The 56,930-nt window shown below is 63.9% G+C and carries 53 protein-coding genes (2 of these 53 running past the window's edge); 31 read left to right on the top strand and 22 right to left on the bottom strand.

Going from position 1 to position 56,930, the window contains the following annotated elements:
- Positions 1-621: the 3' portion of an MFS transporter gene (locus tag AC1RR3_RS06560; RefSeq protein ID WP_492820568.1), read on the top strand. Its footprint begins 699 nt before the window's first position; only the last 621 of its 1,320 coding nucleotides appear in the window; its start codon lies off the left edge, out of view; its stop codon occupies positions 619-621.
- 40 nt (positions 622-661) lie between these two features.
- Here AC1RR3_RS06560 and AC1RR3_RS06555 read toward each other — a convergent pair whose 3' ends face one another.
- The 4 genes from AC1RR3_RS06555 to fixL all read right to left on the bottom strand — a co-directional run bounded on the left by AC1RR3_RS06555 (position 662) and on the right by fixL (position 4,068).
- Positions 662-1,360, bottom strand: a complete 699-nt coding sequence (locus AC1RR3_RS06555) for a helix-turn-helix domain-containing protein (RefSeq protein WP_492820566.1) — start codon at positions 1,358-1,360, stop codon at positions 662-664.
- A 103-nt stretch (positions 1,361-1,463) separates the two neighbouring features.
- Positions 1,464-1,886, bottom strand: a complete 423-nt coding sequence (locus tag AC1RR3_RS06550) for a response regulator (protein WP_492820564.1) — start codon at positions 1,884-1,886, stop codon at positions 1,464-1,466.
- A 43-nt stretch (positions 1,887-1,929) separates the two neighbouring features.
- A complete protein-coding gene (fixJ, locus tag AC1RR3_RS06545; protein ID WP_492820562.1) occupies positions 1,930-2,547 on the bottom strand; it encodes a response regulator FixJ in 618 nt (205 codons plus the stop codon).
- Positions 2,548-2,550: 3 nt separating this feature from the next.
- On the bottom strand, positions 2,551-4,068 hold the full coding sequence (gene fixL, locus AC1RR3_RS06540) for a sensor protein FixL (RefSeq protein WP_492820560.1): 1,518 nt from the start codon (positions 4,066-4,068) through the stop codon (positions 2,551-2,553).
- Positions 4,069-4,272: 204 nt separating this feature from the next.
- Here fixL and AC1RR3_RS06535 point away from each other — a divergent pair, with 204 nt between their 5' ends.
- The 10 genes from AC1RR3_RS06535 (at position 4,273) to ccoS (ending at position 13,651) form a co-directional block, all read left to right on the top strand.
- Positions 4,273-5,106 carry a universal stress protein gene (locus tag AC1RR3_RS06535; protein ID WP_492820558.1) on the top strand — a complete coding sequence of 278 codons (834 nt, stop codon included), beginning with the start codon at positions 4,273-4,275 and terminating at the stop codon, positions 5,104-5,106.
- A gap of 33 nt (positions 5,107-5,139) precedes the next feature.
- On the top strand, positions 5,140-5,565 hold the full coding sequence (locus tag AC1RR3_RS06530) for a CBS domain-containing protein (protein WP_492820556.1): 426 nt from the start codon (positions 5,140-5,142) through the stop codon (positions 5,563-5,565).
- Between the two features lie 210 nt (positions 5,566-5,775).
- Positions 5,776-7,425: a cytochrome-c oxidase, cbb3-type subunit I gene (gene ccoN, locus AC1RR3_RS06525; protein ID WP_492820554.1), complete on the top strand. Its 1,650-nt coding sequence runs from the start codon at positions 5,776-5,778 to the stop codon at positions 7,423-7,425.
- Positions 7,426-7,435: 10 nt separating this feature from the next.
- Positions 7,436-8,170: a cytochrome-c oxidase, cbb3-type subunit II gene (ccoO, locus tag AC1RR3_RS06520; protein WP_492820552.1), complete on the top strand. Its 735-nt coding sequence runs from the start codon at positions 7,436-7,438 to the stop codon at positions 8,168-8,170.
- A 13-nt stretch (positions 8,171-8,183) separates the two neighbouring features.
- Entirely contained in the window at positions 8,184-8,348 is a 165-nt protein-coding gene (locus AC1RR3_RS06515; RefSeq protein WP_492820550.1) for a cbb3-type cytochrome oxidase subunit 3, read from the top strand.
- A gap of 6 nt (positions 8,349-8,354) precedes the next feature.
- A complete protein-coding gene (gene ccoP, locus AC1RR3_RS06510) occupies positions 8,355-9,230 on the top strand; it encodes a cytochrome-c oxidase, cbb3-type subunit III (protein ID WP_492820548.1) in 876 nt (291 codons plus the stop codon).
- Between the two features lie 109 nt (positions 9,231-9,339).
- Complete coding sequence (gene ccoG, locus AC1RR3_RS06505; protein WP_492820546.1) at positions 9,340-10,803, top strand: cytochrome c oxidase accessory protein CcoG; 1,464 nt, start codon at positions 9,340-9,342, stop codon at positions 10,801-10,803.
- Positions 10,804-10,818: 15 nt separating this feature from the next.
- Positions 10,819-11,304, top strand: a complete 486-nt coding sequence (locus AC1RR3_RS06500; RefSeq protein ID WP_492820544.1) for a FixH family protein — start codon at positions 10,819-10,821, stop codon at positions 11,302-11,304.
- Between the two features lie 11 nt (positions 11,305-11,315).
- Positions 11,316-13,508 (top strand): cation-translocating P-type ATPase, encoded by a 2,193-nt coding sequence (locus tag AC1RR3_RS06495; protein WP_492820542.1) that lies wholly within the window; start codon positions 11,316-11,318, stop codon positions 13,506-13,508.
- On the top strand, positions 13,508-13,651 hold the full coding sequence (ccoS, locus tag AC1RR3_RS06490; RefSeq protein ID WP_492820540.1) for a cbb3-type cytochrome oxidase assembly protein CcoS: 144 nt from the start codon (positions 13,508-13,510) through the stop codon (positions 13,649-13,651). The genes AC1RR3_RS06495 and ccoS overlap by 1 nt, the downstream gene beginning before the upstream one ends.
- A gap of 31 nt (positions 13,652-13,682) precedes the next feature.
- Here the strand turns inward: ccoS and AC1RR3_RS06485 are convergent, their stop codons facing one another.
- The 3 genes from AC1RR3_RS06485 to AC1RR3_RS06475 form a co-directional block, all read right to left on the bottom strand.
- The gene (locus tag AC1RR3_RS06485) at positions 13,683-16,580 is read right to left on the bottom strand and encodes an NACHT domain-containing protein (protein WP_492820538.1); all 2,898 of its coding nucleotides are present in this window, start codon (positions 16,578-16,580) and stop codon (positions 13,683-13,685) included.
- Between the two features lie 283 nt (positions 16,581-16,863).
- Positions 16,864-18,069, bottom strand: a complete 1,206-nt coding sequence (locus tag AC1RR3_RS06480; RefSeq protein ID WP_492820536.1) for an MFS transporter — start codon at positions 18,067-18,069, stop codon at positions 16,864-16,866.
- A 247-nt stretch (positions 18,070-18,316) separates the two neighbouring features.
- A complete protein-coding gene (locus tag AC1RR3_RS06475) occupies positions 18,317-18,796 on the bottom strand; it encodes a cupin domain-containing protein (protein ID WP_492820534.1) in 480 nt (159 codons plus the stop codon).
- Between the two features lie 238 nt (positions 18,797-19,034).
- On the opposite strand from AC1RR3_RS06475, the gene AC1RR3_RS06470 reads away from it, so the two are divergent.
- Entirely contained in the window at positions 19,035-19,319 is a 285-nt protein-coding gene (locus tag AC1RR3_RS06470) for a hypothetical protein (RefSeq protein WP_492820532.1), read from the top strand.
- A gap of 80 nt (positions 19,320-19,399) precedes the next feature.
- Positions 19,400-20,116, top strand: coding sequence for a peroxiredoxin-like family protein (locus AC1RR3_RS06465; RefSeq protein WP_492820530.1), 717 nt, complete (start codon positions 19,400-19,402; stop codon positions 20,114-20,116).
- 18 nt (positions 20,117-20,134) lie between these two features.
- Here AC1RR3_RS06465 and AC1RR3_RS06460 read toward each other — a convergent pair whose 3' ends face one another.
- On the bottom strand, positions 20,135-21,022 hold the full coding sequence (locus tag AC1RR3_RS06460; protein WP_492820528.1) for a LysR family transcriptional regulator: 888 nt from the start codon (positions 21,020-21,022) through the stop codon (positions 20,135-20,137).
- A gap of 198 nt (positions 21,023-21,220) precedes the next feature.
- Between AC1RR3_RS06460 and AC1RR3_RS06455 the strand changes: the two genes are divergently transcribed.
- Together AC1RR3_RS06455 and AC1RR3_RS06450 are read left to right on the top strand one after the other, a co-directional pair.
- Entirely contained in the window at positions 21,221-22,369 is a 1,149-nt protein-coding gene (locus AC1RR3_RS06455; protein ID WP_492820526.1) for a patatin-like phospholipase family protein, read from the top strand.
- 77 nt (positions 22,370-22,446) lie between these two features.
- Complete coding sequence (locus tag AC1RR3_RS06450) at positions 22,447-23,397, top strand: oxygenase MpaB family protein (protein WP_492821417.1); 951 nt, start codon at positions 22,447-22,449, stop codon at positions 23,395-23,397.
- An 84-nt stretch (positions 23,398-23,481) separates the two neighbouring features.
- On the opposite strand, the gene glgA is transcribed toward AC1RR3_RS06450, so the two are convergent.
- Positions 23,482-24,897: a glycogen synthase GlgA gene (glgA, locus tag AC1RR3_RS06445; protein ID WP_492820524.1), complete on the bottom strand. Its 1,416-nt coding sequence runs from the start codon at positions 24,895-24,897 to the stop codon at positions 23,482-23,484.
- A gap of 205 nt (positions 24,898-25,102) precedes the next feature.
- On the opposite strand from glgA, the gene AC1RR3_RS06440 reads away from it, so the two are divergent.
- The 3 genes from AC1RR3_RS06440 (at position 25,103) to AC1RR3_RS06430 (ending at position 28,715) form a co-directional block, all read left to right on the top strand.
- A complete protein-coding gene (locus AC1RR3_RS06440; protein ID WP_492820522.1) occupies positions 25,103-26,299 on the top strand; it encodes a CaiB/BaiF CoA transferase family protein in 1,197 nt (398 codons plus the stop codon).
- 133 nt (positions 26,300-26,432) lie between these two features.
- Positions 26,433-27,500 (top strand): alcohol dehydrogenase, encoded by a 1,068-nt coding sequence (locus tag AC1RR3_RS06435; RefSeq protein ID WP_492820520.1) that lies wholly within the window; start codon positions 26,433-26,435, stop codon positions 27,498-27,500.
- A 135-nt stretch (positions 27,501-27,635) separates the two neighbouring features.
- The gene (locus AC1RR3_RS06430; RefSeq protein ID WP_492820518.1) at positions 27,636-28,715 is read left to right on the top strand and encodes an isocitrate/isopropylmalate dehydrogenase family protein; all 1,080 of its coding nucleotides are present in this window, start codon (positions 27,636-27,638) and stop codon (positions 28,713-28,715) included.
- 122 nt (positions 28,716-28,837) lie between these two features.
- On the opposite strand, the gene AC1RR3_RS06425 is transcribed toward AC1RR3_RS06430, so the two are convergent.
- The 4 genes from AC1RR3_RS06425 to AC1RR3_RS06410 all read right to left on the bottom strand — a co-directional run bounded on the left by AC1RR3_RS06425 (position 28,838) and on the right by AC1RR3_RS06410 (position 32,978).
- Complete coding sequence (locus AC1RR3_RS06425) at positions 28,838-29,659, bottom strand: enoyl-CoA hydratase (RefSeq protein WP_492820516.1); 822 nt, start codon at positions 29,657-29,659, stop codon at positions 28,838-28,840.
- A 127-nt stretch (positions 29,660-29,786) separates the two neighbouring features.
- Positions 29,787-31,133: a L,D-transpeptidase family protein gene (locus AC1RR3_RS06420; protein WP_492820514.1), complete on the bottom strand. Its 1,347-nt coding sequence runs from the start codon at positions 31,131-31,133 to the stop codon at positions 29,787-29,789.
- Positions 31,134-31,530: 397 nt separating this feature from the next.
- Complete coding sequence (locus tag AC1RR3_RS06415; protein WP_014497036.1) at positions 31,531-31,902, bottom strand: helix-turn-helix domain-containing protein; 372 nt, start codon at positions 31,900-31,902, stop codon at positions 31,531-31,533.
- Positions 31,903-31,931: 29 nt separating this feature from the next.
- Positions 31,932-32,978, bottom strand: a complete 1,047-nt coding sequence (locus tag AC1RR3_RS06410) for a LysR family transcriptional regulator (RefSeq protein ID WP_492820509.1) — start codon at positions 32,976-32,978, stop codon at positions 31,932-31,934.
- A gap of 178 nt (positions 32,979-33,156) precedes the next feature.
- Between AC1RR3_RS06410 and AC1RR3_RS06405 the strand changes: the two genes are divergently transcribed.
- From AC1RR3_RS06405 to AC1RR3_RS06395, 3 genes are all read left to right on the top strand, one after another.
- Positions 33,157-33,456: a hypothetical protein gene (locus AC1RR3_RS06405; RefSeq protein ID WP_492820507.1), complete on the top strand. Its 300-nt coding sequence runs from the start codon at positions 33,157-33,159 to the stop codon at positions 33,454-33,456.
- 14 nt (positions 33,457-33,470) lie between these two features.
- The gene (locus tag AC1RR3_RS06400; protein WP_492820505.1) at positions 33,471-33,737 is read left to right on the top strand and encodes a hypothetical protein; all 267 of its coding nucleotides are present in this window, start codon (positions 33,471-33,473) and stop codon (positions 33,735-33,737) included.
- 203 nt (positions 33,738-33,940) lie between these two features.
- The gene (locus AC1RR3_RS06395) at positions 33,941-34,672 is read left to right on the top strand and encodes a cytochrome c biogenesis CcdA family protein (protein WP_492820503.1); all 732 of its coding nucleotides are present in this window, start codon (positions 33,941-33,943) and stop codon (positions 34,670-34,672) included.
- Positions 34,673-34,760: 88 nt separating this feature from the next.
- Here AC1RR3_RS06395 and AC1RR3_RS06390 read toward each other — a convergent pair whose 3' ends face one another.
- The 6 genes from AC1RR3_RS06390 to AC1RR3_RS06365 all read right to left on the bottom strand — a co-directional run bounded on the left by AC1RR3_RS06390 (position 34,761) and on the right by AC1RR3_RS06365 (position 41,606).
- Complete coding sequence (locus AC1RR3_RS06390; protein ID WP_492820501.1) at positions 34,761-35,678, bottom strand: MBL fold metallo-hydrolase; 918 nt, start codon at positions 35,676-35,678, stop codon at positions 34,761-34,763.
- A gap of 104 nt (positions 35,679-35,782) precedes the next feature.
- Complete coding sequence (locus AC1RR3_RS06385; RefSeq protein WP_492820499.1) at positions 35,783-36,988, bottom strand: NAD(P)/FAD-dependent oxidoreductase; 1,206 nt, start codon at positions 36,986-36,988, stop codon at positions 35,783-35,785.
- 120 nt (positions 36,989-37,108) lie between these two features.
- Positions 37,109-37,399: a hypothetical protein gene (locus AC1RR3_RS06380; protein WP_492820497.1), complete on the bottom strand. Its 291-nt coding sequence runs from the start codon at positions 37,397-37,399 to the stop codon at positions 37,109-37,111.
- 97 nt (positions 37,400-37,496) lie between these two features.
- Positions 37,497-38,456: a helix-turn-helix domain-containing protein gene (locus AC1RR3_RS06375; protein ID WP_492820495.1), complete on the bottom strand. Its 960-nt coding sequence runs from the start codon at positions 38,454-38,456 to the stop codon at positions 37,497-37,499.
- Positions 38,457-38,685: 229 nt separating this feature from the next.
- Entirely contained in the window at positions 38,686-40,194 is a 1,509-nt protein-coding gene (locus tag AC1RR3_RS06370; protein ID WP_492820493.1) for a sensor histidine kinase, read from the bottom strand.
- A gap of 137 nt (positions 40,195-40,331) precedes the next feature.
- Positions 40,332-41,606 carry a serine hydrolase domain-containing protein gene (locus AC1RR3_RS06365; protein ID WP_492820491.1) on the bottom strand — a complete coding sequence of 425 codons (1,275 nt, stop codon included), beginning with the start codon at positions 41,604-41,606 and terminating at the stop codon, positions 40,332-40,334.
- A gap of 163 nt (positions 41,607-41,769) precedes the next feature.
- Between AC1RR3_RS06365 and AC1RR3_RS06360 the strand changes: the two genes are divergently transcribed.
- Together AC1RR3_RS06360 and AC1RR3_RS06355 are read left to right on the top strand one after the other, a co-directional pair.
- A complete protein-coding gene (locus AC1RR3_RS06360) occupies positions 41,770-42,687 on the top strand; it encodes an intradiol ring-cleavage dioxygenase (protein ID WP_492820489.1) in 918 nt (305 codons plus the stop codon).
- A gap of 11 nt (positions 42,688-42,698) precedes the next feature.
- The gene (locus AC1RR3_RS06355) at positions 42,699-43,214 is read left to right on the top strand and encodes a GNAT family N-acetyltransferase (protein WP_492820487.1); all 516 of its coding nucleotides are present in this window, start codon (positions 42,699-42,701) and stop codon (positions 43,212-43,214) included.
- 76 nt (positions 43,215-43,290) lie between these two features.
- On the opposite strand, the gene AC1RR3_RS06350 is transcribed toward AC1RR3_RS06355, so the two are convergent.
- Positions 43,291-45,027 carry a bifunctional protein-serine/threonine kinase/phosphatase gene (locus AC1RR3_RS06350; RefSeq protein ID WP_492821415.1) on the bottom strand — a complete coding sequence of 579 codons (1,737 nt, stop codon included), beginning with the start codon at positions 45,025-45,027 and terminating at the stop codon, positions 43,291-43,293.
- A gap of 55 nt (positions 45,028-45,082) precedes the next feature.
- A complete protein-coding gene (locus AC1RR3_RS06345) occupies positions 45,083-45,922 on the bottom strand; it encodes a formate/nitrite transporter family protein (RefSeq protein WP_492820485.1) in 840 nt (279 codons plus the stop codon).
- Between the two features lie 690 nt (positions 45,923-46,612).
- Between AC1RR3_RS06345 and AC1RR3_RS06340 the strand changes: the two genes are divergently transcribed.
- The 3 genes from AC1RR3_RS06340 (at position 46,613) to AC1RR3_RS06330 (ending at position 49,700) form a co-directional block, all read left to right on the top strand.
- Complete coding sequence (locus AC1RR3_RS06340; RefSeq protein ID WP_492820483.1) at positions 46,613-47,932, top strand: CmpA/NrtA family ABC transporter substrate-binding protein; 1,320 nt, start codon at positions 46,613-46,615, stop codon at positions 47,930-47,932.
- Positions 47,933-47,994: 62 nt separating this feature from the next.
- Positions 47,995-48,891, top strand: coding sequence for a nitrate ABC transporter permease (gene ntrB / locus AC1RR3_RS06335; protein ID WP_492820481.1), 897 nt, complete (start codon positions 47,995-47,997; stop codon positions 48,889-48,891).
- A gap of 14 nt (positions 48,892-48,905) precedes the next feature.
- Positions 48,906-49,700 carry an ABC transporter ATP-binding protein gene (locus tag AC1RR3_RS06330; protein WP_492820479.1) on the top strand — a complete coding sequence of 265 codons (795 nt, stop codon included), beginning with the start codon at positions 48,906-48,908 and terminating at the stop codon, positions 49,698-49,700.
- Positions 49,701-49,736: 36 nt separating this feature from the next.
- Here the strand turns inward: AC1RR3_RS06330 and AC1RR3_RS06325 are convergent, their stop codons facing one another.
- Positions 49,737-49,943: a hypothetical protein gene (locus AC1RR3_RS06325; RefSeq protein WP_492820477.1), complete on the bottom strand. Its 207-nt coding sequence runs from the start codon at positions 49,941-49,943 to the stop codon at positions 49,737-49,739.
- A gap of 96 nt (positions 49,944-50,039) precedes the next feature.
- Here AC1RR3_RS06325 and AC1RR3_RS06320 point away from each other — a divergent pair, with 96 nt between their 5' ends.
- The 5 genes from AC1RR3_RS06320 to AC1RR3_RS06300 all read left to right on the top strand — a co-directional run.
- Complete coding sequence (locus tag AC1RR3_RS06320) at positions 50,040-51,431, top strand: MFS transporter (RefSeq protein WP_492820475.1); 1,392 nt, start codon at positions 50,040-50,042, stop codon at positions 51,429-51,431.
- 122 nt (positions 51,432-51,553) lie between these two features.
- Positions 51,554-51,982 (top strand): globin family protein, encoded by a 429-nt coding sequence (locus AC1RR3_RS06315; RefSeq protein ID WP_492820473.1) that lies wholly within the window; start codon positions 51,554-51,556, stop codon positions 51,980-51,982.
- A gap of 10 nt (positions 51,983-51,992) precedes the next feature.
- Positions 51,993-53,210, top strand: a complete 1,218-nt coding sequence (locus AC1RR3_RS06310; protein ID WP_492820471.1) for an NAD(P)/FAD-dependent oxidoreductase — start codon at positions 51,993-51,995, stop codon at positions 53,208-53,210.
- A 1-nt stretch (position 53,211) separates the two neighbouring features.
- A complete protein-coding gene (locus tag AC1RR3_RS06305; protein ID WP_492820469.1) occupies positions 53,212-55,911 on the top strand; it encodes a nitrate reductase in 2,700 nt (899 codons plus the stop codon).
- Between the two features lie 234 nt (positions 55,912-56,145).
- A protein-coding gene (locus tag AC1RR3_RS06300; RefSeq protein WP_492821413.1) for an SMP-30/gluconolactonase/LRE family protein crosses the window boundary here: on the top strand, positions 56,146-56,930 show its 5' portion. It continues 112 nt past the right edge of the window; only the first 785 of its 897 coding nucleotides appear in the window; its start codon is at positions 56,146-56,148; its stop codon lies beyond the right edge, outside the window.

Below are 56,930 nucleotides of genomic sequence, written 5' to 3'. Positions count from 1 at the left end.
GGCGACACCAATATCTGGCACCTGATCCGGCAGAAGCCGCTCATCGTCTTCGCGCTCAGTGTGCTGCTGCTACAACTCGCGAACGCCGCGATGATGCCGCTGATGGCGAGCGCGGTGACAGCGCGGTCCAGCCAGTGGGCGACGGTGCTCGTCGCCTTTTGCATCGTCGTGCCGCAGGCGATCGTGGCACTGTTGTCGCCGACGGTCGGGCGCAAGGCGCAGCTCTGGGGCCGGCGCCCGCTGCTGTTGATCGGATTCGGTGCGCTGACGATCCGCGGCCTGCTGTTCGCGACCGTGCGTGATCCCTATCTGCTGGTGCTGGTGCAGGTGTTCGACGGCTTCACTGCCGCCGTTTTCGCGGTGATGATCCCGCTGATCGTGGCCGACGTTGCCTTCGGCAGCGGTCACTTCAATCTAGCGCAGGGGATCGTCGGGACCGCGACCGGAATCGGTGCGTCGCTGAGCACGGCGCTCGGCGGTTTCGTCGCCGACAAGTTTGGTAACGCCACCGCGTTCCTCGGGCTGTCGGGTGTGGCCGCAACCGGGCTGCTGCTGATTTTGCTGGTGATGCCGGAGACCCGGCGCACGGGCATGATCGCGACAAAAGAAATGGCCGGCTGAACGCATTCAGCCGGCCAAAGTGATGGGGACGAAGAAAAGATCAGGCGTCGAGATTGTGCAGGCGCGCCCGGTTGCGCAGCACGATCTGGCGGGCGCCGGAGAAGCCCAAGATCCCCTGGGCGTGAAGCTGGGACAACGCGCGCGACACGGTCTCGAGCGTGAGGCCGAGATAGTCGCCGATGTCGCGGCGGCACATCGGCAGCGCCATCATGCCGGCGACGGCGAGGCGGCGGTCCATTTCGAGCAGGAAGGTCGCAACGCGCTCCATCGCGGTCTTGCGGCCCAGCAGCAGCATGTGGTCTTCGGCGTGGCGAAGCTCGCCGGCGGTCATCGCCCAGAGCTTGCGGGCGACCTGCACGTCGGTGCCGGAGGCCTTTTCGAGGCTGGCGCGCTTTACGAGGCGCACATTGGTGTCGATGATGGCCTCAGCGGCAAGGCGGTGGGTGGAGCCGGATTCGAGGCCGAACACGTCGCCGGGAAGATGGAAGGAGCCGATCTGGCGGCGGCCGTCGGAGAGAAGCTTGTAGCTGCGCACCGCGCCGGTGACGACCTGGTAGACGTATTCGGCCGGCTCGTCCTCGCCATAGATCTCCTCGTCCTTGCGGTAGGAGAACTCGGTGGCGACGAGGCCAGCATGGCCCGTGATCGCGCCGAACTGGTCGGTGACGGGATGGGCAGGGGCAATCTTGCCACCGATTTGGGTGTTGATCGCCTGGGTGTTGAGCGTCTGGGTCAGCATCTGCGCCATCTCCGTTGTGATGACGCCTTGGTACGCGGTATCGGGTGCTTCGAAAATTTCGCGAGATATCTTAAGGGGGGGCCCTTACGTAGAATCCCGTAGGTCAGTTTCCGCGCCGGTCCTGGATGGCGTGGCGGATAAGCTTGACCAGGTTTTCGTCGAGAAGCGGCTTCAAGATCACGTCTTTCACGCCTGCAGCCGCTGCCCGGGCCGAAATGTTGCCGTCCGGATAGCCGGTGATCAGGATCACGGGGGTTTCGCCGTCGGACTGGCGCAGCCGATCGGCGAGCTCGATCCCGTTGATGTCGGGCATCTTGTAGTCGATCACGTAGCAGTCGGGGCCGGACGGGCTCGTCGCGTTGAGCAGCGCCGTGGCGTTCCGGAAGGTCCGCACGGCAAAACCATCGGTCTCCAGCAGGAACCGCAGGGATCCCAGCACGGCTGCATCGTCATCGACCACGTAAACCGTGGGCCTTGCCGATGGCGCCGTCGGGAGCCGCTGAGGGTGAGAGCCGATCTCGATCATGCTGATTGGCTAGCACAGGCAGGCGCAACGGCCTTGACCTGTCTCAATCCTTCAGCATTCCGGCGCGCATGGCGAGGCGAACCAGCTCCGACAGGCTGTTGGCCTGCATCTTGGTCATGACGTTGGCCCGGTACACCTCGATGGTGCGCGGGCTGATGTCGTATTCGCGGGCGATCAGCTTGTTGGAAAGGCCCGCGACGAGCCCTTCCATGACCTGACGCTCCCTGGGGCTCAGGGAGGCGACGCGGGCGGCGATGTCCTGCGCAATGGCATCGCTCCTGGTTGCCGGCTCGGCCTCGCGAATCGCCGTCTCGATCATGGTGGTGAGGCGGTCGTCCTCGAACGGCTTCTCGAGGAAGTCGACGGCCCCGAGCTTCATCGCCTCGACCGCGAGCGGCACGTCACCGTGGCCGGTCATGATCAGGATCGGAAACGAATGGGGCTGCGCCTTCATCCGCTTCAACAGCTCGATGCCGTCGAGGCCCGGCATGCGCACATCGGAGACGACACAGCCGAAGGCGAGACCGGGCAGGGCATCGAGGAAGGCTTGCGCATCGTCAAACAGGGTGACGCCGAAGCCGGAGGAATCCAGCAGGAAGTTCAGCGAGTCCCGCATCGCCGCGTCGTCATCGATGACGTAGACATGTCCCTTGGTCGTCATGGATCAATTCTCATCGGCTGCCGGGAGAGTGAAGTGGAATGTCGCGCCGCCTGATGCGTTGCTCTCGGCCCACATGCGTCCGCCGTGAGCCTCGATGATCGAACGGCTGATGGACAGCCCCACACCCATGCCGGTTTCCTTGGTGGTGAAGAAGGTCTGGAACAGGTTTGGAATGACGTCGCCCTGGAAGCCGGAGCCGGTGTCGCAGACCTCGACCTCGATCATGTCGTCGGCGACGCGGGTATTGGCGACCACGAGCTCGCGGTGCGGCGATTGCGCCATCGCCTCCAGTGCGTTGCGGAACAGATTGACCAGCACCTGCTGGACCTGCACGCGGTCTGCGAGCACAAGATCGGCCTCCGGATCGAGGCTGAAGCGAAGCTGCACGTTCTGCTCGCGCACGCCGGCAAGCCCGAGTGCGCCGGCCTCCTCGATCAGCTTGGAGAGGCTCTCGACCCGCTTCTCCGATTCGCCGCGGGAGACGAAGTCGCGCAAGCGCCGGATGATCTGGCCGGCGCGCAAGGCCTGCTCGGCCGCGCGGTCCAGCGCGCTTTCGATCTTCGGCGTGTTCGGGTCGGCGCTGCCGGCCAGCAGCCGACGCGATCCCTTCATGTAATTGCTGATCGCCGCCAGCGGCTGGTTGAGCTCGTGGGCGAGCGCTGAGGCCATTTCGCCCATCGCAGTGAGCCGGGAGACGTGCACGAGCTCGGATTGCAATTCCTGGAGCCGCGCCTGGGTCTGCTGGTGTTCGGTGAGGTCGCGAACGAAGCCGGTGAAATAGGGCTCGCCGGCGGACTGCATCTCGCCGATCGACAAGTGCATCGGAAAGGTCGTGCCGTCGCGGCGCTTGCCGGTCACGATACGGCCGATGCCGATGATGTGGGGGTCGCTGGTGTTGCGGTAGCGGGCGATGTAGCTGTCATGGCGGGAGCGGTCGGGCTCCGGCATCAGGATGCTGACGTTCTTGCCGATGGCTTCGTGCTCGGACCAGCCGAACAGGCGCTCCGCGGCCGTGCTGAACAGCTGCATGATGCCGCGGCCGTCGATGACGATCATGGCATCGGGAATTGTGTGGAGGATCGAGCGGAGGTGGGTCTCGCGCGTGCGCAGCGCCTCCTCGACCTGCTTCTCCTCGTCGATATCGAGAAAGATGCCGGACAGATGACGGGCGACGCCCGCGTCGTCGCGAATGACCCCCGCCCGGGCGCGGATCCACTGTCCGCTGCCGGAAGCGTTCGAGACTCGAAAGGATACGTCAAAGCCGCCGCCGCGTTCCGAGACGCGCTTGATTGCGCTCTCCACGCGGTCGCGATCCCCGGGCTCGAGACGAGACAGGAAGAGCTCGTAGCTCGCCAGCTGGTTCGGCTCCAGACCAAGCAGGCTCCTGGCCGTCTCCGACCAGTCCAATTCGCGCGTCGTAAGGTCGAGATCCCAGGTGCCGACGCCAAACCCTTCGATCCGGACGCGGAAATGCTCACCCCGACCGTCATCTTGCGGATGCGTTACACGGGTCGGCGACAAGCAATGACTCCCCATTTTCGCGCGGCAGGCCCGGCCCCCGCGAACATGGCGGCAATTTCGCCCATGGCCGGGCCGGAGGCAAGTTCGGATGTCTGATTCTATTGGCGGATTTCCCGCGTCGCCCTTCGATTTGATCTATCTCATCCCGCCTTGCGTCGGCAGGGCTAGGATTCTGCGTGGTTCATTGCCTTCCGGAGACTCCCGATGACATACGCGACCGTGATGGTCAGCCTGGCGCTCGATCAGCCCAACGAGGCGCGTCTCCAGGTCGCGGCCGAACTTGCCGAGCGATTCGAGGCGGCCATTGTCGGAGTTGCCGCGGCGCAGTTCGCGCCGCCGCTCTATTTCACTGACGGCGCCGAGGCCCAGGGGCTGATCGACGAGGGTGAAGCCTCCGTCAAGCGGCGGCTGGCCGGTCTGGAGGCGCAATTCCGCACTGCGACGAAGAATCGCGGCGGCCATGCGGAGTGGCGCAGCGCCATGGATTTTCCAGCGCGATTCGTTCTGGCACAGGCGCGCTGCGCCGACATCGTCGTCAGCGGCGGGCAGAGCCCGGCCTTCTCCGACGCTTTCGCGCTCGCAAGTCCCAAGGATCTGGTGATGCAGGCCGGCCGCCCGCTTCTGGTCGTGCCCGACCGGGCCGAATGGCTCGATCTGCGCAGCGTGCTGGTGGCGTGGAAGGATACGCCGGAGGCGCGGCGGGCGGTGGCCGACGCACTGCCATTGTTGCGCAAGGCGAAGGACGTCACCATCGCGGCAGTTCCGGAGCACGACGACGACCGCGCGGTCGTGATGGCCGGCGTCACCGACGTTGCCGCCTGGCTCGCCCGTCATGGGGTCACCGCGGTCGCGCGGGTCTCGGAAAGCGCGCGCGGCGAAACCGCTGCGGGGCAATTGGAGAAAGTCGCCGGCGACGTCGGCGCCGGCCTGATCGTGGCGGGCGCCTACGGTCATTCGAGGTTTCGTGAGCTGATCCTCGGCGGCGTCACCCAGTATCTGGTCACGCAATCCAGCCGCTGCGTGCTGCTGTCGCACTGACAGCCGGCCAAAGCTACGTGAGGAGGACGCGCCGTGTACAGATTTCTTGAGCAGACCGTCGACGGCTACATGACGCGCAACGTCAGGTCGGTGCAGCGCGACCAGGACCTGCTCGCGCTCAGCGAGATGTTCGAGCGCGACGATTTCAACTCCTATCCGGTCGAGGACGACGGACAGGTGGTCGGCATCGTCACCAAGTTCGACATCCTGAAGTGCTTCGCTTTCACGCCGAGCCAGATGCTGCCGCGCTATCATGAGCTGATGAGCCGCAAGATCGGCGACGTCATGACGCCGGAGTTCATCTATGTCGGCCCCGACACGCGGCTGACGCGCGTGCTCCAGATCATGGTCGAGCATCGCATCAGGAGCATCATCGTGCTCGACGGTGCGCAGAAGCTGGTCGGAATCATTGCCCGCGAGGACGTCATCAAGGCGCTGAAGGCAACAGCGCGCGACTGACGGATTGCCTTGAATCCTGCGATTGCGGGCTCCGTGATTTCACGGAGGCGAGCAGTCGCCGTGCGCGCGACGCCGGGAACAAGCGACTGATATCGCTCTTTGATCCGCAGCGGTCTCACATTAACAGAAATCCATCTCCCTTGATTTCAATCAATTCCCCGCGAGGGTGAATGTGGTTTCTGGCGCTGTGTTCTTTCAGAGAGAATCCGCATGAGCCAGCCCTCCATCTCCAAATCCATGACCATCGGTGAAAGCGGCCTGGCTGTCGTATTCGCAGTCACCGCCTTCCTCTGCGTGATCGCCTCGGCCAAGGCGCTCGATGCGCCCTTCGCCTTCCATGCCGCGCTTTTCGCGGCGGCGAGCGTCATTGCGGTGTTCTGCATCGTCAACCGCTACTTCGATCGCCCTGCGGCGCTGCCGCCGGCGGAGATCAACGGCCGCCCCAACTACAACATGGGCCCGATCAAGTTCTCCTCCGTCATGGCGATGTTCTGGGGCATTGCCGGCTTCCTCGTCGGCCTCATCATCGCCTCGCAGCTGGCCTGGCCCGCGCTGAACTTCGATCTGCCCTGGACCAGCTTCGGCCGCCTGCGTCCGCTGCACACCTCCGCGGTGATCTTCGCCTTCGGCGGCAACGTGCTGATCGCGACATCCTTCTACGTGGTGCAGAAGTCCTGCCGGGTTCGCCTTGCCGGCGATCTCGCGCCCTGGTTCGTCGTGGTCGGCTACAACTTCTTCATCCTGATCGCGGGCACCGGCTATTTGCTCGGCGTCACCCAGTCGAAGGAATATGCCGAGCCGGAATGGTATGCGGACCTCTGGCTGACCATCGTCTGGGTGGTCTATCTGCTCGTCTTCCTCGCCACAATCATCAAGCGCAAGGAACCGCACATCTTCGTTGCGAACTGGTTCTATCTGGCCTTCATCGTGACGATCGCGGTGCTGCATCTCGGCAACAATCCTGCGCTTCCCGTCTCGGTGTTCGGCTCGAAATCCTACGTCGCCTGGGGCGGCATCCAGGATGCGATGTTCCAGTGGTGGTACGGCCACAACGCGGTCGGCTTCTTCCTGACCGCCGGCTTCCTCGCCATCATGTACTACTTCATCCCCAAGCGTGCCGAGCGGCCGATCTATTCCTATCGGCTCTCGATCATCCACTTCTGGGCGCTGATCTTCCTCTACATCTGGGCCGGTCCGCATCACCTGCACTACACCGCGCTGCCGGACTGGACCCAGACGCTCGGCATGACCTTCTCGATCATGCTGTGGATGCCCTCCTGGGGCGGCATGATCAACGGCCTGATGACGCTGTCGGGCGCCTGGGACAAGCTGCGCACCGATCCGGTGCTGCGCATGCTCGTCGTCTCCGTCGCCTTCTACGGCATGTCGACCTTCGAAGGCCCGATGATGTCGATCAAGGTGGTCAACTCGCTCAGCCACTACACCGACTGGACCATCGGCCACGTGCATTCCGGTGCGCTCGGCTGGGTCGGCTTCGTCTCCTTCGGTGCGCTCTACTGCCTGGTGCCGTGGATCTGGAATCGCAAGGAGCTCTACAGCCTCAAGCTCGTCAACTGGCACTTCTGGATCGCCACTCTCGGCATCGTCCTCTACATCTCGGCGATGTGGGTGTCCGGCATCCTGCAGGGCCTGATGTGGCGCGCCTACACCTCGCTCGGCTTCCTCGAATATTCCTTCATCGAGACCGTCGAGGCGATGCATCCCTTCTACATCATCCGCGCCGCCGGCGGCGGGCTGTTCCTGATCGGCGCGCTGATCATGGCCTACAATCTCTGGATGACCGTTCGCGTCGGCGAAGCGGAAGTCCAGATGCCCGTCGCGCTTCAGCCGGCGGAATGAGGAGTCTTCCATGTCGTTCTGGACACGCCACCAAGTCTTCGAAAAGAACTCGATCATCCTGATTGTCGGCATCCTGCTGGTGATCGCGATCGGCGGTCTCGTCGAGATCACCCCGCTGTTCTACCTCAAGAGCACGATCGAGGCGGTCGACGGCATCAGGCCGTACACGCCGCTGGAGCTCGCAGGCCGCAACGTCTACGTCCGCGAGGGCTGCTATCTCTGCCATTCGCAGATGATCCGGCCGCTGCGCGACGAGGTCGAGCGCTACGGCCACTTCTCGCTCGCGGCCGAGAGCATGTTCGACCACCCGTTCCAGTGGGGCTCCAAGCGCACCGGTCCCGACCTTGCCCGCGTCGGCGCCAAGTATTCCGACGACTGGCACGTCACCCATCTGACCAATCCGCGTGCGATCGTGCCGCAATCGGTGATGCCGGGCTATCCGTTCCTCCGTGAGAGCGAGGTCGATCCTGATACGATCGCCGACCACATGCGCACGCTCCGGACCGTCGGCGTGCCCTACACCGACGACCAGATCGCCAACGCGGGCGCCGATATGAAGGCCCAGGCCGATCCGGACAACGCCGGCAGCGACGCCTTCACGAAGCGCTACGCCAAGGCCGTCGTGCGCAATTTCGACGGCAAGACCGGCACGCCGACAGAGATGGATGCGCTGATCGCCTACTTGCAGATGCTCGGCACGCTGGTCGACTTCAAGATCTACAACGAGAAAGCCAATCTTCGCTGAGAAGGCATCACCGATGAAAGCCATCCTGACACTCGACAATCTCGCGTCCGGTCTCGTGACCACGATCTGGACGCCGATCTTCGTCGCGATCTTTCTCGCGATCATCGCCTACGCATTCTGGCCCCGCAACAAGGCTGCGTTCGACGAAGCGGCGCAGCTGCCGCTGCGGGAGGAGTAAGACATCATGACCGATCATCACGGCGAATTCGATTCCGTTTCCGGCAGGTCCACGACAGGGCATGAGTGGGACGGCATCAAGGAGCTCAACACGCCGCTGCCGCGCTGGTGGGTGATTACGTTCTACCTCACTATCGTCTGGGCGATCGGCTACTGGCTGGTGTATCCGGCCTGGCCGCTGATCTCGAGCAATACCACCGGATTGTTCGGCTATTCCTCGCGCGCCGACGTCGCGGTCGAGCTCGCCAATCTCGAGAAGATCCGGGGCGACAAGATGGTCGCGCTGGGTGCGGCCTCGCTCGCCGACATCGAGAAGGATCCCGCACTGCTGGCGCTCGCGCGTGCCAAGGGCAAGACCGTGTTCGGCGACAATTGCGCGCCGTGCCACGGCTCCGGCGGCGCCGGCGCCAAGGGCTACCCGAACCTGAACGACGACGACTGGCTGTGGGGCGGCACGCTCGACCAGATCATGCAGACCATCCAGTTCGGCGCGCGCTCCGGCCATGCCAAGACGCATGAGGGCCAGATGCTCGCCTTCGGCAAGGACGGCGTGCTGAAGAGCGACGAGATTGTCACGGTCGCCAATCATGTCCGCGCGCTGTCGGGGCTGTCGACCCGCAAGGGCTATGACGCGGCCAAGGGCGAGAAGATCTTTGCGGAGAATTGCGTCGCCTGCCATGGCGACGGCGGCAAGGGCAACCCGGAGATGGGCGCCCCGAACCTGACCGACAAGATCTGGCTCTACGGCTCGGACGAGGCGACCCTGATCGAGACCATCAGCCAGGGCCGTGCCGGCGTCATGCCGGCCTGGGAAGGCCGGCTTGATCCCGCCACCATCAAGGCGATGGCGGTCTATGTCCACTCACTGGGCGGCGGAAAATAGTCTGATGACGACAGGCGGGGGCAAACAAAAATGCCCCCGTTTGCGCTGGATCAACTGATGCGGCGGCGTCGGGTCTAGGTTGAATCGCACCTTCGAGAAGTCCCAGGCGATGAACAAGACCGTGAACCCGAACGAGCTCACATCGGACGACGACAACGGGCCGCTCTACGTAGCCCAAAAGAAGGTGTATCCGCAGAGCATCTCCGGCACCTTCCGCCGGATCAAATGGGGCCTGATGGCGTTCTGCCTCGGCGTCTACTACTTCCTGCCCTTCGTGCGCTGGAACCGCGGCCTCGGCGCCCCCGATCAGGCCGTGCTGATCGATCTGCCCAACAGCCGCTTCTACTTCTTCTTCATCGAGCTGTGGCCGCAGGAGGTCTACTATTTCACCGGCCTGCTCATTGTGGCGGCGATCGCGCTGTTCCTGATGAACTCCGTCGGCGGCCGCATCTGGTGCGGCTATCTCTGCCCGCAGACGGTGTGGACCGATCTGTTCTACGCCGTCGAGCGTTTCGTCGAGGGCGACCGCCGCGAGCGGATGAAGAAGGACAAGGCGTCCAGCGTGACGCTGCGGCGCGTCAGCGAGATCGCACTCAAGCATACGATCTGGCTCATGATCGCCTGGTGGACCGGGGGCGCCTGGGTGCTCTATTTCAATGATGCGCCGACGTTGGTGAAGGAGCTGTTGACGTTCCAGGCGCCTGTCATCGCCTATATCTGGATCGGCATCCTGACGGCGACGACCTATGTGCTCGCCGGCTTCATGCGCGAGCAGGTCTGCACCTATATGTGTCCCTGGCCGCGGATCCAGGCCGCGCTCACCGACGAATGGGCGCTCAACGTCACCTATCGCTATGATCGCGGCGAGAAGCGTACCTCGGTCAAGAAGGCTGCCGAGTTGCGCGCGCTCGGCGAGCAGGTCGGCGACTGCGTCGATTGCTATCAATGCGTCGCGGTCTGCCCGACCGGCATCGACATCCGCAACGGGCCGCAGCTCGAATGCATCCAGTGCGGGCTCTGCATCGACGCCTGCGACAGCGTGATGACGAAGATCGGCCGGCCGAAGCGGCTGATCGGCTACGACAACGACATCAACATCCAGCGCCGCCAGGAGGGCAAGGCGCCGATCTATCGCATCGTCCGCCCGCGCACGATCGTCTACAGCGCGATCATCGCGGCCGTCGGCGGCATCATGCTCTACGTGCTGGCCACCCGCAGCCTGCTCGACGTCAACGTGCTGCACGACCGTAATCCGGTCGCTGTCAGGCTCAGCGACGGCTCGATCCGCAACGCCTATACGGTACGGCTGCTGAACAAGAGCGGTTACGACCGCGTCATCGCCATCGATGCGAACGGTCCGGTCAATGCGACGATTCACGTCATCGGCATCGATTCCGTGACGCCCGATCGGCCGATGATCGTGATCCCCCGCGACTCCACCAGCGAGCTGCGGCTGCTCGTCACAGCGCCGGCGGAGAGCAATCCGGAGAAGTCGATCCCCGTGCGCTTTCACGTCACCGATATCGGCCTCGGCGAGGTCGCCAGCGCCACCGACAATTTCGTCGCGCCGTAAGTTCAGGAGACTGCCATGGCCGCCAAGCCACTGACCGGAACAAAGGTGTTCCTGATGCTGGTCGCCTTCTTTGGCGTCGTGATCGGCGTCAACGTGACCATGATGAAGCTCGCGATCGCGACGCTGCCCGGCACCGACGTCGACAGCCCCTATGCCGCAGGCCTGACCTATGATCGCGAGATCTCCGCGGCGCAGGACCAAGCCGCGCGCAAATGGAAGGTCGACGCCCATATCGAGCGCAGCTCCGATGGCGGCGCCGTGCTTCGGGTCGAGGCACGCGATGCCAGCGGCCAGCCGGTATCCGGATTGAAGTTCGGCGGACGCCTGGAGAGGCCGACCGACAAGCGCGCCGACCTCCAGGTCGAACTCTCGGAAGCCGGCATCGGCATTTATCGCGGCAATGCGGCTTCCGTCGCGCCCGGCCAGTGGGACCTCGTGATCGAGGGCGAAGCGCGGGGCGCGCGCGTGTTCATGTCGCGCAACCGCGTGATCCTGAACTGAAGGATTTTGTCATGCAGGTCACGCGGGATTTCTCTCACTATGTCCGCGCCGCGGGCGAGGGCCTCAAGCATATCGATCTCGCGGTCGAGGGCGTTCACTGCGCCGGCTGCATGGCCAAGATCGAGCGCGGATTATCCGCCATCCCTGATGTCACGCTGGCGCGGGTGAACCTCACCGATCGCCGCGTCGCGCTGGAATGGAAGGCGGGCACGCTCGACCCTACCAGCTTCATCGATCGCCTTGAGGAACTCGGCTACAAGGCCTATCCTTACGAGACCGAGAGCGCGGAAGTGGCGGAGGTCGCCGAATCCCGCTTCCTGCTGCGCTGTCTCGGCGTCGCCGCCTTCGCCACCATGAACGTGATGATGCTGTCGATCCCGGTGTGGTCGGGCAATGTCTCGGACATGCTCCCGGAGCAGCGCGACTTCTTCCATTGGCTGTCGGCGCTGATCGCGCTGCCGGCGGCGGCCTATGCCGGCCAGCCGTTCTTCCGCTCGGCCTGGCGCGCGCTGTCGAACAAGACCACCAACATGGACGTGCCGATCTCGATCGGCGTGTGTCTTGCGCTTGGCATGTCCGTGGTCGAAACCATCCACCATGCCGAGCACGCCTATTTCGACGCGGCAATCATGCTGCTGACGTTCCTGCTGGTCGGCCGCTTCCTCGACCAGAACATGCGGCGGCGGACCCGCGCAGTCGCCGGCAATCTCGCCGCACTGAAGGCGGAGACCGCGGCCAAGTTCGTCGGCCCTGATGAAATCTCGCAGGTGCCTGTCGCCGCGATCCATCCCGGCGACATCGTGCTCTTGCGGCCCGGCGAGCGCTGCGCGGTCGACGGCACCGTGATCGAGGGACGTTCCGAGATCGACCAGAGCCTGATCACCGGCGAGACGCTCTATGTCACGGCCGAGCAGGGCACGCCGGTCTATGCGGGATCGATGAACATCTCAGGCACGCTGCGGGTGCGGGTCTCGGCAGCGTCGGAGGCGACGCTGCTCGCCGAGATCACACGGCTGCTCGACAACGCGCTGCAGGCACGCTCGCGCTATATGCGGCTCGCCGACCGCGCCTCGCGGCTCTACGCCCCGGTGGTGCATGCGACGGCGCTGGTCACCATTCTCGGCTGGGTCATTGCCGGCGCAAGCTGGCATGATGCGATCGTCATCGGCGTTGCCGTCCTGATCATCACATGTCCCTGTGCGCTCGGGCTTGCCATTCCCACGGTGCAGACGGTGGCATCGGGCGCGATGTTCAAAGCCGGCGTGCTGCTCAATTCCGGCGATGCGATCGAGCGCCTCGCCGAAGCCGACCACGTCATCTTCGACAAGACCGGCACGCTGACGCTGCCCGATCTCGAAGTGATGAATGCGGCCGATATTCCCGCCGATATCTTCGAGCTCGCCGGCCGGCTCGCCCTGTCGAGCCATCATCCCGTCGCCGCCGCGGTGGCGCAGGCCGCTGGCGCAAGGTCGCCGATCGTCAGTGCGGTCGAGGAGGCCGGGCAGGGCGTGCGCGCAACCGTTGACGGCGTCGAGCTGCGCCTTGGCCGTCCATCCTTCTGCGGCGCCGAGGGCCTCGTCGGATTGACCTGCGATCTCGACCCCGAAGCCTCCATCGTGGCATTCAGCAACGGGACCGCAAAGTTCATCCTCTCGGTGCGCCAGGGTCTGCGACCGGATGCGCAGGCCGTGATCGCGGCGCTGAAGGCGCGCAACATCGGCATCGAGATCCTTTCCGGCGACCGCGAGGCGGCGGTGAAGGCGGCGGCGCATGCGCTGGCCGTTCCCGAATGGCGCGCCGGCGTCACGCCGGCGGACAAGATCGCGCGCATCGAGGAATTGAAGCGGCGCGGCGCAAAAGTGCTGATGGTTGGCGACGGCATGAACGACGCGCCATCGCTGGCGGCCGCCCATATCTCGATGTCGCCGATCTCGGCCGCACATCTGAGCCAGGCCACCGCCGATCTCGTCTTCCTCGGCCGGCCGCTGGCGCCTGTCGTTGCCGCGATCGATTCCGCGCGCAAGGCGCTGCACCTGATGCGGCAGAACCTGTGGCTTGCGATCGGCTATAATGTCCTCGCCGTGCCGGTCGCGATCAGTGGTGTCGTCACGCCCCTGATTGCAGCTGCCGCCATGAGCGGATCGTCGATCCTGGTCATGCTGAATTCGCTGCGCGCCCGTAGCCGCGCGCGGGAGAGTGTGTGATGGAAATCCTGGTCATCCTGGTCCCGCTGGCGCTCATGCTTGGCGGTGCCGGCCTCGTCGCCTTCCTCTGGTCGCTGCGCAGCGGCCAATATGACGATCTCGACGGTGCGGCGTGGCGGGCGATCGCCGACGACGAGCCGTAGATCGAGGCTTCACGGCTCTCGAACAACGGGCCTAGGCCGGCGGCGAGATCAGCTCTTGGAACTCCCGATTCGCGATTGCTCGCTGTGGATCAGCGGCGGATATCTCCGCGTGCCTTTGCAAGATAACTGACTTCGATGAGCGCGAAATGATCCGCCAGCACTCTTCAACAATCGCCGCGGCCGTCAATGCCTCTCCGATGGAAGAAAAAATAGGCTTCATCTGAGAAGACACAATCCTGCGTAACGCCACGAATGCCGCCGATCTTGTCATGAAGGTCGGCAAAGAGTAGGAAAATACCATGATAAGACTCGCGAAATACACGAACAAGATCAGCGAGTCTGGATACGTGCCCAGTGTTCTGGTTCTAAGGTAGTAGAAGAAAGAAGAAAACATGGCGCCTGCCGCGGGAATAGTCATCCATTGGGATGCGCGAAGAACTGCTCTTCTGAACGTTCGATCTTCATCAGCATCTTCGACGGGGACTTCGTCCATCGGGGTGAGGCGATCCCGTCTCCAAATAACCCCCCAAATTCGCTGCAATGAATTTGATATCAACAGCGCGCTAGCAACGCTCAGTATGCAGATGCGCAAATAAAAATTTCGGAATATAGAGAAGTCTGGACCCATAATCTCTGAGAAAAAGCGAAGCGAGAGCTCTTCGGACAGCAGCTTATCGAAGGAATTTCTACTGCGGGCCACTCCGCGGAATAGCTTCGATGTCATCGTTTGCGAGTGAGCAAGCACGATCCATGCTGTCTTCGCTATCATGTATTCGTAGAATTGCTTGTGCGGCAGCCTCAGGTTGCTTGGCCCACCAGCAGGGTCGGAGACGAATAAGCCGGAGCTGGCAATCTCGTTTGAGACCCTTTCAAGCTGGTCGCCTTTGGTCTCATCCTTGAATCGTTCGTGAAAGGCGCGCATCTTTTGAACGATGTCGGGTGAGGTTGCGGTCGACTGGAAGGCTACAAGAGCATCGTCGAAAAGATCGCGGATCACGCCGTCGAAGGTTTGACGGCTGATGGTATTCCGAGCGTCGCTGTCGACCATTTTCCATACGACAGCCAGCGTAAAGAACTCTCGAATTTCGCGCGGTAGCAGGAGATAGCTTGCGCCCTCCGGCGCGGCGTAGGCCCTTCGATCATTCTCAATTTCCTGTTCCTTGCGGCGATACATTGCCTGCAAATAGAATTCGATCAGCGCAGCACTCGTGAGGTCTTGGCCCTGCTTCTGCAATGATACAATCTTCTCCCAGATTGTCGCTACGACCGGTAGCATTGATGGCCGGGATACAATCTCGAAAAAGGCCAGGTGCGCGCGGGTCGCTGCCATTATTGATGCACCCAAAGAGGCTCCAAACCCCATGACGATTTTTTCGACTTCGTCCACCGTCAGACGATCGATTTGATACAGTTGTGTAAAGGCCTTTCCGGCAGCTCCATCCACGACGTCGTTTCGCAGCGTTCGATTCTTCTCTCTTTCGTCCAGGAAGAAGTTCGGTCGTCCAGTGAATATCACCTTCGTCCCAGGATAGGCGAAACGCCAGAGGGAGTTGAAGTGCTCGTGCCGGTCGTAAGCGCGCCCGGCGTTCCTCAGTTCGTCAAAGCCCTCGAAAATCAGGATTGTCTCACCCGCTCGGATTAAGTTGTAGACTTTTGCGGCCGAGAGGCCGTAACGAGCGCACCACCCTGACAGAAATGTAACGGGATCGGTTTCGGCAGGATTCTGCCCGCGCAGCTCGATGAGCAAGGGGACCCGCTCTGTGATGTCCGGATTGGCCAGGTAGCGCTTTGCCCACCGCACGCAAAATGCGAGCGTCGCAGTGCTCTTTCCTTGTCCGTATTCACCGGTAATCGCTAGTTGCTTGCGTCCCGCCTCGTTCAGCCAACGGTCGAGAATTCCATCCAGGGCCACGCGTCCGTGCGTATCGCTTCCGGTCACGTGCACGTCGACAAACGTGTGGGCTAGAGTCCTATCAGTGCCGCCAAGAACGTCCTTGTCGAAGCGTCTTACTAGATCGCGTGCATAGTCGGTGAATTTTAGCCCTTTTCGTAATAGGACCAGTCTTGGCCAAATCTCGATCCGGAACTGCCTCGCTGTCGCTGCAAATTCGGCAGATGAATGCCCGTGATTGAAAATGGCAAACAGTTTTGCTCCAGCCAGAGCGGAACCGTCCGCCAAAAAGGTATCGATGCGTTCCATCAATTCATCTTGCGTTGGTTCGGAGTCAAAGACGAACAAGAGAAGCGGCGCGGTATCCGTTGCATTCGACCGGGCGAGGTAAATTTCTCCTATCCAGACCTGGGATCGATCTCGCCATCCGGTGGGCGTGAAGAGTGCCTCGGAAAAGGCGGCCTCGAAGAGCTCCCGCGCGAGCACGTGCCAGGCGGGGGTGGGTGGAGCATCGGTCTGGTGTTGCTGCCAGTTGATCGCGACGTCACTTGCTAGTGGATCGTTCTTTGATGTGACAAGTCGTCGAGCTTCAACAAAAGCGAGCATCGAGAGACTGTTATCTAGTTCTCTCTTGGCAAGTTCGTTGACATTGACAGTGACGGGACCATCCCAATCGCGAACAGTGGTGATCGAAAATCGATAAATGAAGACCAGAGCCAAGATGGTAACTACCGAACCGATCGAGACAGACACCCAATTTGGTTCGTCGGCTATTGTCGGGATGCTCGTCAGTCCCGTGAAGGAGCGGGTCGCAGAAAGCACTGCGTTGATGATCTGAAGCGGCACCTGCCCCGACAGGAATGCCAGCAATCCCGCTGCACAGGAAGCCATGGTCGCAATTGCAGCCAGCGCGAACCGCGCTTTCGACGCTCTCATTTTGAAGCGTAGCCACAGAGCATATGACGAGATCAGGATAAGCCCAGCGAGCAAAAGGGCTGTGAAGGGATTTTGAAGAATCCAAGATACGAATGTTGACATCGACGCCTCAATTCGCAATGCAACCAAGGATCGCAGTGTATGTTATATTGAAACTGAGTTGAGTAAAGCACGTGCAGCGAATTAAGCGCGAGACCATCTGCTAAGAACCTTGGCTTGTGTCGAAATTGAAGGTCCGCGGCAAATGGCCCTGGGAGGGATCCCGATCGTTTCTCGCCGAAGTCCGCCCCGATGCGGCGAGATCTGTAGCGGTCGTGTTGATTCCAAGACCGCTGGCAAAGTGGGTGGACTAGGAGACCTTGTAGCTCTCGTAGTCAGTCAAGCGTTAGCGTTTGAAGGTGGACGTCAGCAGGGCCGCGGCCGCAAGGGCCATGCCGACCCCGGCGACGCATGCATGCCAGCCGAAGGCGTCGAATAACCGGCCAAGCACGACGGTGCCGACGAGTCCGCCACAGAAATAGCACGCGAGATAAGTCCCGCTGGCGACGCCGCGATTGTCGCTTGCGGCCTGTCCGACGAAGCCAGTTGCGGCGGCCTGCGCGAAGAATGTGCCGACACCAACCAGAACCATGCCGGCAAGCACCTCGCCCAGATGCGGTGCCAGCATCAGCGGCAGCCCCAGCCCGGCGACAGCGAGCGATCCCCAGATCGTCGGCCGTGGTCCGAGGCTCGATGCGACCCGTCCGGCCAGCAAGGTCGTGACGATCGACGGCAGGAAGACGAAATAGACCAGGCCCAGGTCCATCATGCCCAGCGACAGCGGCGGCCGAACCAGCACGAAATTCACGAACGTAAAGGTGCCGATGAAGGCGAACAGGATGCAGAAGCCGATGCCGAAGGCAGCGCGCAGAGGTGGATTGCGCCAATGCGCGATCATGGCGGCGAGCGGCGACTCCGCTGGCATCGTCGCATGCATCGGCTGCACGCGCCGAATGGTGAAATAGACCAGCGCCGCGCCGGCGAGGTTTAGGGCGGCGAAGAAATAGAAGTTCCAGGCAAGACCAAGGCCGTCGGCGACGGCCGCGGAGATCAGCCGGCCGACAAGGTTGCTGGCGACATTGCCGGTGATGTAGGCGGCGAAGGCGCCACCGGAGTCCATTGCGCTGCATTGTTCGCCGAGATAGGCGAGCGTCAACGCGAAGGCAGATGCCATGCACAGACCCTGCGCGATCCGCAAGGCGGTGAAGACCGCAAGATTTGGCGCGGTCGCCAGTAGGCTCGTGGGGACCGCCAGCAGCGAGAGGCTGAGCAGGATACCGGTCCGCCGGTTGATGTGCGGGCTGAAGAAGCCGATGACGAGGCTGGCTGTCGCCATGCCAAAGGTGCTGGCGTTGACGGCAAAGCCCATCGCTGCCGGCGTGACGCCGTAATGGCGCGTCAGCGAGGGCAGGATCGCCTGCGTCGCGAAGAGGTCGACGACGGTGAGGAATGCGGTGAGGCCGATGACGAGCGAGCGCAGCGTCAGACCCGGCGCGTGCGCCTCCAACGTCGTCATCGCGCCCGGTTTGATGGGAGCGGAAAGATCGGTCATGGGGTTGCGTCTCCTCATGCCCGATGTCACTCCGGGTGCGGCGTCGCGACCCGGAACGACCAAGGGCTGTCGCACATGGCATTCGTCGGCACCGAATGCGCGCCTCGTCCTTCGAGACGACCGCCTCGCGGTCTCCTCAGGATGAGGCTAAGCGACATCGGTGCCCGTCGATGCTGCTACCGCGCACTCCGTCCTCATCCTGAGGAGCCCGCCTTGAGCGGGCGTCTCGAAGGATGGCCGCAGCGAATCACATGTGGTGGTCGTTGGGATCCCTGCGGACGTCGCCGACATAGAGAATGACCGTCTCCTTGCCGAGGTTCTTCCACCAGTGCGAGGTGCCGAACACCTCGGGACGGATGTCACCGGCCTTGTGCACGATCGGATCGACACAGTTGGAGGCGTATTCGACGATCTCGCCCTGCTGCACGAAGATCAGGGCCGGGCGGTCGTCATGGCTGTGCCAGGGCACGATGCCGCCGGGCTCGATGGTCAGCTTGCGGAAGCGCAGCTCGCGGCCCTCGATATGCGCCGGCTGCTTTCCGAGGTCGATGGTGCCGAGCGTGAGGTCGGTGACGCCGACCGGTTTGGTGTCGACCATCTGCTGCGAATTCGGCTTCATCTTGCCGGCGGGGCATTCGCCCGCGAAGACCGGTGTTGCGAATGTCAGCGTGCCGAGAACGGCAGCGCTCGTCCAAACCAGGCGTGACAGCATGTGATGCCTAGACATCGGGAAGTCTCCTCTGTTGGCCGCAACCTCGTTGGTCGCCGGCTATGGCAGGAGCATCGTCGAGACCGCGCCTATGTTGAAATGCCGGCTTGCTCTCGATGCGATAGCTCCGCGCTATGTTGATGCGTGGCGGCTATCGAACCGATTGGGCATCGGCATTTCCGCTTTCGGCATATCCGGCGTCCGATGGTGTGGCGCCCGATTGGCGGGCGTTCACGTCAATCCGGAGACGCATCTTATGACGAAAGTGTCCAAGACCCTGCTTGCCACCGCCGCTTTCGCGGTGATCGCCACGTCCGCCTTCTCGGAGGCGGCCTGGGATCTGAAGGCCGGCATGGCCTATGTCTATGGTGGTCCCGGCAAGATGTCGGCAATGGCGATGGCCCCGGCCGAGAAGAATCACGAGGCCATGATGAAAAACGCCAGGAAGGTGCCCGAGAACACGGTCTTCTTCATGGACAACGGCACGCTGTACTCGGCGTCGGGCCGGCTGGATCCGACCGGCAATTTCTACGTGAACTGAACCTCCGGGAATGCTGGCCGCCCCTTGCGGGCGGCCGAACCGGGCAACTAGTATTCGCCTCAAGAATGCCGGAGCGGAAGATGACGTCACTCTCGCCAGCCGACGCCGAGCGACTCAGATCTGCCTTCCAGCGCTGCCGCGACATGGACGGCACGCTGAACGAGCAGCTCCGCGCCTATGCCGATGCGAGTCGCCAGGTCTTCCCGGCCTATGGCGAGGCGGTTGATCGCCTGGTGGCGCGATTGAACGGGAACGGTGGCGGCGAGACCGCGCCGCGCCCTGGCGATGCGATGCCGCCCTTCATGCTCTCGGACGAAAGCGGACGTCTCGTCACGCTGACCGGGCTGCTGAAGAGCGGCCCGGTCGCGGTGATGTTCTTGCGCGGCCATTGGTGCCCCTATTGCCGGCTCAATGTCCGCGCCGTGGTCCAGGCGCTCGATCGCATCGAGGCGATGGGCTCGCGGGTCGTCGCGATCATGCCCGAGACGCAGGAATATGCGAAGCAGCTCAAGGCCGATTCCGGCGCGCCATTTCCGGTCCTGACCGACCTCGATAATGGCTATGCGCTGTCGCTCAATCTCGCAATCTGGCTCGGCGCCGAAATCCAGAGCCTGTTGTCCTACCAGGACATGGCAAAATTCCACGGCAATGACGGCTGGATGCTGCCGATCCCGGCCGTGTTCGTGGTCGGTCGCGATGGCATCGTGAAGGCCTGCTTCGTCGATCCTGATTTCCGCAAGCGCATGGAGATCGACGACCTGCTTGCCGCGCTGGAAAGCGCGGGCAGGGAGAGCTAGCCGCGCGCTGCAGCAATATCAGCCGGCGATCGTTCGCCAGTCGGCGCCGCGCAGCATCCGCATCACCGCATTGGCCACGGCTGTGCGTTGCCGGCCGGCCACGCCGCAAAGGTTGACGGTGCGACGGGCGTCCAGCCCGGTGATCGCGGCACGCGTGAGCCGCTCCGGCACGGGGGACGTGTGCGGGACCATGGCGACGCCGATCTCGGCCTCGACCAGCTCGATCAGATCGTGTTCGCTGGACACTTCATGGCCATGTTCGACGTCGATGCCGTGCTCGCGCAGGCTTGCCGAGATACGTCCGGCGTGTTCGCAGAACGTCCGTCCAAGCAGTTGCTCTGCGCGCAGATCATCCAGGTCGATCGAGCTGCGGCCGGCCAGCCGATGTCCGTTGCTGACGACGAGCTCGAAACCCTCTGTGAAAAGCGGCCAGACGTCGAGCCGGTCCCAGGCCTCGTCGATCTCGGCGGCGATGCCGAGTTCGGCTTCGCCCTTCTTCAGGAATTCGGCGACCTCGCGGCTCGTCCCGCGCAGGAAGCGCAGTTCCAGCCGGTTGAACTGCCGCCTGATCTCGCTCAGATGCGGAATGAGCAGCGCGAGGTCGATCGAGTGCGTCAGCGCGATGCGGAGCGCGCCGATCTCTCCACTCTTGAACGTCGAAGCCAGCGAGCGCGCGCCGGCGGCGGCGTCGTAACACTGCTTCAGCAGCGGGTGCATGCGCTGGCCGAGCTCGGTCAGCTGCGCCGCCGGACGTTCGCGACGGAACAGATCGCCGCCGAGTTCGGCTTCGAGCTGCTTGATCGCGCGCGTCAGCGAGGGCTGCGTCACGTTGCAATCCTCGGCCGCGCGCGTGAAATTGAGCAGCTGCGCGACCGCGAGGAAATAGCGGACCTGGTGCATTTCCATGGATCGGCTCCTGGCAGGATCGGCAGGAAATCTAACCGATCAGGGCGGGGAATGATATCCTGGTCGCGATAGCGACTGCGTATGGTTTCGGAAGCCAGCCGGTATTTCCAAAAGGCCCGACAATCGCCGAGAACGGCAAGGCGAAATGAGGGCCGTACACCCGACGAATGATAACCATAGGCTCGACAGGAGCGTGACATGAACGGCATGCAGCACAACGGGCAACGAAAGAATATGGATCTTCCGGGGCAGGTCGTCCTCGTGCTCCAGGGCGGCGGCGCGCTCGGCTCGTACCAGGCCGGCGTTTACCAGGCGCTGCACGAGGCCGGCATCGAGCCGGACTGGATCATCGGCACCTCGATCGGCGCAATCAATGCGAGCCTGATCGCCGGCAACGCGCCGGAGCACCGGCTTACGCGTTTGAGGGAGTTCTGGAAGCGGATGGAGCAGAAGCCGGTCTGGGACTGGCGGAACGCGTTTCCCGGGTTCAACGAGAAGCTCGCCTATTGGTCGACTGTGACCCACGGCATTCCCGGCTTCTTCCGGCCCAATCCGCTGGCCCATGCCGGCGATTCCTATCCGCTCGGTGCCGATCGCGCCGGCTACTATTCGACCGCGCCGCTGGAGCAGACGCTAAGCGAGCTGGTCGATTTCGATCTGGCCAATCGTTGCGCGCCGCGCCTGACGGTCGGTGCGGCTCATGTCGGCACCAGCGAGATGCGTTATTTCGACAGCCGCGACGGCGAGCTGACGGTGAAACATGTCATGGCCTCGGGCGCATTGCCGCCGGCTTTCCCGGCGGTACGCATCGACGGCGAGCTCTATTGGGATGGCGGCATCCTGTCGAACACGCCGACGGAAGCGGTGTTCGACGACAACCCACGCAGGGACTCGCTGATCTTCTCGGTGCATCTGTGGAATCCCGTCGGCGCCGAGCCGACGACGATGGCGGAGGTGCTGAACCGGCACAAGGACGTGATGTATTCCAGCCGGATCGCGAGCCAGATCGTCCGCCAGCAGCAGTCCCACCGGCTGCGCCACGTCATCAACCAGCTTGCCGCGCGATTGCCGGAGAGCGAGCGCAGCGATCCCGGGGTGCGGGAGCTGATGAGCTACGGCTGCCCGACCCGCATGCATGTCGTACGGTTGCTGGCGCCGCAGCTCGAGCGCGAGACCCATACCAAGGACATCGACTTCAGTCCGTCGGGGATCACACGGCGCTGGCATGCCGGCTATGCCCACACGAAATCGGTGCTGGCGCGCAAGCCGTGGATCGGCGAATTCGATCCGCTCGCCGGCGTGGTGCTGCACGAGCATATGGACGAGATGCCGATGGCCGCCGAGTAGGGCCGCGTTCGCTTTCATCGAATTGCCACAGGCCTCGCGGATTGTCGGTCGCCGTCCGTCTTTGAAAGGCCTTGCAGTTGGTATCCGGGAACGATCTGGAGGCCGCCCTCGATCAGGTCTGCGCCGATGCCGCTGGACCGGTTGCGGGCGTGTTCGGCCCGGCCTCGGTCACCTGGCGGATCGACCGGGAGGCGGTGATCTTTCTCGGCGCCGGCCGCGCGCTGCTGCTGCAACTGGCCCATCCCTGGGTCGCCGCCGCCATCGCCGCGCATTCAAAGACCTTTGCCGATCCGATCGGGCGCTTCCATCGCACCTTCGGCATCGTCTTTGCCATGGTGTTCGGCTCGCTCGACTGGGCGCTGCTCTCGTCGCGGCAGCTGCACTGGCGCCACAGCACGATCGTCGGAGAGATGCCCGAGGCCGTCGGTCCGTTCGCGGCGGGCTCGCACTATTGTGCCAACGACATCCCGTCGCTGCGCTGGGTTCATGCAACGCTGGTCGAGACCGCGCTCATGACGCATGACCTGGTGCTGCCGCCGCTTTCGGTGGAAGAGCGCGAGCGCTACTGGGCCGAGAACCGGACTTTTGGTGCGCTGTTCGGATTGACGGGGGACGATCTGCCGGCGGACTGGGCTGGCTTTGCGGCTTACAATGCGGCGATGGCACAGTCGGACACGTTGACCGTCAGCCCGGCGGCCCGCGAGATCGCCGCGCAGATTTTCGGCGGTGCGCGTCCGTGGTTGCGGCCGCCGCGATGGTATCGCGCGCTCACGGCGAGGATGTTACCGGGGCCGTTGCGCAAGGGCTTTGGGCTTGAGCTCGATGAGCGCGATGAGAGGGCGGCCGACAATGCGCTGCGATGGATCAGGGGTATCTATCCGAAATTGCCGGACCGGCTGCGCCATGTCGGCCCCTACCAGGAGGCACAGGCGCGATTGCGGGGAGAGCTGCAGCCGGACTGGATGACGCGGTGTCTCAACCGGGCCTGGATCGGGCGGCCGCAGATGGATGCGCGCGGTAAGGGGTAGGTGCTTCCAGCACTGTCGCCCTTCGAGACTCGCCGAGGAGGCTAGCACCGCAGGGTGACGGTGATGGATAGAGGCACAGCGGCCTCACACCGTCGCCAGCTTCCGGTACAGCGCGCTGTAGCTGCTGGCCGAGATGCTCCAGGAGAACGAGCGGCCCATGGCGCTGCGGCGCATGGTGTCGAGCTGGTCCTGTGCCATGAAGGCCTCGAAGGCGCGGCGGACGCCGCCGAGGAAGGATTCGTGCGAGGGCCTTGAGAACAAAAAGCCGGTCTCGCCGTCGGTGATGGTTTCGGCGAGGCCGCCGGTCTGGTGGCCGATCGGCAGCGAGCCGAAGCGTTGGGCGTACATCTGGCTGAGGCCGCAGGGCTCGAAGCGGGACGGCATCAGGGTGAAATCGCTGCCGGCGAAGATGCGTCGCGCCTGGGCGTCGTTGAAGCCGATGGTGACGCCGATGGCGTCCGGCCGGCGGCGATGGGCGTTGATCAAGGCCTGCTCGAGCGCCGGCTCGCCGGAGCCGGTGACGACGATCTGGCCGCCGGCATCGACGATCTCGTCGGCGGCCGCCAGCACGAGGTCGATGCCCTTCTGGTGCACGAGGCGGGCGACGATGCCGAACATCGGTCCGCGCGACACCGCGAGCCCGAACTGCTTGCGCACGTAATCCGCATTGGCCTTCTTGCCGACCCAGTCGCCGGCGCCGAACTGCTGGGCGAGCTGGGCGCAGGAGCGCGGATCCCAGCTCTCGTCGATGCCGTTGAGGATGCCGGTCAGCTCGGCCGCGTCCGAGCGCAGCCGGAGCAGGCCTTCGAGGCCACAGCCGAACTCCTCCGTGGTGATCTCCCGCGCGTAAGTGCCGCTGACGGTGGTGAGGTGCGAGGCGTAGACGAGGCCGGCCTTGAGGAAGGAGAGCTGGTCGTAGAACTCGACGCCGTCGATGTGGAAGGAGCTCTCGGGTACGCCAATTCGTCGCAGCGAGTCCTTCGGGAAGAGGCCCTGATAGGCGAGGTTGTGAATGGTCAGGATCGACGGCAGCTTGGCTCCGCGCCAGGCGAGATAGGCCGGCACGAGCGAAGCCTGCCAGTCGTTGGCATGGACCAGGTCCGCTGCCCAATTCTTGTCCAGCTTGCCCATGGCAAGCTCAGCAGCTGCCGAGGCAAAGCGCGCGAAGCGGATGTCGTTATCAGGCCAGTCGCGCCCGGACTCGTCGCCATAGGGATTGCCGGGCCGGTCGTAGAGCTGTGAGCACAACAGCACATAGACCGGCAGGCCGTCCTTGGTCGCGGCCCGGCCGAGCGAGCAAGCCGGCATCTCCGCGAACGCGGGGCAGCGGCCTACGATCTGGATATGCGTGAGTTGCTCGATGATGTCGCGATAGCCGGGCAGCATGATCCGGATATCGGCGAAAGGGCGGAGGGCTCGGGGAAGGGCGGCGGAAACGGCTCCAAGTCCGCCGACGCGGACGAAGTCGTCCATCTCTGTCGTTACGAACAAGACCCTCAAGAACTGCTGCCCTCTTCCGATCCCGCTTGCTGCTATGCAAGAACGGGTCCAGTTGCCCCTGAAATTTCCTGGCCGCTCGCAAGATGCGGCCGTTCGGTAAAGACTTTCCTACTCAGCCACCGCCCTCTAGGGTCGGCGCACCAACAACAGAGAACGTTGATCGTTCCTAACGGACCCAAGGCCACGAACAAGGACGCCAGCAAACATGCAGCTATCAGATAAGCATGAGGGGACGACGACAAAGGCCTTCGCGGGCCTGCGGGTCCTGGATTTTTCGACCACCATCGCGGGTCCCCACTGCGCGCGGATGCTTGCCGACATGGGCGCCGAGGTCATCAAGATCGAGACCGACGGCGGGGAGACAATGCGGACTCGGCCGCCGCTGCGCAAGGGCTGCAGCACCGTGTTCGGCCAGCTCAATGTCGGCAAGAAGAGTGTCGTGCTCGATCTCAAATCCGAGGACGGCAGGGAGGCGGTCCGCCGGCTGGTCGCGACATCAGACATCCTGGTCGAAAACTTTCGTCCCGGCGTGATGCACCGGCTGCGGCTCGACTACGACTGCCTGCGTCCGGTCAATCCGAAGCTGATCTATTGCTCGATCTCCGGCTATGGCCAGACCGGCCCCTCGGCCGAATTGCCGGCCTATGCGCCGGTGATCCACGCGGCCTCCGGCTACGACATGGCGCATCTCGCCTATCAGCCAGGGCGCAGCCGGCCGGACTATTGCGGCATCTACCATGCCGACGTCGTCACCGGCACCTACGGTTTTGGCGCGATCGCCTCCGCCCTCTATCAGCGCACGGTGACCGGCCTCGGCCAGCACATCGACGTCTCCATGCTGGAGTCGATGCTGACGCTGACGGTGATCGAGTTGCAGAACTCGCAATTCGCGGTGAAGCCGCCGCCGCGTCCGATGTTCGGGCCGACCGAGACGGCCAATGGCTACGTCATGATCACGGTCGCCAGCGAGAAGACGTTTCAGGGACTGATGGGCGTGATCGGCCGCCCCGAATGGATTGCCGATGCGCGTTTCGCCGCCTACGCCGCGCGCCGCGAGAACTGGGCCGATTTGATGGACGGCGTCGAAGCCTGGTCGCGGCGATTGTCGACCGATGCATGCCTCGTCGCGCTTGGCGCCGCCGGCGTGCCGGCCTCGGCCTATCGCACCGTGTCCGAGGCGTTGGCCGATCCCCAGCTCGCGCACCGGCAGGCGCTGTCCTCCGTCGAAGACGGCGGCGGCTCGTTTCAGGTCCTCAATCTGCCGTTCCGGATGTCGGGCGCCGACACCACGCCGGCCAGGACGATGGCTGTGCTCGGCGAGCACACAGATGTGCTGCGCGACGAGATCGGACTTTCGGTGGACGCGCCAATTCCGTCAGGCAAAACAGCTGTGCAGGGCTGACGAGCGGCTTCGTGCCGCAAGCCGTGCGGCTTTGCGCGTGGTCGGCTTGCCATGATCGGCCGGCGTCAACAGGTTTGTCTCGCCCCGCCCGCCATGGCATGGTGGCGTGACAAAGCATGCCGGGAGGATTCCAATGAAGAGTTTCAAGGTTGCCGATTTCAAGGCGCCGCTGCAGGAGTTCGACGAGGCGACGCCGCAGCCGTCGGGCACGCAGGTGCTGATCAAGGTCAAGGCCGCCGGCGTCTGCCACAGCGACCTCCACATCTGGGAAGGCGGCTACGATCTCGGCCACGGCCGCAAGCCGCTGTCGCTGAAGGATCGCGGCATCAACCTGCCACTGACCATGGGCCATGAGACAGTCGGCGAAATCGCCGCTTTCGGTCCCGACGTAAAGCCGACCGATCAGGGCGATCTCAAGCTCGGCGATGTCGGCCTGGTCTATCCCTGGATCGGCTGCGGCAAATGCGCGACCTGCCTTGGCGGTGACGAGAACATGTGCCTGACGCCGCGCTCGCTCGGCGTCTATTGCGACGGCGGCTATTCCGACCACATGCTGGTGCCGCATCCGCGCTATCTGCTCAACCTTAGAGGGCTCGACCCGGCGACGACCGCGCCCTATGCCTGTTCGGGTGTCACCACCTATAGCGCGCTGAAGAAGGTCGAGCAGCATTTCGACACGCCGATCGTGATGTTCGGCGCCGGCGGCCTCGGCCTGATGGCACTGTCGCTGCTGAAAGCCATGGGCGGCAAGGGCGCGATCATGGTCGACATCGACGCCAGGAAGCGCGAAGCCGCAGAGAAAGCCGGCGCGCTCGCCACCGTCGATCCCAAGGCGGGCGATGCGCTGGAGCAGCTTGCGAAAAAGGCCGGCGGCCCGATCCGTGCGGTGATCGATCTCGTCGGCAATGCCGCGACGACGCAACTTGGCTTCGATTGCCTGACCAAGGGCGGCAAGCTCGTCATCGTCGGCCTGTTCGGCGGCGGCGCGACCTGGGCGCTGCCGCTGATCCCGATCAAGGCGGTGACGATCCAGGGCAGCTATGTCGGCAATCTGCGCGAGACGCAGGAGCTGCTCGATCTCGTGCGTGCCAAGAACGTCGCCCCGATCCCGGTGACGAAGGCGCCACTCAACAAGGCCAACGACGCGCTGGTGCAATTGCAGCAGGGTGCGGTGGTCGGCCGCACGGTGCTGACACCATAGCAAAAACTCTCTCCTCCGTCATTGCGAGGAGCGAAGCGACGAAGCAATCCAGACTATCTCTGCGGATGCTAGTCTGGATTGCTTCGCTGTGCTCGCAATGACGACCTGGCTAGTTCCTTCCCTGAGGCCTCTTAGATGTCCGCAAACAACGCCTTTCACATCGCCGTGCTCGCCGGTGACGGCATCGGTCCCGAAGTCATGGCGCCGGCCATCGAGGTGCTGCGCAAGATCGAACAGAAATCCGGCCTCAGCTTCCGATTCACCGAGGCGCCGGCCGGCGCCAACAACTATCTTGCGACCGGCAAGTCGATGCCAGACTCGACGATCAAGCTGTGCGAGGAGGCGGATGCGATCCTGCTGGGCGCCTGCGGCCTGCCGTCAGTGCGCTACCCCGACAACACCGAGATCGCGCCGCAGATCGAGCTGCGCTTCATCTTCGATCTCTATGCCGGCGTGCGGCCCGCGCGCCTCATCCCGGGCGTGCCGAGCCCGATCGTCGGCGCCGACCAGCGCGGCATCGATCTTGTCGTGATCCGCGAATCCACCGAAGGCCTGTTCGCCTCGATGGGCAAGGGCGTCGTCACCCATGAGGACGCGCGCGAGACGCTGGTGATCACGCGGAAAACCTCCGAGCGCCTGTTCGAGTTCTCGTTTCGCCTCGCCGAGCGGCGCAAGGCCCGCGGCAAGCCGGGGGCGCTGGCCTGCGTCGACAAGGCGAACGTGTTCAAGGCCTTTGCGTTCTTCCGCGGCATTTTCGACGAGATCGCGATGAAGCATCCCGAGGTGAAGACCGATCGTCTCTATGTCGATGCCTGCTCGGCGATGCTGGTCAAGCGTCCCTGGGATTTCGACGTGATGGTGATGGAGAACATGTTCGGCGACATCGTCTCCGACATCACCGCGAGCCTGATCGGCGGTCTCGGTATGGCGCCGTCGGCGGACATCGGTGACAAATACGCCGTGTTCCAGCCCTGCCACGGCACAGCGCCTGACATCATGGGGCAGGGCAAGGCCAATCCGACCGGCATGATTCTGTCAGCCGCGATGATGCTGGATTGGCTGGCCGACAAGCACGGCGTCGAGAGTGCGGCCGAAGCCGGCGAGCAGATCGAGCGCGCGGTGGACCAGGTCTATGCCGGCGGACTGAAGCCGATGGAGTTCGGCGGCAGCAACGGCACGGCTGACATTACGAAAGCGGTGCTCGCGGCGCTGTAGAGGCTGGTTGCCTCGCCTCTCTCCACATCGTCATTGCGAGCGCAGCGAAGCAATCCAGACTATCTCTGCGGAAACAGTCTGGATTGCTTCGTCGCAAGGGCTCCTCGCAATGACGGCAGGAATCATTTTCCCGTAAACTGCGGCTTGCGCTTCTCCATGAAGGCCTGCCGGCCCTCGCGAAAATCCTGGGAGTCCATGCATGCGGTGCCGATCGCCTTGATCGCGTCCATGTCGCGCGCGCTTTCATCCTTCAGCACTTGCGCGATGGTGATCTTGGCGGCCTTGATCGCGAGCGGGGCGTTGTGCGAGATCGTCTGGGCAATCGTCATGGTCTCGCCCCAGAGCTCGTCGACCGGGAATACGCGCTCGACCAATCCGATGCGCAGCGCCTCGGTGGAGTCGATGCGCATGCCCGTGTACATCAGCAGCCGTGCCCAGGACGGGCCGACCAGCGACACCAGATGCTTTAGGCCGTCATAGCCATAGGCGATGCCGAGCTTGGCGGCAGGAATGCCGAACTGGCTGCCATGCGAGGCGAGGCGGATATCGGTGAGCATCGCGACCTGCATGCCGCCGCCGAGACAAAAGCCGTCAATGCAGGCGATGGTCGGCTTGGGATAGTCGGCGAGCAGTGCGCGCTGGGCGGCGCTGCGTTTGCCGTATTCCTCGGATGCCGCCGCGTTGTGGCGGGTCTTCTCGAACTGGCTGATGTCGGCGCCTGACACGAAGGCCTTGCCGCCGGCGCCGCGCAGGATCACGACGCGGACCGCATCGTCGTCGCGCAAGGTCGTCAGCGCTTCGCCAAATCCCTCCCACATCTCCAGCGACATCGCGTTGCGCTTGTCGGGGTTGTTGAAGGTGATCACGCCGACGCCGTCGGTGGTGTGCCTGAGGATCTTGCCGTCGGCGTAGGGCGTTCCGGTCGTGCTGAAAATGTCGGGCATTGCGCGCTCGCTTGTCGTAGGCCGGGCACAATGTGCGGCTAGCCCGAGGCCCGGGTCAATCGCGGCGAGGGAGGCGGCTTTGCATCCGCCTGTACCGCGATTGCATGGCGCGACTACTGCGCCAATCCTATTGTGCCATATGCGCGGTCAGCGGATGGCCGGCGGCCTTGCCAAAGAACGCCGCCTCTTCGGCTGTGGCCTCCAGCAGCTGCTCGTCCTGATTATAGACGTCGTTGCGGAACTGGACGGTCTGGTCCTTGGTCATCCACGCCGTGAGGTAGATCCAGGCTACCGGCACCTTCTTCGTCATCGCGACGTCGAGATGCTGGCCGGTGGCGATCTCCGCGTCGATCGCAGCGCGGCTCCATTTCGGCTGGTCCTTGAGCAGCCACGCCGCGAGATCGCGCACATTGTCGACGCGCGAGCAGCCGTGGGAATCGAAGCGGTAGTCGTCGCTGAACAGATTGCGCTGGTTGGTGTCGTGCATGTAGACCGAATAGGAATTCGGCATGTCGATCTTCACCGCGCCGAGCGCGTTGAAGCTGCCGTTCTGCTGGCGCACGGTGAAGTTCGGCGTGTGCGTGCCCGACCAGTCGACCGAATGCGGATCGATCGGATTATCGTGGGCGTCGAGCACCTCCATGTGCATGCGCGACAAATAGGTGGGATCTTTGCGCATATGCGCGGAGATCTCGGTCTTGGCGATCGAGGACGGCACCGTCCAGGTCGGGTTGAGCACGACGCTTGTGATCTGCGCCGTCAGCGTCGGCGAGGGCTTTTCGGTCTTGCCGACGATGACACGATAGCGCCGCACCACCACATCGTTCTCGACCGCTTCGGCGAAGGCGGCGGGGATGTTGACCACGACGTAGCGCTGGCCAAAGCTGAAATTCGTGTTTTCGAGCCGCTCCAGCGAGGCCTCGAGCTGGCGGATGCGCTTTTGCACGGAGACGTTCATCGCCGCAAGCGTGCGCGGTGTCACCGTGCCGGTCGGGGCGAGGCCGTGGCGGGCCTGGAAGCGCTTCACGGCGTCCGCGAGATCCTGATCGAAGGCGCCGCTGGCCTTGTCGGCGGCGAGGTCGCCGGAGACGATCAGCCGCTTGCGCAAGAGGTCGTCGTTGGCGCCCTGGACGCCGAGGGCGAATTTCGTATCCGCGGGGATGGTCGGCCAGCCGCCACGCACGGCGAGGTCGGAATAGCTCAGCGCCGCGTCCTTGATCCTTTGCGCGCTGCCCTCGTCATAGGTCGGCTCGTGCGTCATCGCGAGTGCCACGGCCGAACGGCTTTCCGGCGTCGATGCGGGTGTCGCGGCAGCTTTCGGCGCAGCCGCGTGAGCCGGATTGGCCGCGGCCGGCACCGTGCCGCCGGAGGTCGCCGGCTTCGGGCTGGCCTGGCCGGTGGTCTCGGTCTGCGCGAGCGCGGAAGCGCTGGCGAACAGGCCCATGGCAATGATCACGGCATGGCGCTTCGACATCTGTGTTGTCTTCCCCATGAGGGCGAGGCCCGGACGGGCTCGTATTGGCAATTCCCGGTCGCCGCGCCGCGTGCGCCGATGGACAAAATCGGCGGGACGCTAGGGCATCAGTGTTGAGGTCCCATTAAGCACGGCAGTCGAAAGCCCCGCGCGTCCAGTGCGGGGTCTCTCGATTAGGTCGCGGCAGGAGCGGGATGGGTTCGCGAAAGCGCAACCAATGGCGGGCAAATCGCCAGGAAAAACTGAAGAAGAGAACGACCAAGAAAAAAGGGCGGCCAAGCCGCCCTGAAAGCAGGGGCTGCGCGCGGATGGCGCGCAAACCGGAATCAGTCCAATCCGGCCGCGCCCCCGTGACGCGGCGGATTGAACATCGGCCGTAACGGCCAGACTGCCGATCTCAGGCTTCGTTCGCTGCGATCGATTCCATCAGCGAGACGAGCTGACGCTGCACGGTCTGGTCCTTGATCTTGCTGTAGGCGCGCAGCAGGCGGAGGCTGAAGGCCGAATCGAGGAAGAGCAGGCTCTCGACTTCGCGTGCCTTGTTGTCGCCGTCATAGAAGAAGGTCACGGGCACGTCGAGGGCGGTGGCGATCTGCTGAAGCCGAGCCGCGCCGACGCGATTGACGCCCTTCTCGTATTTCTGGACCTGCTGAAAGCTGACGCCGAGCTTTTCGCCGAGCTCAGCCTGCGAGATCTTCATCTCGACGCGCCGCAGACGGATTCGCTTGCCCAGCTCAATGTCCGGCTTGCCGGCACTGCGCTGCTTCATTCTTTTCGCCGCTGTCTTCATCTTTTTTCTCATCGTTCTTCGGTTGAAAACCCCCCGAAGAGCTGGGTCAGGGGTTCGCCCATATACGAGTCCTTGAATTCATGCGGATGCACGAACTCTTCCTTAAACCACGGGAAGCGAGCCGGATTGAAAGCCTCGATCAGCCAGTCAATCATGTGCCGCACGCGGGGAATCCGGCCACTACCGGGATGGTAGGACAACCAGATATCCAGCGGTCGGTTCAACTCGACCTCCAGTGGAATCAACTTCCCGCCAAGCGCAATGGCGTAGCTCGGGAATACGCCGATTCCGGCTCCATTCGCGACCGCCCAGTAGTTGGCGCTTGAGACGTTGGTCTTCATGACCAGGAGGTCACGCTCCGGAACGCCGGGGAAGAAGCTCTCAAAGGTTTCCTTGGCGGCGAGCTGGTCGGCGAATTGCAGCACCAGGCGGTGCTTGATCAATTCGAGGGCCGAGCGCGGCGTGCCGTATTTCTCAAGGTACTTTTCCGAGGCCCAGAACATCAGATGCATGCGGCCGAGCCGCACCAGCTTGACGTCGAGCGCGGAGGGGCGCGACAGGTGGATGGCGACGTCGGCCTCGTGGCGGGAGACGTCGGCCGAGCGCATCGCGCAATGCAAATCGACCAGGATCTTCGGATAGGCCTGCTGGAATTCGACCAGCCGCGGGGCGAGCCAGAATGTCCCGAGCCCCTCGGTCACGGCGACGCGGACCTCGCCAGAGAGGGAGCTGTCTGTCGAATCGCTGGTGCGCAGCACGTCGAAGGCTGCTGCCTCCATCCGCTCGACGGCGGAGACCACCGTCGCGCCTTCGTCGGTCAGATGGGTGCCGTGGACGTCGCGGGTGAACAGGGTGGTGCCGGTCTGGCGCTCGAAATCGTCGATCCGGCGGCGCACGGCGTTGATCGACAAAGACAGGCGTTCGGCCGCCGAGCGGAAACTTCCGCATCGGACGACTTCCAGGAATATGCGGGCCGCATCCCAATCCGAGAGGCCGCTGAGATTTGTCTTTGGGCGTTCCTCCAGCGGAACGCCCCTTTCCGCCAAGGAGTGCATACAAGTCCCTTCGGGTCGCTAAACTGGCAGAATCTGGCGCAAACCACAACCACGACGGGTTGGGGGACGACGAGTTTTGAACGTCATCCTTACTGCGTTGCGGGTGGTATTTGAGTGCTGCCGGATGGGGAATTAGGCTGGGAATCGGGCAAATTATCGCCCGTATGAGGGGTATCGCGTGAGTTCCGTTGCGAGCCTTGAATTGGCTGCGGGATTATCGGCGCTGTCCGTATTGGACGCCCCCGCGCACAATGCGCTGCTGCCTTCCTGGATGGATCAATCAAAGCGCATCCAGCGTTTTGTCCACGACCGTTTCTCCGATCGCAAACAGCGCAGCGGGACGATGGTCGCGGGAACTGCGGTTCCGACGCAGAAACACACTGAAATCATGTTCAGAGGCGTGGTGGCCTCGTGTTATCCTGAAGCCTCCATGGGGGCCAAAGGGGTCGTCACAAACACGTCTCGCAGGCCGATTTAACGGAAAGAACGCCGGTGTCGCATTCAGACGAACAGTTGCAGTCGGTGCTGGAAACGCTCGAGCAGTGCCGCAGGGTGCTCAACGAGATGGACAGCCGTGAGTCGGCCGAGTTGCTGTCCATCGTCATCCTCGACGTGCGGATGAAACTCAAAGGAATTGACAGTGCCGATCTCAAGGCGCTGTGCGACGAAATGCTGCGGAGCGCCGGAAGCGAACCGCAGCCCCCCTCCAAGCAGACGCAGGACCAGCCCCGGCGTCCGCTGCTCCGCGTGGTGAAGTAGCCGCGCCGCCGAGTCTCGCTTTTTGGCGAGATTTGTGCGCGTCCCGATGCCGCATCTGTGATCACGGACGGCATCGGGAGGAGCCCTGGTTTCATGCGCACTCTGTTGCGCATTCTCCGGCATCGGCTACACCTAGCCGGTGCTCCGGTTCGTGCGCATTCCCCGCGCGCCGCACTGGGGCCTGAGATGGCTCCGACTGCATCATGCAAAATGTTTCGATCCCGGCGGCGCTGATTGCCGGCCTCGTCAGCTTCCTTTCCCCTTGCGTCCTGCCGCTGGTCCCGCCCTACCTGATCTATCTCACGGGCGCGACGATCGAGCATGTCGAGAGCGACGAGGAGGCTTCGGCCTCCAAGCGCGCGATCATGATGTCGGCGCTGCTGTTCGTGCTCGGCTTCTCCACGGTGTTCGTGGCGCTCGGAGCCAGCGCCTCGCTGATCGGCGGCCTGATCCGCGCCTGGTCGGCCGAGCTGTCGATCCTCGCCGGACTCGTCATCATCGTGATGGGCCTGCACTTCCTCGGCCTGACCCGCATCGGCCTGCTGATGCGCGAGGGACGGCTGCCGATCCCAAAGCCCGTCGGCCTCTGGGGTGCCTACATCATGGGCCTCGCCTTCGCCTTCGGCTGGACGCCCTGCATCGGCCCGATCCTCGCCGCGATCCTCTCGATCGCCGCAGCCGAAGCCACGGTGACCAAGGGCGCAGGCCTGCTCGCGGTCTATTCCGCGGGCCTCGGTATTCCTTTCCTGGTTGCTGCGTTCATGATCGAGCAGTTCTCAAACCTGTTCGCGCGCATGAAGGGCCATCTCGTCAATGTCGAGCGCGCCATGGGCGTCTTGATGGTGATCACCGGCATCGGCTTTCTGACCGGCGCGGTCTCGAATGTGAGCATCTGGCTGCTCGAGACGTTCCCGGCGCTGCAGACGATCGGGTAGAGCTGCTTCGTTCGGTCGTCATCAAGCGACAGGGCGCGCGCTCAACGCCATGCGCGCGCGCCCTGGTTCGGCCTAACCCGTCAAGCCCTCAGTAGTCCCAGAACACCGGCACCCAGCGGAAGGCGTCGCCGTCGACCGCGACCCGGCCGACCGACGGGAACGGCAGATGCGTAGCCACCAGCAGCTCGTTGCTCGCGGCCAACTCCCGCAGCAGCCGGACACGAACGCGGGCCGCTTCTTCAGGATCGTGTTCGAAGCCGTTGTGCCACTCGGGGTGTTCGAACCCGACAGCGAACACGGCATCGCCGGCGAACATCAGCCGATCGCTGCCCGACGCCAGCCTGACCACGCTATGCCCCGGCGTGTGGCCGCCAGTGCGAGAGACGACCACCCCCGGTGCCACCTCGTGTTCCTCCTCGAACGTCCGCAACTGGCTCTGGTATTCCTTCGCGAACCGCTTGGCGGTCGCCCGAAGCGCGTCCGGGAAGCCCGGCGGCATGGCGACGTGGGAGAAGTCGGGCGCCTCCCAGAATTTGACCTCGGCGGCCGCCACGTGGATGCGCAGGTCCTTGCGCAGCCGCTCCTTCACGCCGTCGACGAGCAGCCCGCCGATGTGGTCCATGTGCATGTGGGTCAGCACCAGATCGGTCACGGCCGACAGGTCGATGCCGGCGGCCTCCAATCGCTTGATCAACTGGCCGGCCCGCGGCAAGTGCAAGTCGGGGTCGGATCCGAGGCCCGCGTCGATGAGGATGGTCTTGTCGCCGCTGCGGACCATGACCGCATTCAGCGCCCAGTCGAATGCATCCGTCGGCAGGAACATATCGTTGAGCCAGGCCGCCCGCTCGGCCGGGGCGGCGTTGTGTCCCAACATCGTGGTTGGTAGCGGCAGCACGCCGTCGCTGACCACCAGCACGTCGATCTCGCCGATCTTCAGCGCGTAACGCGACGGAACGAGCTCTTCGGGGCCCGACGACACGGGATATGAGGTGTTGTGCAGGTTCATGTGTGTCTCCTGTTTCATGGATAGATGGTTGGTCGTGGTTCTGGCTGGTCTTGGTTGCGCGTGCCGCGTAGCCAGGAAAGCGCGGCCGTCATCGCTTCGTGTGTTCAGAGATCGGTGACGCGTTCCGGGTCGGCCGACGCGAGTGCGGCGGCGCGCTCGGCCTTCGGCGGATAGATCCAGACGGTGTTGATCTCCTGCTTGGTCTTCTTGGCGACGTCGCCGACCATCTCGACCTTGCGTTCCCAGCCGCGCGTGAACAGCGCGCCGGCTTCGCCGAGATCGAGGCAGGTGACGTAGGCCTTCTGGTGATAGGGCCTGGTCGGTACGCCGAGCAGCTCGGCGGCAGCATTGTTGCCGGCAAAGGCGCCCATCCGCGTGGCGTGCTGGCACGACATCAGCGCGTAATTGCCCTCGTCGTCGCAGGCCGCGCGGGCGGCATCGCCGGTGGCGAACACGCCGGCGACACCGGGCACGCGCAGATCGCGATCCACCAGCAGCCGGCCGAAATTGTCGCGCTCGGCGGGAATCTGCGCCGTCAAAGGTGCTGCGCGAATGCCGGCCGCCCAGACCACGGTCTCGGCCTCGATACGCTCGCCGGTCGAAAGCGTCACGCCGGATTTGTCGAGCGAGGCGACGCCGGCCCCGAGCCGGGTCTCCACGCCGAGCTGGCGCAGCGCGTCCGCGATGAGCGGACGGGGGCCTTCGCCCATGTCGGGCGCGATCGCGCTGTTGCGCTCGACGATGATCACGCGCGCTTTGGAATCCTCGCCGAAGATTTTTCGCAGGCGCGTGGGCAGCTCGGTTGCCGCCTCGATGCCGGTGAAGCCGCCGCCGGCGACGACGACCGTGTCGCGTCCGTTCACGGCCGGCCGGTCGGCGAGACCGTGCAGATGCTTGTCCAGCGCGATGGCGTCACCGAGCGAGTCGACGCTGAAGCCGTGCTCGGCAAGGCCGGGAATGTTGGGGCGGAACAGGCGGCTGCCGGTGGCGACGACGAGACGGTCGTAGGACAGGGTATTCTTCGTGCCCTTGGCCGTCGTGATCTGCACCGTCCGCGCCTCGGTGTTGACGGTCTCCGCACTGCCCCTGATGTAGTCGACGTCGATCGCCTTGAGGACGTCGAGCAGCGGCGCCGTCAGGGTTTCCGGCTTCGGCTCGTAGAGCCGCGGGCGGACCACCAGCGTCGGCTCGGGCGCGATCAGCGCGATATCGAGATCGTCGGGCGAGACGCCCTGGATGTCGCGCAGGCGGGCGGCGGAGAGGGCGGCGTACATGCCGGCGAAGCCGGCGCCAATGATGAGCAGTCGCATGTGGTGGACTCCTGGGTTGGTAGCTCGGGACGTGCGCGCGTCGTCGCCGCCGCCTGGTGTCGGCGGAGCCTGTTGCGATCGAGGATGACGCGGCGAGGTGAAATGGAGACCGCTGGACCGTTACGGCGCGGTGCAGTTCGGCAGTGAGGACAGCAGCGCAGGGCCTTCGCATGCCGTCGGGCAGCTTCTCGGGCCCAATGGCCAGCCGCGCAGAGCCGCGGGCACCATCGGTTTTCTGGGCCAAGCCTGATTGATCAGGATCGACGTCGCGGGATTGGCGCTCTGCGCAGCTTGCACCGGCAATTCTTCGGCCGTCGGCTGGGTGAAGCGCACGGTCAGTGAGAGCCCGTACAAGAGCGCCGTCGTGACGGCTTTCCGGCGCGGTGCGATTGCAAGGTGTTTCCAGTCCATCGTTCGTCTCCGTCCGCGTAGTGCGATGCCGAGATGTTTAGCCAACCAGATATTCGCCTGCCCCAGAGCGATTGCCGTCCCTGTCGAGAGATTGCTGCTAACGCGTGCGCCTGCGCCAATCGCTCGGCGTCTCGCCCGTCAGCTTCTTGAATGCCGCGGCGAAGGCGGTCTGCGAGGAATAGCCGAGCGCTGCGGCGACCGAGACGACCGACTCGTCGGTGTCCCGCAGCATGTTCATGGCCTGCTCGAGCCGGTGCTGGCGCAGCCAGGCGTGCGGCGAGAGCCCGGTGCTTTCCTTGAACGCACGGCAGAAGTGAAAGCGCGAGAGGCCGGCTTCGGACGCCAGCGCATCGAGCGAGACGTCCGCATCGCTGTCCGAACGCAACCGTTCGATCGCACGAAGCAGGACCTTCGGCGACAGCCCACCCAAGGTCGGTTGGAGCCTGGTTGGCGAACCGGTGTGGGCAACCAGCAGGCGCGTGGCCAGAAGATCCGTCAGCTGATGGCGGAACAACGTATCCAGGGCTCCGTTGCCCCCGAGCGCGTCCGCTGCACTCAAGAGCAGCCTGGACGTAATGGGATCGGGATGTGCCGTCCGCTCCAGCAGGTCGGCCAGCTTGGTGGTCCCGGCCTCGTCGGCAACGCGCTTTAGTGTTGCATTCGGAAGATAGAGCTGGACCACATCGACAGGCTTCGGAATATCCCATCGGGAGCTTGATCCCTCCGGAATGATGATCACGACTCCCGGACGAAACGTACCGATCGCAACCGATTTTCCCGACCGCCGCTCCATGCGCTGCATCATGCCGTTGTACGCCATGATCACATGGTGGCTCATGGGCTCCACGACGTCGTGCAATGGGTCATGTTTCCAGTGGGCGATCCCGGCACCGGAGGAATCCAGTGCCACGCGAGCCGGTTCGGTCCTGAGCACCCGCGCCATCTCCGCATCGGCGGTGCGCCGTTCCGAGGTCGAGCCATCGTCCGGCTGTGCGTCAGGCGCAGGCGGCAAGCCCTTGTGTGAGGGATTGCGCATGAGTGTGGTACTCCCGGTCATTGCGTGCTCCTCCCGATCGGCCCAGGTTGTGGATCAGGTTCCCGTATTTGTACGGGGTGGCGCGTTCTATGCGCTGCAAAGGCCCAGGGTCTTTCCTGAAGCGGCCATGCTTTGTCCGATCCTGCTCAGAGCAGGCGCGCGCTTTCGTAAACGCACGCTGGGCGGCGCCGGATTGTCGAGGGATGGAACGGAGATCGCGCGAGAGGCGGCTGACAGCAGATGTCCTGGTCTAGTGCGCCTCGTCCAGCATGCAGACCACCGTGCAGACGACCCCGCGCGGCAGGAAATCGACGGTTGCCTCGCCGCCCAGCTGATCGCGGGCGCTGCGCTCGATCAGGCGCGAGCCGAAGCCGCGCCGCACCGGCGCCGTCACCGGCGGTCCGCCGATCTCGGTCCAGATCAGCCGCAGCCGCGGCTTCGGGGTGTCGGCGATGACCTCCCATTCCAGCATCACCCGGCCGGACTCGTTGGACAGCGCGCCGTATTTCGCGGCGTTGGTGGCGATCTCGTGCACGATCATCGACAGCACGACGGCGAGCCGCGGCGACAGCGGCACGGCGGGGCCCGTCATGCGGATACGTTCGGGACCGGAGAGCAGGAACGGCTGGAGCACGCGCGTCACCACATCCTTCAGCTCGGAGCCGGCCCATTTCTCCTGGCTGAGCAGATTATGCGCCTCGGCGAGCGCGCCGAGACGGCCTTCGAACTTGGTCCGCTCGTCCCGGCTGGCGCTGCGAAAGGTCTGCACCGCGATCGCCTGCATCAAGGCCAGCGTGTTCTTGACGCGGTGGTTGAGCTCCTCGATCAGCAGATTATGCAGCATCTCGCCGCGTGCGATCGTGGTCGCCATTCTGACCGCAAAGGTGAGGCCGATCAGCAGCAGGACGCCGCCGATCAGGCTGGTGATGGCGATGTTGCGCCAGAGCGGCGCGATCAACGAGCCTTCCGGAACGCCGGCAGCGACCGTCCATCCGGTCAGCCGCGATCGCGTATAGGCGGACGCGAGCGCAACGCCGTCGAGCGAGATCGACGAGAGGCTCGCCTCGGGCGCGCGAAACATTTCCGTGTAGAGCGAGGGCGAGGCGCGCTTGCCGAAAGTTTCGCCGGGGTTGGGCACGCGCGCGAACACGGTGCCCTTGGCGTCGAGCAGGGATACCGTCCACTGCTGGTCGGGCCGCTGTTTCTCCACCAGATCCTGGAAGATGCCGATGGGCGGGCCGAAGCAGAGGTCGTAGATCACCTCGCCGTTACGGAACACCGGAACTTCGACGGTGAGAACCTGCCGCTGGTTGAGCGTGCCGGTGAACAAGTCGGAATATTGCGGCGCCTTGGTCGCGAACACCTTCTCGACGATCTCCAGATTGCCGCGCGGCGGCAGGCTAGCGGTGTCTTCCGTCGCAGACGAAAACAGGATCCGGCCCTTCCGGTCGGAGATCAGCACCAGGCCGCCCTTGCCGTACTGGTCGAGGAAGCCGAGCGCGATGCGGCGGAAGTTCTGGAAGTCGTCGTTGCGCAGCGAATTCGTCAGCGCAAGCACCTGCAAACTGCCCGTCATCCGCTGTACCTCGGAATCCAGCACCAGGCGCATGCTGCGCACGTTCTCAAGCACGCGACGGGTCGCGTCGCTGCGGTCCTGCTTGTAATTGTAGAAGGCGATGCCGACCGCGAAGACGATCATCGGCAGCGTCGTTCCCGCGACCAGGAGAGCGAGCCGGACCGGCAGGGTGAACTTGGACAAACGCGGATATCCTGACTCGGGCGCGGCGGCGCCGGACAGGCGAAGCATAAAGCAGCGCCGTCATTGCGCCACTGCACTTTTCGGAGGGCTTGCGCGCCGGCGTCTGCGGAGCGCGCAAGTTGCAGTGCAAAACAGCCTTACAGATTGCTCTCGGTGATCGCGGCGTAGACCATGCTGCGCAGCTCGCGCCGGATCGGATAGGCGCTCGACGGCAGCACCTGCGTCATGAAGATGGTGATGAGTTCCTCGGCCGGATCGATCCAGAACGAGGTCGTGGCCGCGCCACCCCAATTGTATTCGCCGGGGCTGCCGGCGATCAACGTCTCGGACGGACGCATGGTCACGGCAAAGCCGAGGCCGAAACCGATGCCGTTGTAGGTGGCCTCGGAGAACAGCGAGCGCGAGACCTCGGGGAGGAAGCGGCCGCCCGGAATGTGGTTGGTCGTCATCAGCGCCAGCGTCTTCGGCCCGAGCAGCCTGACGCCGCCGAGCTCGCCACCATTGAGCAGCGCGCGGCAGAAGGTGAGATAGTCGGCTATCGTCGAGCACAGCCCGCCGCCGCCGGAAATGAGGGAGGGCGGTGACAGGAACGAGCTCTTGGTCGGGTCGTCCTGCAGCGTCAGGCCCTCGCGGCGCTGGCCGGCATGGAAGGTGAATCCACCGCTCGGATCGGCGTTGTAGCAGGCGGCGAAACGATGGGCTTTCGAGGCCGGCACGTGGAAATCGGTGTCGGTCATGCCGAGCGGATCGAGGATGCGTGTTTTCAGGAACTGCTCGAACGGCATGCCGGAGATCTTGCCGACGAGATAGCCGAGCACGTCGGTCGAGACCGAATAGTTCCAGGCTTCGCCCGGCGAGAATTCCAGCGGGATTTTGGCGAGGCTCTCGATCATGGACTGGAGCGTGCCTGATTTCTCGACCTCGCCGATCTTCTCGGCGCGATAGGCCGCATCGACATTGGAACGCTGCTGGAAGCCGTAGGTCAGCCCGGAGGTGTGGCGCAGCAGGTCGACGATCAGCATCGGCCGGCTCGGCGGCCGGGTCAGGAAGGCCGGCGCGGTGCCGGCAACGAAGACACCGAGATCCTTCCATTCCGGAATGTATTTGGCGACGGGCTCGTCGATCGCGACGAGGCCCTGCTCGACCAGCATCATGAAGGCGACGCTGGTGAGCGGCTTGGTCATGGAATAGATGCGGTAGATGGTATCGTCCTTGACCGGCGCCTTGCGCTCGATATCGGCAAAGCCCTGCACCGAGCTGTGGGCGATCTTGCCGCGGCGGTAGACCAGCAGATGCGTGCCCGGAAAGCGGCCGGCATCGATGTACCGGTTCTTCAAATGGGCATCGACGCGGTCGAGCGCGGCCTTCGACATGCCCACGGATTCGGGCGAGGCGGGGGTAGGGGCGAGCATCGGTTCCTCCGGGGCATTTTCTCGGAAAGGTGATAGCCGAAATGACGGTCTTATTCCAACCCGGTTGCGCTTAACGCGAGCCCGCCGGTTGGTGTAGGCTCACCCTGGAACGCCTCCAAGGAGCCCATCCGGGCCAACGAGAAAAACGCGAGGGCAGACGCTTATGACCCAATTCAACGAGACCGAACTCACCGCAGCCGTGGTCGCGAGCTTCGACAACACGCCGAACCCCCGCGCGAAATTCCTGCTCCAGGAATTGGTGAAGTCGCTGCACGATTACGTGAGCAAGACCGGTCTCACCTTCGAGGAATGGGAATATGCCATCGACTTTCTGACCCGCACCGGCCAGAAATGCACCGACACGCGCCAGGAATTCATCCTGCTGTCCGACGTGCTCGGCGTCTCCATGCTGGTGGACGCGGTCAACCACAGGGATCGCGACGGTGCCACCCAGACCACGGTGCTCGGCCCGTTCTATGTCGGTGAGCACAAGGTGACCGCGCACGGCACCGACATCTCGCCGAACAACCAGACCGGCGAGCGGATGTTCGTGCAGAGCCGCGTCACCGACCTCCAGGGCAAGCCGCTCGCGGGCGTTCCTGTCGACGTATGGCATGCCGACGACGACGGCTTCTACGATTCACAGAAGCCGAACTATGACGAGGTCGGCGCCTCGGCACGGGCGCGCTTCATCACCGACGGCGACGGCCGCTTCTTCTTCCGCACCATTCTGCCGTGCAGCTATCCGATCCCGACCGATGGCCCGGTCGGCGAGATGATCGTGCAGACCAAGCGTCACCCGATGCGGCCGGCGCATGTGCACTTCCTGGTCAATGCCAGGGGCCACGAGCCGCTGATCACCCACGTCTTCATGGACGGCGACAAATATCTGGATTCCGACGTCGTGTTCGGCGTCAAGGACGACCTCGTCGCCAAGGTCGAGCCGCGCAACGACGCGGCCATGCCCGACGGCTCCAAGGCAAGCGGGCAGTGGCATCTGATGACCTACGAATTCCACCTCAAGCCCGGCGGTGGCATGGCGCCGAAGCCGCTGGGAACGAAGGCGGCCGAGCCAGCGTGAGGAGCTGCCCAGTGGCCATCACCGTACGACCGATGACTCTGCAGGAAACTGCGCTGATCATTGAGTATTTCCACGCAGCGACGGCAGAGCACCTGGAAATGCTCGGGGTCGACCCGACGCGACTACCACCGGCACTACAATGGCAGCGGCTTTATGAGCAAATGTTCGACCGGCCTGTCGAGCAAAGAAATGGCTTTTTGGTAAGCTGGCTCTCCGACGACAAGTTCTTGGGGTTCTCGACCGCTGACAAGATACGCATTGGCCAGCACGCAAATATGCATTTGCACATCACGGATCCCTCGCTGCGCAAGCAGGGGATTGGCGTGGAGTGTGTCCGAAAGACCGTCGAACTCTATTTCCAGGTTCTGGAGTTGAAGCAACTCTTCTGTGAGCCCAATGCGTTTAATGTGGCGCCGAATCGCACGCTTCAAAAAGCGGGTTTCACGTACGTCAGGACGCACATGACGGTTCCAGGCCCTCTTAACTTCCACCAGGCGGTGAATCGTTGGATGATCGATAGGGGTTGATGGCGATCAAATCGATCCTCATTTGGTGCGGGCGAAACACGTCAACGGCGGGTGATAGGCGAGAGCTCAGTCGCCGCTAACGCGCGTGCAGCAGCGCCAGCAGCACGACGACCGCGCAGGCGAGCGCCGCCGTGGTCAGCTTCCAGAACATCAGCGGGTTGCGCTCCAGAAGGGGCGTGGTTCGCGTGGCGAGATAGGCCGGATTGGGGTTTCGGAGTTCGAAGACGAACTCGGAGATGTCTTCGTGGCGCTTGTAGGGATCGGGATGCAGCGCTCTCCTGAGCGCGCCGTCGATCCATCCCGGGATGCCGCGCTCGGCATCGATGGCCGGGCGATATCTCAATTTCCACGCGTCCGATCTGCCCCGGATTTTGGCAGGCTGGGCGCCGTAAGGGAGATGTCCGGTGAGCATATGATAGCAGATGGCGGCCAGTGAAAACATGTCGGACCGGGGCGAGCCGCCTTCGCCGAGGAAATATTCCGGGGCCGTGTACTGGACCGTGCCGAGAATTTCCGCGTCCGCCGATTTCGGCGTCGCCTCGGCGACGCCCGCGACCCTGACCGATCCGAAGTCGATGATCTTCGCGGTGCCGGTCTTGTCGATCAGGACATTGTCGGGCCTGAGGTCCTGGTGCAGCATCTCCATGCGGTGGAAGGCGCGAAGCCCTGTGGCGATCTGCTCGACGATCCCGCGGACCGTCTCCAGATCGGGGCGCGGGTTGTCGAGCATCCACTGCCTCAGCGTCTGCCCTTCGACGAACTCGGTCGCGACGTAAAGATAGTTGCGCCGGGTCGACCGCGACCGCGGCTTGAGGACGTACGGACTGTCGATCCGCCGCGCGATCCATTCCTCCATCAGGAAACGCTTCAGATAGGCCTGGTTATCACGCAGGTCGATCGACGGAATCTTGAGCGCGACGGGTTCTTCGGTGTCTGCGTCGACGGCGAGATAGATGTGGCTGCGGCTGCTGCCGTGGATCTCGCGGATGATCCGGTAGCCATCGAACGCGGCTCGGGGTTCGAGCAGCGGCGGCAGCGGCAATGCCGAAGTCTGATCGAAGACGCCGGATTCCTGCTCCGGCACCGCATCGATGCGCAGGATCTGCACCGTGATGTTGTCGTCGCTGCCGCGCCGGTACGCTTCCTCAACGATCGCCTTCGCCGCCACGTCAAGATCGGCTGCATGCTCGTTGATCGCGCCGGTGACGAAACGCGGCTCGACAAATTCGTAGGCACCGTCGGTTGCCAGCAGGAAGGTGTCGCCGGCCTGGACCTCGACCGTCTGGTAGTCGATCTCGAGCTGCGGATTGATGCCGAGCGCGCGGCCGAGATAGGTCTGCTCCGAGGACACGATGATGCGGTGATCGTCGGTCAGCTGCTCGAGCGCCTTGCCGGCGACGCGGTAGATGCGGCAGTCGCCGACATGGAAGATGTGCGCGGTGGTCGCCTTGATGACCATGGCGCTGAGCGTGCAGACATAGCCCTTGTCGCGGTCATAGGCATATTGGCTCTTGCGCGTCTGCGCATGCAGCCAGGAATTGGTTGCCTCCAGCACGCGGCGGGCGGAGGTCTTCACCGTCCAGGATTCCGACGTGCAGTAATAGTCCATCAGGAAGCTCTTGACCGCCGACTCGCTGGCGATCTGGCTCACCGTGCTGCTCGAGATGCCGTCGGCCAGAACGGCCGCGATGCCTTTCAGGCTGAGCTGCGGCTCCTGCGGAATCAGGACGCCGTGAAAATCCTGGTTGACTGGCTTGCGCCCCTTGTCCGAGTGCTGGCCGACCGAGATCTGGAGTCCGCGGGACATCGTCATCACCAGGAGAGGGGAGCCTCACCCTGTTCGGGCGAAGCTCCTCTGTCGAGACTTATCAGGCCGCAGCGCGGGACGGCGTGGACTTGCCGGCCTCGCGCTTCGGCTTCGTCAGCACATGCGTTGTGTAGAGGGTCATGCCGGTAAAGGCGAGACCACCGACGAGGTTGCCGAGCACGGTCGGGATCTCGTTCCAGATCAGATAATCCATGATCGAGAACTTGGCGTGCAGCATCAGGCCCGACGGGAACAGGAACATGTTCACCACCGAATGCTCGAACACCATGTAGAAGAACACCAGGATCGGCATCCACATCGCGATGACCTTGCCGGAGACCGAGGTCGAGATCATGGCGCCGACGACGCCGGTCGAGACCATCCAGTTGCAGAGCATGCCCCGCATGAACAATGTCGCCATGCCGGCGGCGCCATGCGCGGCATAGCCCAGCGTCCGGCCTTCGCCGATATTGCCGATGGCCGCGCCGACCTTGTCGGGATCCTGCGTGAAACCGAACGTCGTGACGAAGGCCATCATGAAGGCCACGGTGAAGGCGCCGGCGAAGTTGCCGACGAAGACGAGGCCCCAGTTGCGCAGCACGCCGCCAAAGGTGACGCCGGGGCGCTTGTCGATCAGCGCGAGCGGCGAGAGCACAAACACGCCGGTCAGAAGGTCGAAGCCCAGCAGATAGAGCATCACGAAGCCGACCGGAAACAGCAGCGCGCCGACCAGCGGCTGGCCGGTGTTCACGTTGATGGTGACGGCGAACCAGGCGGCCAGCGCGAGGATGGCGCCGGCCATATAGGCCCGGATGATGGTATCCCGGGTGGACATGAAGATCTTGGACTCGCCTGCATCCACCATCTTGGTGACGAATTCCGAAGGCGCGAGATACGACATCAATGGTTCCTTTTGCTTCGTAAGTGAGATCGGCACGCCCTCCCGATGAGAGCGCGACTGAACGTGGCTGAACGTCTTGGGCCGTGCGGGGCCGACGGCCGGGCACGAGGGCTATGGAAGGTCTGGAAGCCTGGGGAATCGCGTCACGACGACTGAGCCGAGGAGGGCCGCGAAGCAGCTGAGCTTCCGGGATGCAGCCGCCAGAGGCTGCATCAATGCGGCAAGCCGCAGTCTTCGTTGACGTCCTTGGAAATGCAAGTTGCGTGCCGTCTGGTCGCATTAGGGAAGGTTAGTAATATCAATCGGTTAAGACTCTCATCGACCCGACTTTTGCTCGGCTGGCGGCCTTTTGTCTAAGCGATTGCATAAGGTTTGTGCGTCGCACAAGAAATAAGCAGGGCGCAAATTTCGCGAGCGGGATAGGCCTGCGACAGTCTGGCGCGGTATCCATAACCCATTCATTCTTTGATGTTTTTCGAGGTGATGGGCTTGGCATGAAGCTTGAATAGTTCCAAGCCGACGCCATTGAAGCCGTCCCGCGAGACTTCTCATCCGAATTTGCTGACGCCACCAGACGGGGGTCCCCCCGTCGCGCGTTCGCATGCGCCTTTTTGGGCGTCACGGACGGACCGGGCTGCTCGTGCGCACTGACGCAATCATTCCGCAACGACGCAAAGGACGACACCGCCTATGACCAAGCGCATACGCCGGCCTTCGGATACTGGCCTCAGCCGCCGTCAATTGTTGAAGGCCACCGGGAGCACCGCCGCTCTTCTCACCGCCGCCAAGCTCAATTTCCCCGCCGGCGCCTTCGCGCAGGATGCAGGCCCCGAGGTCAAGGGCGCCAAGCTCGGCTTTATCGCGCTGAGCGATGCCGGTCCTCTCTTCGTCGCCAAGGACAAGGGCCTGTTCGCCAAATACGGCATGCCCGACACCGACGTGCAGAAGCAGGCCTCCTGGGGCACGACGCGCGACAACCTCGTGCTCGGCTCCGAAGGCAACGGCATCGACGGCGCGCACATCCTCACCCCGATGCCGTATCTGATCTCGGCCGGCAAGGTGACGCAGAACAACCAGCCGACGCCGATGTACATCCTGGCCCGGCTCAATCTCGACAGCCAGTGCATCTCGGTCGCCAACGAATATGCCGACCTCAAGCTCGGCGTTGACGCTGCGCCGTTCAAGGCGGCGCTGGAGAAGAAGAAGGCCTCCGGCAAGTCGGTGAAGGCCGCGATGACGTTCCCCGGCGGCACGCATGATCTCTGGATCCGCTACTGGCTTGCGGCCGGCGGCATCGACCCTGACAAGGATATCGAGACCATCGTGGTGCCGCCGCCGCAGATGGTGGCCAACATGAAGGTCGGCACCATGGACTGCTTCTGCGTCGGCGAGCCGTGGAATCTGCAATTGATTCACCAGGGCATTGGCTACACCGCGATCAATACCGGTGAGCTCTGGAACAAGCATCCGGAAAAATCCTTCGGCATGCGCGCCGCGTTCGTCGACAAATATCCGAAGGCCTCGAAGGCGCTGCTGATGGCGGTGATGGAGGCTCAGCAGTGGTCGGACAAGGCCGAGAACAAGGCCGAGCTGGCCGCCATCATGGGCAAGCGGCAGTGGATGAACTGCCCTGTCGAGGACGTGCTCGACCGCACCGCAGGCAAGTTCGACTACGGTATCCCCGGCAAGGTGGTCGAGAATTCGCCGCACATCATGAAGTACTGGCGCGACTTCGCCTCCTATCCGTTCCAGAGCCACGACCTCTGGTTCCTCACCGAGGACATCCGCTGGGGCAAGTATGAGGCGAATTTCGACACCAAGGCACTGATCGCCAAGGTCAACCGCGAGGACATGTGGCGTGACGCAGCCAAGACGCTCGGCGTCGCGGCCGCGGAGATTCCGGCCTCCACCTCGCGCGGCAAGGAGACTTTCTTCGACGGCAAGGTGTTCGATCCCGAAAATCCGGCTGCCTATCTGAAGTCGCTCGCGATCAAGCGCGTCGAAGTCTGATGGAGCCCTGCGGCCGCCCGCGCGGCGGCCGCATCGTCTTTTGCAGCCGGAGAGATATTGCGATGAACATGCCTGCCACCAAGATTGAGGTCGAGACCGCGACGCCTGCGGCCGCTGCCGCGCCTGTGGTCGCGATGACGCCAAAGCGCCCGCCGCGCAGCGAGGCCTATGCGCGGATGGCGAGGGAGACCGCCGTGCGCGTGATCCCGCCGCTGGTCGTGATCGCGCTGTTGACGCTGGTCTGGGAGCTTGTCTGCCGCCGTGCCGGCTCGGCGCTGCCGCCGCCGTCAAAGGTCTTCAAGGACACCAAGGAGCTGATCCTCGATCCGTTCTTCGACCATGGCGGCATCGACAAGGGCCTGTTCTGGCATCTCTCCGCCAGTCTCCAGCGCGTCGCGCTCGGCTATTCGCTCTCGGCGATTGCCGGCATCGCGCTCGGCGTACTGGTCGGGCAGTCGGTCTGGGCAATGCGCGGGCTCGATCCGCTGTTCCAGGTGCTGCGCACCATCCCGCCGCTCGCCTGGCTGCCGCTCTCGCTCGCCGCGTTCCGCGACGGCCAGCCCTCGGCGATCTTCGTCATCTTCATCACCTCGGTCTGGCCGATCATCATCAACACCGCAGTCGGCATCCGCAACATCCCGCAGGACTATCGCAACGTCGCCGCCGTGGTGCAGCTCAACCCGCTCGAGTTCTTCGCCAAGATCATGATCCCGGCGGCCGCGCCCTACATCTTCACGGGGCTTCGCATCGGCATCGGCCTGTCATGGCTCGCCATCGTCGCGGCGGAAATGCTGATCGGCGGCGTCGGTATCGGCTTCTTCATCTGGGATGCCTGGAACTCCTCGCATATCAGCGAGATCATTCTGGCGCTGTTCTATGTCGGCATCATCGGCTTCGTGCTGGACCGCCTGATCGCGGGCCTCGGCAAGATCGTCACCCGCGGCACCGCGACAAGCTAAGGGGAGAGGGACACATGACCGCCTATCTGAAGCTCGACCACATCGACAAGATCTTTACCCGCGGCGCCGCCACCACGGAGGTGCTGAAGGACATCAACCTGACCATCGAGAAGGGGCAGTACGTCTCGATCATCGGCCATTCCGGCTGCGGCAAGTCGACCCTGCTCAACATCATCGCAGGATTGACCACGGCCTCGACCGGCGGCGTGCTGCTGGAGAACCGCGAGGTCAATTCGCCGGGCCCCGACCGCGCCGTGGTGTTCCAGAACCATAGCCTGCTGCCGTGGCTCACGGTCTATGAGAACGTCAGGCTCGGCGTCGACAAGGTGTTCGCCAAAACCAAGACGAAGGCCGAGCGCGACGCCTGGGTGATGCACAATCTCAATCTGGTGCAGATGGCTCATGCCCGGGACAAGCGCCCTTCCGAAATCTCCGGCGGCATGAAGCAGCGCGTCGGCATCGCGCGGGCGCTGGCGATGGAGCCGAAGGTGCTGTTGCTGGATGAGCCCTTTGGCGCGCTCGACGCGCTGACCCGTGCGCACTTGCAGGACTCCGTGATGGCGCTGCATCAGAAGCTCGGCAACACCATTTTGATGATCACCCACGATGTCGACGAAGCGGTGCTGCTCTCCGATCGTATCGTGATGATGACGAACGGGCCGAGCGCGCGCATCGGCGAGGTGCTGGAGGTGCCGCTGGCGCGCCCGCGCAAGCGGCTCGAGCTCGCCACCAACACCACCTATCTGAAGTGCCGTCAGCGCGTGCTCGAATTCCTCTACGAGCGTCACCGCTTCGTCGAGGCCGCGTAAACGCGTCGTTAACGCGAGAAAGCGCTGCGCCTAATTCTAGATCATCAAGCTCAATCCTTGTGCGCCGCACAGGGATTGAGCGAATCGCAAGATTTGCGTGCGAAAGTGTCCTGCAAAAATTTCGGGCAATTCGAACAAGCTGCTGATTTCCCTGTATTTCCCGGCTGCGCGCAATTGGCACGGAAATTGAAATGCTAATTCGCGACGCCAACGACGACGTCCCTCAACATCATCAATCAGCATCGTGATCTCGCCACCGGGGTGAAGCCTCGGAGCGCGCCTCCATGTCTGGAGGCTGAGCCTGCAACGACGCAGCGGTGAGCCTGGAAGGGATATTCAATGACCAAGAGTCCGGCTTCAAATGAGACTTGGATTTCTGACTGGCGCCCCGAAGACGAGGCGTTCTGGAATGCGGGCGGCAAGACCATTGCCCGGCGTAACCTGATCTGGTCGATCGTCGCCGAGCATATCGGCTTCTCGGTGTGGCTGATCTGGAGCATCGTCACCACCAAGCTGCCGCAGGCGGGCTTCCATTACACCACCGACCAGCTGTTCCAGCTCGTCGCGGTGCCGGGGCTGATCGGCGCATTGATGCGCTTTCCCTACACCTTCGCCGTCACGACCTTCGGCGGCCGCAACTGGACCATCTTCAGCGCGGCGATCCTGTTCATCCCGACGCTGTCGCTGGCCTATTTCGTCAGCGAGCCCGATACGCCGTTCTGGCTGATGCTGCTGATCGCCTCGACCGCGGGTCTCGGCGGCGGCAACTTCGCCTCCAGCATGACCAACATCTCCTTCTTCTTCCCTGACCGGATGAAGGGATGGGCGCTCGGCCTCAATGCGGCCGGCGGCAATATCGGCGTCTCCAGCGTGCAGCTCCTGACCCCGATCCTGATGACGCTCGCCGTGATCAACCTGTTCCAGGCAACCCCGGTTGACGGGGTGTTCCTTCAGAACGCCGGCCTGATGTGGGTGTTGCCGATCGCGATCGCAGTGTTCGGCGCGGTGTTCTTCATGAACAACCTCACGACCGCCAAATCGTCGATCAAGAACCAGCTCGCCGTCGTCAAGCGCAAGCACACCTGGATCATGGCGTACCTTTATATCGGCACGTTCGGATCCTTCATCGGCTACTCCGCGGCGTTCCCGCTGCTGATCAAGACGCAGTTTCCGACGATCTCGATCTCGATCGCGTTCCTCGGGCCGCTGGTCGGTTCGCTGTCCAGACCGCTCGGCGGCCTGCTCGCCGACAAGATCGGCGGCTCCATCCTCACCTTCTGGAACTTCATCGCGATGGCGGCGGCAACGGTCGGCGTGCTCTACTTCGTCGGGCACAAGGACTTCACCGGCTTCCTCGTGATGTTCCTGATCCTGTTCGTGACGACGGGCATCGGCAACGGCTCGACCTACCGCATGATCCCCTCGATCTTCCGCGAGCAGAATCTGTTCAAGGTGCGCGGCAAGGGCGACGCGGCGCGCGCGGCAGCCCTGAAGACGGCGAGCATCGAGAGCGGTGCGGCGGTCGGCTTCATCGGCGCGGTCGGCGCCGTCGGCGGCTATTTGATCCCGAGCGGTTTCGGCAAGTCGATCGCCCTGACCGGCGGCCCGTCGCTGGCGCTCGCGATCTATCTCGGCTTCTACGCGTCCTGCCTTGCTCTGACCTGGTGGTTCTACCTGCGTCGCAGCCCGCAAGGTGAGGGCGCGCCAAGCCTCGCCGAGGCACGGGTGTGACACTTGGTATGAAACTCGCTTCTCCCCGTACGCGGGGAGAAGTCTCTCTGATGACGTTTGACCCATGAACCTTGTTCGCAACGGCGCGCACCAAGGCAAACCGAAACAGACAGGAGAACATCATGACGCCTGAGCAGATCACCCTCGTCCAGCAGAGCTTTTCCAAGGTCGCGCCGATTTCGGAGGCTGCCGCGGTGCTGTTCTACGATCGCCTGTTCGAGGTGGCGCCGTCCGTGCGTGCGATGTTTCCCGAAGACATGACCGAGCAGCGCAAGAAGCTGATGGGCATGCTCGCCGCCGTCGTCGGCGGCCTGTCGAACCTGGAGACGATCCTTCCCGCGGCCTCGGCGCTCGCCAAGCGTCATGTCGTCTATGGCGCCAAGGCCGAGCACTATCCCGTGGTCGGCGCGACCTTGCTGTGGACGCTGGAGAAGGGGCTTGGCGAGGCCTGGACGCCCGAACTCGCCACGGCCTGGACCGACGCTTACGGCGTGCTGTCCGGCTTCATGATTTCCGAGGCCTACGGCGCTCAGTCACAGGCCGCTGAATAGGAGATGTCTTGTGAGTGAACCACTCGTCATCGTCGGAAACGGTATGGCGGCCGCGCGTCTTGTCGATGAACTCGCCAAGACCGCACTCGGCCGCTACGCGGTTGCCGTTATCGGCGATGAACCACGGCTCGCTTACAATCGTGTGCTGCTCTCTTCCGTGCTGGCCGGCGAGACCGGCTCGCACGAGATCGAGCTGCGACCGGCGGACTGGTGGCGCCATCGCGGCGTCACCGTGCGCTACGGCTATCGCGTCACCGAGATCGACACCGGCCGCCGCGAGCTCAAGATCGCCGGCGAAGAGAGCATGGAATATTCCAAGCTGGTGCTCGCCACCGGCTCGACGCCGCTGCGGCTCAACGTGCCCGGCGCCGATCTTGCCGGCGTGCACACCTTCCGCGACACCCGCGACGTCGATCTGCTGCTGACGCTCGCGGCGGCCAAGAAGCGCGTCGTCGTGGTCGGCGGCGGCCTGCTCGGACTTGAAGCAGCCTATGGCCTTGCCAAGGCCGGTGCGCCGGTGACGCTGCTGCATCTGATGGACCGGCTGATGGAGCGCCAGCTCGATCTGCCGGCCGCCGACCTGCTGAAGACGCTGGTCGAGCGCAAGGGCATCCGCATCCTGCTCAATGCCAGCACCAAGTGCATCCACGGCGATGATCATGTCCAAGCCGTAGAGCTCGCCGACGGCAGCCGCATCGAGGCCGATGCCGTGATCTTCGCCGCCGGCATCAGGCCCAACGTCGCGTTGGCCAAGGACGCCGGCATCGCCGTCAATCGCGGCATCGTCGTCAACGATGTGATGCAGACGGCCTCGCCCGACATCTATGCGCTGGGCGAATGTGCCGAGCATCGCGGCACCTGCTATGGTCTGGTCGAGCCGGCCTACGAGCAGGCGCGCGTGTTGGCGCGGCATCTGGCCGGACGTCCCGCCACTTATCAAGGTAGCGTGGTCTCGACCAATCTGAAGGTCTCGGGCGTCAGCGTATTCTCCGCCGGCGACTTCATGGGCGGGGAAGGCAGCGAGAGCCTGGTGCTGTCAGATCGCCGGCGCGGCACCTACAAGAAGCTCGTCGTCGCTGACGGACGGCTGACCGGCGCGGTGCTGATCGGCGATACCGCCGATGCGCTCTGGTATCTCGAATTGATCCGCACGCGCGAGAAGATCGCTGCGATCCGCTCCGACATGATGTTCGGCCGCGCGCTTGCGCTCCCTTCGAAAGCAGCCTGATATGACGGCGATCGATCCAAAGCTTCGCGCCACCAAGACGACATGCCCCTATTGCGGCGTCGGCTGCGGCGTGTTGGCGACACCCGACGGCAAGGGCGGCGCGGCGATCGCGGGCGATCCTGATCATCCCGCCAATTTCGGCCGGCTATGCTCGAAGGGTTCTGCGCTCGGCGAGACCGTCGGGCTTGAGAGCCGGCTGCTCTATCCGATGATCCGCTGCAAGGGTGTGCTGGAGCGCGTCGCCTGGAGCGATGCGCTCGATCATGTCGCCCATCGCATGCAGCACATCGTCGCGCGCGACGGTGCCGATGCGGTCGCATTCTATCTCTCCGGTCAGCTCCTGACCGAGGACTATTACGTCGCCAACAAGCTGATGAAGGGTTTTGTCGGCACCGCCAACGTCGACACCAATTCGCGGCTCTGCATGTCGTCCTCGGTCGCCGGCCACCGCCGCGCCTTCGGCGCCGACACCGTGCCGGGCTGCTATGAGGATCTCGACGAGGCCGACCTCCTGGTGTTCGTCGGCTCGAATGCGGCGTGGTGCCACCCGGTCCTGTTCCAGCGCATGCTGAAGAACCGTGGGGAGCGCGGCGCACGCATGATCGTGATCGATCCGCGCCGCACCGACACGGCGGGCGACGTCGATCTGTTCCTCGGCCTCAAGCCCGGCACCGACACGGCGCTGTTCTCCGGTCTGTTCGTTCATCTCGCCGACAACGGCGCGCTCGATCAGGACTACATCGCGCAGAACACGTCCGGCTTCGACGACGCGCTCGCCCGTGCGCGCAACATCGCCGGCAGCGTCACTGCGACCGCGCTCGCCACGGGCCTCACCGAGCAGGACGTTGCGACCTTCTTCAAGATGTTCCGCGACACCGAACGGGTCGTCACGCTGTACTCGCAGGGCGTGAACCAGTCGGCGCAGGGCACCGACAAGGTCAACGCGATCCTGAACTGCCATCTCGCCACGGGCCGCATCGGCAAGCCCGGCGCTTCGCCGTTCTCGCTCACCGGCCAGCCCAATGCGATGGGCGGCCGTGAGGTCGGCGGTCTCGCCAACCAGCTTGCCGCGCATATGAACTTCACGCCGCCCGACATCGACCGTGTCAGGCGGTTCTGGAAGGCGCCGCGCATCGCCACCCATGAGGGGTTGAAGGCGGTGCAGCTGTTCGAGGCGATCAACCGGGGCGAGGTCAAGGCGCTTTGGGTGATGGGCACCAACCCCGCGGTGTCGCTGCCTGATGCCGACTTCGTGCGCGAGGCGCTGAAGAAGCTCGAGCTGTTCGTGGTCTCCGAGAATGTGCTCTCCAACGACACCGTCGAGGCCGGCCCGCATGTGCTGCTGCCGGCGCTGGCCTGGGGCGAGAAGTCGGGCACTGTCACCAATTCCGAACGGCGCATCTCCCGCCAGCGCTCCTTCCTGCCGGCGCCGGGCGAAGCGCGGCCGGACTGGTGGATCCTCAGCGAGACCGCAAAGCGCCTCGGCTTCGGCGACAGCTTCAATTACAAATCCGCCGCCGATATCTTCCGCGAGCATGCGGCGCTCTCGGCCTTCGAGAACAATGGCAGCCGCGATTTCGATATTGGCGCGCTGACGTCGCTGTCCGACGACGCCTTCGATACCCTGAAGCCGGTGCAATGGCCCGCGCGCGAAGGCGCGGCGCCGGGCGAGCGCTTCTTCGCGGAAGGTGGCTTCTTCACCAATGACGGCAAGGGCCGCTTCATCGCGCCGGAGGTGCCGGCGCTGCGCAGCGAGACCGGGCCGTCGCGTCCCCTGCGGCTCAACACCGGGCGCATCCGCGACCAGTGGCATACCATGACGCGCACGGGGCTGAGCCAGCGGCTTGGCGCGCATCTGCCCGAGCCATTCGTCGAGATCCATCCGGACGACGCCAACAAATACAACATCGCCCATGCCGGTTTTGCCCGCATCACCACCGATTACGGCCAGTGCATTTTGAAGGTCGTTGTCAGTGACCGGCAGCAGCGCGGCACGTTGTTCGCGCCGATCCACTGGAGCGCGATGAACGCTTCGCATGGCCGCGTCGGCGCACTGGTCGCTCCCTTCACCGATCCGTTCTCGGGACAGCCGGAGTCGAAGGCGACGCCGGCGGCGATCGCGCCCTATGAATACGTCTTCCGCGGTTTTGCGTTGTCGCGAAAGCAGCTCGATCTGCCGCCGAGCCTGTTGTGGACCCGCGTCACGGTCAGCGGCGGATTCGGCTATCTCTTCGCCGATAACGCCGATCTGTCGCGCTGGCCGGCCTGGCTCGACGGTGTCGCCGGCGAGGACGTCGCCGAGTATCGCGATTTTGGTGGCGGGGTGTATCGTGCAGCCTCGTTTGCGGGCGATCGCATCGAGACCTGCCTGTTCGTCGGCCCTGCCCATGATGCCGGCGACTGGGAGGTGGTGAAGAGCCTGTTCGTCGCCGATCATGTCACCGACGATCAGCGCCGCATGCTGCTGTCAGGCAAGTCCAGCGAAGGCGCCGCGTCGACCGGCCCGATCGTCTGCGCCTGCTTCGGCGTCGGCCGCGGCACCATCTGCGACACCATCGCCGCCGGCGCGCGAACGGCCGCGGAGATCGGCGCAAAACTGAAGGCGGGGACCAATTGCGGCTCCTGCATCCCCGAGCTGAAGCGCCTGATCGCGACGACGGAGGTCGTGGCCACGAAGCAGGCGAAGGTCGCGGCGGGGTAGCGTTAGCGTTCCTGGTCGTCACCATAGACTCCGCTGTCATCGCCCGGCTTGACCGGGCGATCCAGTACTCAGAGATGGTTGTGGTTTAATCGATGGGCCGCGGCGTACTGGATTCCCCGCCTTCGCGGGGAATGACAGTGAGGGCGGGGCGCCGTGCCTCCGCCCCAATCGACGCGCCCTCGATTGTGCCCTATGGTGTCGGGCTGCTCTCCCCAACACACAAAAACAACAATGATGTACCTGGAAACGCCGCCGCGCCTGATCGAAACCAAGCTCTTCTCCGCCATGCCCGAAAAATTCCGCCGCAAAAGCGAGCGGACGGATTGGGCCGACGCCAACCGGCCGGGCGTGCCGACCGACAGCTTCATCGAGGGACCGTCCTTCGACACCGACGGCAATCTCTACATCGTCGACATTCCCTTCGGCCGCATCTTCCGCATCGCGCCCGATGGCGAATGGTCGCTTGTGATCGAATATGAGGGCTGGCCGAACGGGCTGAAGATCGCAGCCGACGGTCGCATCCTGGTGGCCGACTACATGCACGGCATCATGGAGCTCGACGCCAAGGCAGGGCGCGTCAAGCCGATCCTGACTGCGCGCAATTCGGAATCGTTCCGCGGCTGCAACGATCTGCATCTGGCGTCCAATGGCGACATCCTTTTCACCGATCAAGGCCAGACCGGCCTTCACGACGCAAGCGGCAGGGTCTATCGGCTGGCGCCGAGCGGACGGCTCGAGTGCCTGATCGACACCGGCATCAGCCCGAACGGCCTCGTGCTCGATCCCAGCGAGACCGTGCTGTTCGTCGCGATGACGCGCGACAATGCGGTGTGGCGGTTGCCGTTCATGAAGGACGGCAGCGTGTCCAAGGTCGGCCGCTTCTGTTCGCTGTTCGGCACCTCAGGCCCTGACGGCATAACCATGGATGCGAAGGGCCGCCTGTTCGTCGGTCACGCCTCGCTCGGTCACGTCTTCGTGTTCGCGCCGAACGGCGAGCTGATCGCGCGCATCAAATCGTG

This window comes from Bradyrhizobium sp. GW821-FHT13H05 (assembly GCF_058804065.1).
Note: the sequence above shows the minus strand (reverse complement) of the source record. Positions and strands in the feature narration are given on the sequence as shown.

Coding starts and splice junctions, on each gene's coding strand:
- AC1RR3_RS06555 (WP_492820566.1), bottom strand. CDS start 1,360: ATGCTGACCCAGACGCTCAACACCCAGGCGATCAACACCCAAATCGGT.
- AC1RR3_RS06550 (WP_492820564.1), bottom strand. CDS start 1,886: ATGATCGAGATCGGCTCTCACCCTCAGCGGCTCCCGACGGCGCCATCG.
- fixJ (WP_492820562.1), bottom strand. CDS start 2,547: ATGACGACCAAGGGACATGTCTACGTCATCGATGACGACGCGGCGATG.
- AC1RR3_RS06535 (WP_492820558.1), top strand. CDS start 4,273: ATGACATACGCGACCGTGATGGTCAGCCTGGCGCTCGATCAGCCCAAC.
- ccoN (WP_492820554.1), top strand. CDS start 5,776: ATGAGCCAGCCCTCCATCTCCAAATCCATGACCATCGGTGAAAGCGGC.
- ccoO (WP_492820552.1), top strand. CDS start 7,436: ATGTCGTTCTGGACACGCCACCAAGTCTTCGAAAAGAACTCGATCATC.
- AC1RR3_RS06515 (WP_492820550.1), top strand. CDS start 8,184: ATGAAAGCCATCCTGACACTCGACAATCTCGCGTCCGGTCTCGTGACC.
- ccoP (WP_492820548.1), top strand. CDS start 8,355: ATGACCGATCATCACGGCGAATTCGATTCCGTTTCCGGCAGGTCCACG.
- ccoG (WP_492820546.1), top strand. CDS start 9,340: ATGAACAAGACCGTGAACCCGAACGAGCTCACATCGGACGACGACAAC.
- AC1RR3_RS06500 (WP_492820544.1), top strand. CDS start 10,819: ATGGCCGCCAAGCCACTGACCGGAACAAAGGTGTTCCTGATGCTGGTC.
- AC1RR3_RS06495 (WP_492820542.1), top strand. CDS start 11,316: ATGCAGGTCACGCGGGATTTCTCTCACTATGTCCGCGCCGCGGGCGAG.
- ccoS (WP_492820540.1), top strand. CDS start 13,508: ATGGAAATCCTGGTCATCCTGGTCCCGCTGGCGCTCATGCTTGGCGGT.
- AC1RR3_RS06485 (WP_492820538.1), bottom strand. CDS start 16,580: ATGTCAACATTCGTATCTTGGATTCTTCAAAATCCCTTCACAGCCCTT.
- AC1RR3_RS06480 (WP_492820536.1), bottom strand. CDS start 18,069: ATGACCGATCTTTCCGCTCCCATCAAACCGGGCGCGATGACGACGTTG.
- AC1RR3_RS06475 (WP_492820534.1), bottom strand. CDS start 18,796: ATGTCTAGGCATCACATGCTGTCACGCCTGGTTTGGACGAGCGCTGCC.
- AC1RR3_RS06470 (WP_492820532.1), top strand. CDS start 19,035: ATGACGAAAGTGTCCAAGACCCTGCTTGCCACCGCCGCTTTCGCGGTG.
- AC1RR3_RS06465 (WP_492820530.1), top strand. CDS start 19,400: ATGACGTCACTCTCGCCAGCCGACGCCGAGCGACTCAGATCTGCCTTC.
- AC1RR3_RS06460 (WP_492820528.1), bottom strand. CDS start 21,022: ATGGAAATGCACCAGGTCCGCTATTTCCTCGCGGTCGCGCAGCTGCTC.
- AC1RR3_RS06455 (WP_492820526.1), top strand. CDS start 21,221: ATGAACGGCATGCAGCACAACGGGCAACGAAAGAATATGGATCTTCCG.
- AC1RR3_RS06440 (WP_492820522.1), top strand. CDS start 25,103: ATGCAGCTATCAGATAAGCATGAGGGGACGACGACAAAGGCCTTCGCG.
- AC1RR3_RS06435 (WP_492820520.1), top strand. CDS start 26,433: ATGAAGAGTTTCAAGGTTGCCGATTTCAAGGCGCCGCTGCAGGAGTTC.
- AC1RR3_RS06430 (WP_492820518.1), top strand. CDS start 27,636: ATGTCCGCAAACAACGCCTTTCACATCGCCGTGCTCGCCGGTGACGGC.
- AC1RR3_RS06425 (WP_492820516.1), bottom strand. CDS start 29,659: ATGCCCGACATTTTCAGCACGACCGGAACGCCCTACGCCGACGGCAAG.
- AC1RR3_RS06420 (WP_492820514.1), bottom strand. CDS start 31,133: ATGTCGAAGCGCCATGCCGTGATCATTGCCATGGGCCTGTTCGCCAGC.
- AC1RR3_RS06415 (WP_014497036.1), bottom strand. CDS start 31,902: ATGAAGCAGCGCAGTGCCGGCAAGCCGGACATTGAGCTGGGCAAGCGA.
- AC1RR3_RS06410 (WP_492820509.1), bottom strand. CDS start 32,978: ATGCACTCCTTGGCGGAAAGGGGCGTTCCGCTGGAGGAACGCCCAAAG.
- AC1RR3_RS06395 (WP_492820503.1), top strand. CDS start 33,941: ATGCAAAATGTTTCGATCCCGGCGGCGCTGATTGCCGGCCTCGTCAGC.
- AC1RR3_RS06390 (WP_492820501.1), bottom strand. CDS start 35,678: ATGAACCTGCACAACACCTCATATCCCGTGTCGTCGGGCCCCGAAGAG.
- AC1RR3_RS06385 (WP_492820499.1), bottom strand. CDS start 36,988: ATGCGACTGCTCATCATTGGCGCCGGCTTCGCCGGCATGTACGCCGCC.
- AC1RR3_RS06380 (WP_492820497.1), bottom strand. CDS start 37,399: ATGGACTGGAAACACCTTGCAATCGCACCGCGCCGGAAAGCCGTCACG.
- AC1RR3_RS06375 (WP_492820495.1), bottom strand. CDS start 38,456: ATGACCGGGAGTACCACACTCATGCGCAATCCCTCACACAAGGGCTTG.
- AC1RR3_RS06365 (WP_492820491.1), bottom strand. CDS start 41,606: ATGCTCGCCCCTACCCCCGCCTCGCCCGAATCCGTGGGCATGTCGAAG.
- AC1RR3_RS06360 (WP_492820489.1), top strand. CDS start 41,770: ATGACCCAATTCAACGAGACCGAACTCACCGCAGCCGTGGTCGCGAGC.
- AC1RR3_RS06350 (WP_492821415.1), bottom strand. CDS start 45,027: ATGACGATGTCCCGCGGACTCCAGATCTCGGTCGGCCAGCACTCGGAC.
- AC1RR3_RS06345 (WP_492820485.1), bottom strand. CDS start 45,922: ATGTCGTATCTCGCGCCTTCGGAATTCGTCACCAAGATGGTGGATGCA.
- AC1RR3_RS06340 (WP_492820483.1), top strand. CDS start 46,613: ATGACCAAGCGCATACGCCGGCCTTCGGATACTGGCCTCAGCCGCCGT.
- ntrB (WP_492820481.1), top strand. CDS start 47,995: ATGAACATGCCTGCCACCAAGATTGAGGTCGAGACCGCGACGCCTGCG.
- AC1RR3_RS06330 (WP_492820479.1), top strand. CDS start 48,906: ATGACCGCCTATCTGAAGCTCGACCACATCGACAAGATCTTTACCCGC.
- AC1RR3_RS06325 (WP_492820477.1), bottom strand. CDS start 49,943: ATGCTGATTGATGATGTTGAGGGACGTCGTCGTTGGCGTCGCGAATTA.
- AC1RR3_RS06320 (WP_492820475.1), top strand. CDS start 50,040: ATGACCAAGAGTCCGGCTTCAAATGAGACTTGGATTTCTGACTGGCGC.
- AC1RR3_RS06315 (WP_492820473.1), top strand. CDS start 51,554: ATGACGCCTGAGCAGATCACCCTCGTCCAGCAGAGCTTTTCCAAGGTC.
- AC1RR3_RS06305 (WP_492820469.1), top strand. CDS start 53,212: ATGACGGCGATCGATCCAAAGCTTCGCGCCACCAAGACGACATGCCCC.